Here is a 54940-nt window from a genome sequence, read left to right on the forward strand (position 1 = left end):
AACCCCTGCTCCCAAGGGAGCCCAGGCAACTGGAGGCCTCGCCCGGAATCGAACCGGGGTGCAAGGATTTGCAGTCCTCTGCGTAACCACTCCGCCACGAGGCCTCGTTGCTCCCGGCGTTCCGAGCGGACTCAATATGTTGGCGGCAGAAAGTCGTCAAGCGCTCGCACATCATTCCCGACGCTTTCCGCGTCGAGGCAACAGGCGCCTACTGCTCACGCAACCTCGCTCCTGGTGGCAGCGTTGTGCAGGACTGCAAATCCTTGCACCCCGGTTCGATTCCGGGCGAAGCCTTCAATATATCCGCAGCGGGTCAGGAAAGCTGTGCCTGCCAGGTCAATCCGGCCGGCGCCGGCGCTCCCACCACACGACCAACCGGCGCCGATGGCGGCGCACCAGCGCAAATTCATAGGAAAGCACCAGCAATCCGATCGGAATCATCCAGAAGCCCAGGATAGGCAGGAAGCCGAGGATGCCGCCCAGGATCAGAACGACACCGATGACGATTCTGAGAGCGCGCGAGCGCGGCATGGTGAATTCGCGGCCAAAGACCGTGATTTTCCGCGCCGGTGCGTGTTCGCCTGCTGCAGTCATGTCGAAGCCAGACCCAATTCCAGTCATTAAAGACACCCGCCGGTAAATGCCGCAACCGCCTTTTCGCTCCACGGCAGTGAGCAGAACCGCTCATATGAGGGGCCCCGCCGGCGATTGCCAGAAATCGTCATGCAAAAAAGCCCGAAAAAAATACGAAATGCTTCTTTGCAAAGGCGAAACGGGTTTGCTATAGGCTGCGCCACTCACATGAGAGCGCTGTTCCCCGGTAGCTCAGTGGTAGAGCAACCGGCTGTTAACCGGTTGGTCGCTGGTTCGAATCCGGCCCGGGGAGCCAATCTTTTCAAAGACTTAGTGGAACGCGGAAAGGTCGAGAGGTCGGCCTATGTACGATATATGTACGTCCGATCGATCTGCTACCCTGATCAAAAGGGCGCGCCGTGGATTTCCGCCAAATCATGAAAGGAAAGGAAGCTGGGCTCCAGAAGGCGATTCGTCTCGAGGCCCAAGAAGGCCTTCAGCTTGATCTTAAGGGTGTGGCCAGCGACAACGACAGCGCAATGTTTGCAGCCGACGGCAAGCTCACCAAAGACGGCCGGCGGACGATCGCAAAGGCGCTATCCGCTTAGTAGAAGGAGGAGGTCGTATGCCGCCATCTAGCAGGAGTTACAGGTTCGAATCCTGTCGGGTGCAGCATCGCCGCAGTTCGCTTGCCGACAACTATTCCTGCTGGAATTGACAGGGCCAATTTTCAGGCCTCGTCAAGCCAGGAGGCAATTCGGTCCGGGCGTCTCCGCAAGCCATGTTGAGCTGCCACTGGGACAGACCCGCCGAATTGGAAAGATCGAGGCCCTCGATACGGGTCAGAAAGAAAAAAGCGCGGTCAAAGTCTATCGGCGCGGTGAACCTCGCTCCTCGGAAGTCCGCCCGCGCGAGATTGGCAAACGAAAAGCGGCTGCCGCTGATATCGGCGTCATGGAACTGCGCTCGCCCCAATTCCGCCTTTGTGAAATCAACATTGGTCAGATTGGCGTCCTGGAAATTCGAGCGCTGCACTTCCGCGCTCGTAAACACAGCGCCCTGCGCGTCCATATGGCTGAAGTCGGTCCTGTAGGCCTCGATTTTGTCGAACCGGGCGCCTTTGGCGGTCGAGTCGGCCAGGGAAGCACGCACAAGCGTTGCCTTCTCAAAATTTGCCACAAGGAGGTTGCTGTTCCTGAGGTCGGTCGAAGTGAAATCAACACCGATCAGGTTCGCCCCGCTCAGGTCCTGTCCTTTTAGGATGAGAAGCTTTTTGTCACAGTCCTGCCAATTGACGCCAGGCGTCGCGGCTGCGTCGCAATTTTGAGCGGCAGTGGCGTTCGGCCAAGCAAATACAATGCAAACCGCTAGAACCAAGCCGGACGTACCGTAAGCTCTGGTTCGTCTCAAAGTCATTGTTGCTGGACCTCTGCTACTCGCCGACAATCAACCTTACCACATCTGCTGACACTCGAAAGCGACGGCGGTTTGCCCATTGCGAGCACTACCGCGCGCTTCGTGAGGTCCATGAGCCGCTCCTGAAGTCGATCGAGACGATCACCGGCAAGAGCCGAATTCATCCAGTGGAACGGCACAGGGCCGGCGCAGCCGCGTGAGAAGCCGCGCGGCGGCGCCGGCGTGAGGTTGCGGAAATAGCTGCCGGAGCCTAGAGCAGGACGCGCTCCATTATCCAACCGATGTTATCATCGAAGTCGCCGGCGGGAGGAAGCTCAGTTTCGCCGACGACTTGAAAACCTTGCTTTCGGTAGAAAGCAATCGGGATTTCCCGTGATGACATCGAGACCACACGCCTGCGGTTCAGCCGGAGGGTGGTGGGCTAACAAGAAGGCCCGCCGCCGTGAGGTGCGGGCCAGATACTGCAATTGCGGTATGATCAGCGGCCGAAGCTGAAACCGGGGAACGGTCCGACTATCGTTGGCAAACCTGGCATCCACGACTCGTTTTCGCAAGCCAACAAGGTCGACCCGAATTCTGGGTTCATTCGATTTGCGTTGGGAGACAGCGGTTCTATTTTACCGAAGGTCAGTTTGATCGGCCACTACTTGGTCGCGTCTAATAAAACTGCGCCAGCCACCATAGGCGGAGATATCGGACGCGTCGGAGAGGCCAGCGGTTTCCACCAGGAACCCCTTGGCCACGCTGCCATCCTCGAGTTCGATCGTTCCGACACCGAGCGGTGGCGGGATGGCGGCGACGAACCGTCCGAAGGCGTCCGGATCAAGCCGCCAGACCTCGACGTCTATCTGCATGCCATCGCTGGCAACCCGGACGAGGCCTGGCTTGGGCGTGGACTGGCCGGCAAGAGCGTAGAGCCGGTAGGCAGGCGTCGTTCTCGTTGCTCTCGAGAATTGGGCGCCTAGATTCCGTAGCTGGCCGTTGAGCGGCATGCCCGACAGATGCGCACCGACCACCACCAAATCGATCACGCCATCGCCGGCAGTCTCCGCGGCCGGCTGGAGGCCGGGCTGCGGCCAGCCCGTGGCGCCGAGCGGAAGGCCGCTCGCCGCATGCAGGTCGCGGGCGAGCATCGCCGTCAGCGCGTCTCGGCCGGCGGGCGCCAGCAGGGTGACGCTCATCGGCAGGCCGTCGCCGCGTTTGCCGGTAGGCACTGCGATGCCGCACATGTCGAGTAGGTTGACGAAATTGGTGTAGGTGCCAAGCCGGCTGTTGGTGGTGATCGGGTCGGCCAGTACGACGTCCAGCGCATAGTGCGTCGGCGCGGTCGGCACGCAGAACAGGTCGACCGAGGCAATGACCGGGGCGAGCTTCGCCTTGTAGGCCTGTAAGGCATAGAGGCCGCGAAAGGCGTCCACCGCCGACAGGTTCCTGGCGCCGCCGATGATCTTGCGCGTCACCGGGTGCATGGCCGCTTCGTTGGCATCCATGAAATCGCGGATCGCCGCATAACGCTCGGCCACCCAGGCGCCCTCGTAGAGGAGGTTGGCGGTGGCGTAGAAATCGCCGAACGGGATTTCGACCAGCCGGCAGCCGAGTGGCGACAGCATGGCAAGCGAGGCCTCAAAACCGGCCTGCATCGCCGCATCGCCGAAGAACTTCAGGTCGGCCTTTGCCGGGATGCCGACGCTCAGCACCGGCGGGCGGGCAGCCAGCGGCTGGACGGCGATGTCGCGCGAATAGGCATCGGCGGCGTCGCGCGCTGCGGCGACCGTGAACACCCTATAGGCGTCGTCGACGGCCAGGGCGAACACCGAGACGCAATCGAGCGTGCGGCAGGCCGGCACGACGCCGGCGGCCGACAGTGCTCCGACCGTCGGTTTCAGCCCGACGATGTTGTTGAGGCCGGCCGGGATGCGGCCGGAGCCCGCAGTGTCGGTGCCGAGTGCGAAGGAGACGATGCCGCGCGCCGTCGCCACGGCCGAACCGGAGGAAGAGCCGCCCGGCACCAGCTCCGCATCGATGGCATTGCGCGGGATCGGCCACGGCGTGCGCACGCCGACGAGGCCGGTGGCGAACTGGTCGAGATTGGTCTTGCCGACGACCAGCGCACCGGCCGCCTTCAGCCGCGCCACCACGGTGGCGTCCTTGTCGGGCCGGTAGGTGTATTCGGCGCAGGCCGCCGTCGTCGGCATGCCGGCGACGTCGATGTTATCCTTGACGGCGAAAGGAATGCCCCAGAGCGGCCTAGCCACGGGATCGAACGGGCCGAGTGTTTCGGCTGCGGCAAGCAAATCTTCTTTGGGCGCAAGGTGGATGAAGATGCCCGGGTCGTCGGCCGCTTCGATGCGGGTGTAGATCGTCGCGATCACGTCGCCAACGGCGAGGCCTCCCCGATAGGCTTCGTGCAGGCGTCCGACGTCGAAGTGAATGTCGCTCATTTGGCCTCCCCCAGAATGATCACCGGCAAATCCCACTGGATCAGCACGACGCAGCCGTCCTTCGTCCACACCGAATGCTCGGTGCCTACCGGATTGAGGATAACGCTGCCGGCAGGATAGTCGCCGTTCTCGTCGCTCTGGGTGCCTTCCAACACGACGATGGTTTCCAGCCCGACATGGCGGTGGCGCGGCACGCCGGCGCCGGGCCGGTATTTCAGAATCGCGACCGACGGCTCGACCGGCCCGCCCTTGAGCAGCCAATGCACCGTGATGCCGTCGCGGAAATGTTCGAGCGCCAGCTCGTGCCAGCCGCCGTCGAGCAGGCCGGCAAAGGCAAGATTAGGCATTGGCAATTCCCTCGAGCACCTGGTCGGTCGTTGCCGTCCAGCCAACGATGGCGCCTTGCGCCCTGATCATGGCCAGGGCCGCTGCCTTGAATTCGGGAAAGTAGCTTTCCGTAGCATCTTCGGCGACCAGGCATTCATAGCCACGGTCGTTGGCCTCGCGCATCGTCGTCTGCACGCAAACTTCGGTCGTCACGCCGGCAAAGACGAGTTGGCGGGCGCCAATCCACTTGAGGTCGTTGCTGAGGCTGGTCGCATAGAAGGCGCCCTTGCCGGGCTTCTCGATGACGATCTCGCCGGGCAAGGGCGCAAGCTCATCGAGGATCGCGGTGCCGGGTTCGCCCGCGATCAGTAGACGTCCCATCGGGCCCATATCGCCGATGCGGATCGACGGATTGCCGCGGTCGCGCTTGGCCGGCGGCAGGTCCGAAAGGTCGGGCCTATGGCATTCCATGGTGTGGATCACCGGCAGGCCGGCGGCGCGAAAGCCGTCGATCAGACGCTTCACCGTCGGCACGATCGCCACGACCCGACTGACGTCGTTGCCGAGGCTGGCGCCGAAGCCGCCCGGTTCGGCGAAGTCGCGCTGCATGTCGATGACGATAAGCGCCGTGGTCTCAGGCTTGAAGCCGAAGGCAAAGGGCTGTGCTGCGATTTCTGCCATCAGTGATGCCCTGCCATATGCTCGCCGATCGTCTGCACGCTCGCCTGCGCAATCGGCGTCTCGTAGACCAGCGCGCCGTCGGACATGACGACGATGCGGTCGGAGAGCTCCAGCAACTCGTCGAGATCCTCCGACATCAAGAGCACGGCGGCGCCCGCATTGCGCGCCTTCATGATGCGGGCGCGGATCTCGGCCACGGCCGAGAAGTCGAGACCGAAGCAGGGGTTGGAGACGATCAAAAGGTCGACCTCGCCGGTGAGTTCGCGGGCAAGCACGGCGCGCTGTACATTGCCGCCCGACAGCGAGGCGATCGGCGAGGACAACGAGGCGGTCTTGACCTTGAACTGCTCGACCAGGCGGGCACTGAACGACCTGATCGCGCTGGCGCTGATCCAGCTCACCGGCTTGCCGTTGCCGTCGATGTCGAAGGTGCGGAAGGAGATGTTCTCGGCCACCGTCATCTTCGGCGCGCAGGCGTTCTTCATCGGCTCCTCTGGGATGAGGCGGACATTGAGCGCACGCGCCTCGGCACGCGTCGCCGCATAGGCGGTGCCGCGCACCGTGACTTCGCCGGCATCGCGCGGGCGCTGCCCGGCCAGCACTTCGAGGAATTCCTTTTGGCCGTTGCCGGAAATGCCGGCGATGCCGACGATCTCGCCCGAGCGCACGTCAAGATCCTCGATACGGATCGACTTCAGCCCGGTGCGGTCCGGTGCCTTCAATGCCTTGACCTTGAGCACGATCTCGGCGTCCGGCTTCGGCTCGGCGCGGCTGTCGAGGGCCGCGATCGGCTGGTCGCCGATCATCATCGTCGCCATCTGCCTGTGGTCGAGGTCGGTGACGCAGCCGGTGCCGGTCAGCCTGCCCTTGCGCAGCACGCTGACGTCGTCGGCGAACGCCGTCACCTCATGGAACTTGTGCGAGATCATCAGCACCGTGAGGTCGCCAGCCCTGGTCATGGCGCGCACCAGGCCCAGTACCTCCTGCGCCTCGCCGGGCGTGAGCACCGATGTCGGCTCGTCCAGCACAAGGAAGGAACGGCCGAGATAGAGCTGCTTGACGATCTCCAGCTTCTGCTTCTCGCCGGCGGCAAGCTCGGCCACCTTGACGTCGAGCGGCAGCTTGAACGGCATCCGCTCCATGAACTGGGCGAGCGCGGCGCGCTCCTTGCGCCAGTCGATGACCCCAGGCACTTTTTCGCGCGAGATGACCAGGTTCTCGGCGCCGGTCAGCGACGGCACCAGCGTAAAATGCTGGTAGACCATGCCGAGACCGAGCGCCGAGGCATCCCTGGGGCTGGCGATCGTCACCTCGCGGCCATCGACGAGGATGTCGCCGGAGGTCGGATGGTAAAAACCCATCATGCATTTGACCAACGTCGACTTGCCGGCACCGTTCTCGCCGAGCAGGGCGTGGAAGGAGCCGGTCGACACCTTGACCGAGACATCGTCGAGCGCGGTAAAGGCGCCGAAGCGCATGGTCATGCCGATGGTCTCGACGCCGACCGCCTTTTTGGAGATGGTTGCGCTCATCGCGGTGTCCTCACGGCAGCTGGGTGACGAGCGAGGCCGCGTTCGACACCGCGCCGAAGACGCCGCCCTGCATCTTGATCATCTTGATGGCGGCGAGATGGTTGCCGTAGTCTGTGGCGCCACAGCAATCCTCCAGCATGACGCATTCGAAGCCGCGGTCATTGGCCTCGCGCATGGTGGTGTGGACGCAGACATCGGTGGTGATGCCGGTGAGTACGATGTTGTCGATGCCGCGCTGGTTGAGGATCAGCTCCAGGTCGGTGGCGCAGAACGAGCCCTTGCCCGGCTTGTCGATGATCGGCTCACCCTCGACCGGATAGAGATCGGGGATGATGTCCCAGCCCGGCTCGCCGCGCACCAGGATGCGGCCGCATGGGCCGGGATCGCCGATGCCGGCATTGATGCGGCGCGAGCGCCAGCGCTTGTTGGCCGGCAGGTCGGCAAGGTCGGGCCGGTGGCCCTCGCGGGTGTGGATGATCGTGTAGCCCTTCTCGCGCATCGCCGACAGCACCGACTTGATCGGCTCGATCGGGGCGCGGACCAGCGACAGGTCGTAACCCATGTGGTCGACATAGCCGCCCGGTCCGCAGAAATCGGTCTGCATGTCGATGATGATCAGCGCCGTGTTGTCGGGCCTGAGATCGCCATTATAGGGCCATGGATAGGGATTGGCCTCGATGTAGCGCTGCCCGGTTCTGGCGTTCATGGCAAAACCTCCGATCTCATTTGGTGATCGACAGTTCGCCCGGCGCGCCGGCGAGCGAACGGCTCGGCGACGAGGTGGCGATCATGATGACGAGGGTGAGGATGTAAGGCGCGGCGTAGAACAGGTAGTAGCCTTGCGTGACGCCGACCGACTGTAGTGCGGGGCCGAGCGCGCCGGCGCCGCCGAACAGGAGTGCTGCAGCAAAGCAGCCGAGCGGGTTCCAGCGCGCGAAGATGACCAGCGCCACCGCCATCAGCCCTTGCCCCGACGAGATGCCTTCGGTCCAACTGCCCGGATAGTACAGCGACAGATAGGCGCCGCCGATGCCGGCCAGCGCGCCGCCGACGCCGGTGGCGGCGAGCCGCACCGTGTTCGGATTGAGACCCATGGCGCGCGCGGCGTCGGAACTGTCGCCGACGACGCGCAGGATCAGGCCGGCGCGGGTGTTGCGGAAGGCCCACCACAGGAACGCCGCCAGGGCCGCGCCGATCAGGAACAGCACATTGACGTCGAGTGCTGCCTGCACCTGTGGAATGTCCGACCAGGCACCGAAGGGAATGGCCGGCAGGTCGGGCGCCGAAGGCTGGATGAACGGCTTGCCGAAGAAGAAGGCGAGGCCCGAGCCGAACAGCATCAGGGCAATGCCTATGGCTATGTCGTTGACCTTCGGGAATTTGCAGATCCAGCCGTGGAAGAGGCCGAAGCAGAGTCCGGCGAAGGCGGCGGCGAGCAAGCCGAGCCAAGGCGAGCCGGTCATCACCGCGACCGCATAGGCGCTCATGGCGCCGAACACCAGCGTGCCTTCGAGGCCAAGGTTGATGCGGCCCGAACGCTCGGTGATGGCTTCGCCGAGCGACACGAAGATGAAGGGGGTGGAAACGCGGATCGCGCCGCCGAGGATGGCGAGCGGTACGCCCCAGAGGCCGATCTCGGTGGCGTCCATCATCTGCTCCTTTGCCAGAGATCGGGATTGAAGGCCTTGAAGCGGCCGTAGAGGGTCTCGCTGAACAGGATGACGACGAACAGCATACCCTGCAGCACCAGCACGGTGGCGTCGGGCAGGTCCATACGGCGCTGGATCAGCCCCCCGGACGCATCGATGCCACCAAGCAGGAAGGCGACCGGGATGATGGCCAGCGGATTGTGGCGGGCGAGAAAGGCGACGAGGATGCCGGTATAGCCATAGCCGGCGGCGAGCGAGGCGTTGGCGCTGCCCTGCACCGCCGCGACCTCCAGCATGCCGGCGAGGCCTGCGAAGGCGCCGGCCAGCCCGGTGAAACCGACGATCAGCGAGCCGACGGCGAGCCCCTGCACCTGTGCCGCCCTGACATTGCCGCCGGCGATCCGTGCGGCAAAGCCCCAGCGGGTCTTTTCGATCAGCACCCAGGACAGCACGCAGGCGACGACTCCGACGGCAAGACCCCAATGCACCTCCATGCCCGGCATGTTGCCGATGCGGTAGATGTCGGCCAGCGGCTGGGTCGAGGGCTTGTTGAGCGAGGCCGGGTCACGCAGCGGTCCTTCGACCAGCTGGTTCATCAGGGCGATGGCGATGTTGGCCATCAGCAGGCTGGAGATGGTCTCGTTGACGGCGCGGTAATGGCGGAGCGCGCCGACGGCACCGATCCAGATGCCGCCGGCGGCCATGCCCGCCACGCCCATGACGAGAATGACGATGAAGGAAGGGGCGCCGCTGAACGCCGTGCCGGCTGCCGCGGCGGCGACGCCGCCGAGCACGATCGCACCCTCGCCGCCGATGACGACGAGGCCGAGCCGGGCCGGCAGCGCCACGCAGAGCGCCGCCAGCAGCAAGGGAGCAGCACGCGAAAGCGAGTTCTGGACCGAGAACCACGAGCCGAAGCCGCCGCGCCACATCGTTTCATACAGCTGGATTGGCGATTTGCCGACAGCCAGGATGAACAGGCTGAACAGCACCATGCCGACGATCAGCGCCACGATCGGAATGACGAAGGCTTCCGCCCGCCGGGCGACCCATTCGAGCGCCGCCGGATACCCCTTGGCACCGAACGTCGCCGGCGCGCCTGCCACCGTGTCTGACATATTGCCGCCTCCGTCCGGTTCAGGCGGTCGAGCCGACGACGCCCTCGACGAGATAGTCCATGCTTTCAAGCTCGATGGCGGTCTCGGCGAATGCCTGGCCTTCGGTTGCGACGACGATGCCCTTGTTGCTCTTCAGCGGGCCCTTGATGACGGAGAAGCCGCCCTTCATCATTTCGGCCAGCGTCGCGTCGAACTGCTTGCGCGCCGGCTCGGAGACGGCGGGACCGAGCGGGCTCATCTTGACGAAGCCGTCGGCCAGTCCGCCACGGGTGAAATTGGGCAGCGGCTTGCCGGCGATGAGGTCGTCGACGAACATCTTGTAGACCTTGGCCCAGTTCCATTCGGCGCCGGTCAGGTATTTCTCGGGCGCCAACGGGCTCTGGTTGGCGTGGTAGCCGCAGACGAAGGCGCCGCGGCCGGCGGCGGTCTCGACGACCACCTTGGGACTGTCGACATGGCAGGTGATGACATCGGCGCCCTGGTCGACCAGCGCGTTGGTGGCTTCCGCTTCCTTGACCGCCAGCGACCACTCGCCGGTGAAGATCACCTGGCAGGTGATGGTCGGGTCGACCGAGCGCGCGCCAAGCAGGAAGGAGTTGATGTTGAGCAGCACCTGCGGGATCGGCTTGGCGGCGACGAAGCCGAGCTTTTTGGTTTTCGAGGTGTGGCCGGCGACGACGCCGTTCAAATACTGGCCCATGCCGATATAGCCGAAATAGGATCCGGCATTCATCGGATGCTTGTCCTTGTTCCACATGCCGCCGCAATGGCGAAACTGGACGTCGGGGAATTTCGCGCACATAGCGAGCATGTGCGGATCGAAATAGCCGAAGGAGGTCGGGAATATCAGCGAGGCGCCGTCGAGGTTGATCATCGATTCCATCGTCTTCTGGACGTCGACCGTCTCGGGGACGTTTTCCTCCTCGACGATGGAGATGCCTTCGACGCCCTTCAGCGCGGCGGCACCCTCGGCATGCGCCTGGTTGTAACCATAGTCGTCCTTCGGCCCGACATAGATGAAGCCGACAGTGGCCGCGGCGGCGAACGCCCTGCCGATCGGAAAGGATGCCGAGGCCAGCCCAAGTGCGGCTCCGGCGGCGGAGGTCTTGAGCAACTGGCGGCGGCTAAGCATGAATCTGTCGGTCATCTCTTAAGCTCCCCTGTAGGACCCTTTTCCGGGTCGGTTGATGGCTTCTCAGGAAAGTGCATGCAATCACCGTGCCATTTGGCTTGGTGCAATTTATTGAACAAAATCAGTCACGCTTTCAAAATCGTCTGCTCATGCAGCGGGCAACTGCATGCACTTTCTGCCTTGAAAACAGCCAGTTTGACACACGGATTAAAATTGAGGCATAGAGAGCTATATCGAGTCGAGAAAGCCGACGGGCCGACCGACTCCACAAGAAGACGACGGAGGAAATTTGTCGGGGAAGCGCAGCTTGATCCGGTCGGGCACGACAGTCGATCAGATGGTGAGGGCGATCGGCGACCGGATCGTCACCGGCTTCCTGCGCCCTGGCGAAAAGCTTGACGAAACCTCGCTCGCCGCGCGATTCGACGTCTCACGCACGCCGGTCAGGGAAGCGCTCGGCCAGTTGAGCGCCATGGGCCTGGTCGAAAGGCGGCCGAACCGGGGCGCCATCGTCGCCGTGGTGACGCAGGAGCATCTCGCCTCGATGTTCGAGAGCATGGCCGAACTGGAAGCGATATGCGCTCGCTTCTCGGCTGCGCGCATGACCAGCGGCGAGCGCCGCTCGCTCGAGATCGAGCATCAGTCTTCGGCACGACTGGTGCAGCTAGGTGCCGAAGAGGACTATGAGTATTTCAACACCGAGTTCCACACGCGGCTCTATCGCGGCGCTCACAATGCCCATATCTACGAAATGACAGTGATGACGCGGAGCCGGCTGGCGCCGTTCCGCCGCGCGCAGTTCATGCTGCCGGGGCGTCTCGCCAAATCCTGGCAGGAGCACGACGCCATTGTCACCGCAATCATGCGTGGCGACGGCAATGCCGCTGGCAAGGCTGCCAAGGATCACGTCTCCATCGTCAGCGAAGCAAGCGCTGTCTTTGCCCTCGGCGAGCAGCCGAAGGGCGCAAGGACGACAATGCCGGTCACTGCCAGCTGACGAGCAACGCTTGCGAACGACAGGACTGGCGGCCAGAAGGTCAAAGTCAACTTTGGGTCAGTCGGAGGCCTCAGTTCCCTCGAGTGAAACGAACAAGCAATCCTTGATTCCTGGCGGTTTCCTGCAACTATTGCCCTAAATCCATGTCAAATGGATGCAATGGGGGCATTGGACCATGGTGAGGTATCGGTTTGCAGGGCACGCCCTGGCTCTATTGGCTGCTCACGCCTTCATCTCCGATGGTCGCGCCAATGACGCGGCAATGCCGGTCGCGGCAGACGCGCGGGTGTCTCACCTGCTCGACCGCTCCGACATGGCGCGAGCCTATTCAGGCGAATCGGACCTGGTGACCGCCTACACGACGGGAATGGCGCGCAATCGTCTCAATCTGACCGCGCGTGGCGGCGAAAGCGATCTTGCGGTCCCGCTCGAGCCAAGGCTCCTGCGCGCGGAATTCCGTGCGCGAACGTGGCGGGCGGCGGACGGCAGCCTGTTGCAGGGTTTTGCCGGCACGGGCGGCTTCCGGCTGACGACCGGAAATTGCCTTGCCCGCATCTGCTCCGCCAGCGAATGCAGCGATGACGGTTGGCCGGTCTACAAATGCAGCGACGGCCGCAAGCGCAAGATGTCGGTCGCCGACTTCGTGACGGCAGTCTTCGACGGCGTCCCTTACCGGCGATTGAGCGCCCCTCCCAAGGAGTAACGCCGCACATCAATGCCATGAGCGACAATACCGGGCACGGGTGAAGTGATTGAGGCCTGAGGCGCTGGGCAGGCAAAACGGGGCAATGATTTGAGCGACACCCCGTGGCGCTACGCAAGGGCCGAAGGGCCGGCTTACGCGATCGCGCAATAATCAATCCGGCGGACTTTGCTATGCTTGGCTCAGCGGCGGTCTTGACGCCGCGTGGCCGGCGCTCCCAGGCAACCCCAATCTCCCCGCCCCCTGCAGCGCCGGCCATCCTCGAAAACCGGCGATCGATCGATCGGACCGATTTCAGATTGCGACCCAAGTCCTGTTCGGCTCTGCCTGCGAGAGGCGCTTGCACGCACATGCCCGCCGGGCGATGGTGCAACCGTATCTTTGGGAGGAACCATGCGAAACATCCTGGCATCGGCGCTGCTGCTTTGCGCCGCGCTCTGCGCGGACACCGCCGCGGCGCTGGACAGTACCGGCACGCCGGTCGTCGTGACGCCGCTTGCCGATCGCACCGAGACGGCCTCTGGCCAGCCGATCACGCTGCCGCAAAAGAACGTAGAGGTCATCGTCTCGACTTTTGACATCGCAGTTGGCGCGACCTTGCCGGTGCACAAGCATCCGTTTCCCCGCTACGCCTATGTGCAGGCGGGAACGCTTCAAGTGACGAATGTCGAGACCGGCAAGAGCAACACCTACAAGACGGGCGATTTCATCATCGAGATGATCGGCCAGTGGCACCAGGCCACCAATGTCGGCGACGGCCCTGTCAAGCTTTTGGTCATCGACCAGGTCGAGCAAGGCGCCAAGAACACGGTGCTGCGCCAGTAGCCACGCTTGGAGCGGTTCAGCTTTTGATGGAATCGACGAACCGCTCCAAGGGGTTTGTTTCCACGCAGTTCCGGACGGAAAACCGCTGCGCACTTTTCCTGGAACTGCTTTTAGCCCCAGGCGCCGACCGGCTGTCTGGTGGCGGCGTTGAGGCGGTTGAACGCATTGATGAGCGCGATCTGGACCACAAGCGCGGCCAGCCCTTTCTCGTCATAGTGCCGGGCGGCCTCGTCCCATACATCGTCGGGCACCGCATCGGAGCGGTCGCTCAACCGGGTCGTGGCCTCGGTCAGCGCAAGGGCGGCGCGTTCGGCATCGTTGAAATAAGGCGTTTCGCGCCAGGCGGAGACGGCGAAGATGCGCTCGTCCTTTTCACCGGCCTTCTTCAGTTCGCGCGCATGCATGTCGACGCAGACGCTGCAGCTGTTGATCTGGCTGGCACGCAGGTGCACGAGCTTGCGCGTCACATAAGGCACATCGGCAGCTTCGGTCGACTTGTCCAGCGCCAGCAGCGCCTGCAAGGCGCCGGGAATGAGCATCACCGGGTTTTTCAGTCGTGCTTGCATGATTGGTCTCCTTCAAATCGGTTTCGGCAGGCTGTCGTCGGCCGCGAAATCAATAACCAAATGGCTATGGATTATCCATAACTCGTCGGTTATGGATATGTCAAGCGGGCGTCTGGCCCTGAATTGGCGCCCCCACTGTCGCGTGTTGGACCGATCATTGCTGCTTTGACGACGGCAGGCCCGATGCTAGGGCTGGCCGTCTGCAATCATGAACGGATCGTCTCCTTGGCCAGAAATGCCCGCCTGCCCCTGATCGAACTTTGCGTCGAAGGCATTGATGGCCTGCTCGCAGCGCAAGCTGCCGGCGCCGACCGGGTCGAACTCTGCGCCAGCCTGGTCGAAGGCGGCATCACGCCGAGCCTCGGCACGGTGCGCGCGGCACTGGAGCTTGCTACCGTTCCGTTCCATGTCATCGTGCGGCCGCGCGGTGGTGACTTTCTCTACAGCGAGACCGAATACCGTTCGATGCTGGCCGATGTCAGCGCGCTCCGCGATCTTGGCGCCGCCGGTGTCGTCGTCGGCTGCCTCAACGCGGACGGCAGCATCGACGAGCAGCGCATGAGCGGGCTGGTGCAGGCGGCCGGCTCGCTCAATGTCACCTGCCACCGCGCCTTCGACATGACGCGCAATCCGGTCGAGGCGCTTGAAGCCCTGATCCGCTGCAAGGTCGGCCGCGTGCTGACCAGCGGCCAGCGCGACACGGCGCTGGAAGGGGCGGACCTGCTGGCGGAACTTGTCCGGCAGGCTGGCGACCGCATCATCATCCTCGGCTGCGGCGCGCTCGCCCCCGACAACATCGCCAAAGTGCTCGAGAAAACCGGGCTGAGCGAAATGCATTTCGCCGCGCTCGCCGACGTGCCGAGTGCAATGGCCTACCGCAATCCGCGTGTCGGCATGGGCGGCGCCAACCTCGACCGCGAATACCGCACCACCGTCACCGACGAGGCCCTGGTGGCGGCGACTATCGCGGCGGTCAGGGCATGACCATGAATGAACCTTTGCCGATAGACCGGGTCTTGCCCGAAGACGAACCTGCCATACTGACGCTCAACAACGAGCATGCGGCCGAACTGTCGTGGCTCGAACCCGAGCGGCTGTCCTTCCTGATCGGCGAGGCGTTCTATACGCGCCGCATCGGCGCGCTCGAAGCCTTCATCATGACCTTCGACCAGGATGCCCAATACGACAGCCCGAACTTCCTCTGGTTCCGCGAGCGCTACCGGCGCTTCGTCTATGTCGACCGCGTCGTCGTCGCGGCGCAGGCGCGCGGCCGCGGCCATGCCCGCCGGCTGTATGAGGATCTGTTCGACCAAGTTTCGCGCGCCGGCCACACCATCGTCACTTGCGAGGTCAATGCCGAGCCACCCAATCCGGCTTCGGATGCGTTTCACGCCGCGCTCGGCTTTGCCGAGGTCGGCGGTGCGGTGATCCATGGCGGCAAGAAGGCAGTGCGCTACTACGCCAGGCAGATCACCGGCTAACGCGGCATCAACCGGTACTGGCGCCATGAACAAGCCAAGGCTAAAGTAGCCGCTTCCGCCAGCCAGGCGAAACACCATGCCGAGCAACGTCTTCCGCTTCGATGAGAGCTGGGACATTCCCGAGGCAACGCCGCAAGAGGTGTGGGAGGTGCTTTCCGACGCCGAACTGCTGCCGCTCTGGTGGGGCGACGTCTACAAGGAGGTCGTGCCGCTCGACAGGAAGGGCAAGGGCGTGGTCGGCTCGCGGGCCAAGGCCCGGGCGCGCGGCGCCTTGCCCTACGAGCTGAACTTCATCGTCGAGGCAGCCGAGCTCGAACCGGGACGGCTGGTGGTGGTGAAGACTTTTGGCGATTTCGACGGGCTTTGGCGGGCGGAACTGTCGCCGTCCGGAACAGGCACTCATGTCAAGCTGATCTGGCAGGTGACGGTGCTGAGGCCTATCCTGAAACTGCTGGCGCCGATCCTGCGCCACGCCTTCGCCTGGAACCATCGCTGGACCACGCCGCGCGGCGAAGCCGGCCTGCGCCGCTACCTGGCGCAGAAAAATGGCAGAGCGGCCTGACCAGCAAAAAGGGGCCGCGAGGCCCCTTTCCATTCATCGCATCACGAGCACTCAGGCGTTGGCGGCAGCCACTGCGCGCTTGGCCATCACCGCGATCAGATTGGCGCGATAGTCTGCCGAAGCATGGATATCGCTCATCAGATTCTTCGCCGGCACCTTCACGCCGTCGAGCGCCGATGCGGCAAAATTCTTCGCCAGTGCCGCCTCGATCTCCTTGGAGCGGAAGACGCCGTCGTCGCCGGCACCGGTGACCGCGACGCTGACGCCGTCCTTGCCCTTGGCGACAAACACACCGACGATCGCGTAGCGCGAAGCCGGATTGCGGAACTTCTCATAGGCAGCCTTGGCCGGCGCGGTAAAGCTTACCGCGGTGATGATCTCGCCATCCTTCAGCGCCGTCTCGAATAGACCCGTGAAGAATTTGCCGGCGGCGATCTGACGCTTGTTGGTCACGATCGTTGCCCCCAGCGCCAGCAATGCCGCCGGATAGTCGGCGGCCGGATCATTGTTGGCGATCGAACCGCCGATCGTACCCCTGTAGCGTACCGCCGGGTCGCCGATCAGCGACGCCATTTGGGCAAGCGCCGGACAGGCTTTCTTCAGCTTCTCGTCACTGGCGACATCGTAATGCGTCGTGGCCGCACCGACGGTGACGGTCTTGCCCGACACCTTGACGCCCTGCAGCTCCTTGATCCGCGAAAGATCGACAAGGTCGGAGGGTGCGGCGAGCCGGGTCTTCATCGCCGGGATCAGCGTCATGCCGCCCGACAACAACTTGGCATCGCCGCTCTTGATCAGCTTGGCGGCGTCGGCGACCGAGGTGGCGCGGTGGTAGTTGACCGAATACATGGCTGTTCCTCCTCAGTGCTTCGTCGCCGCCCGGATCGCTGCCCAGACCGTGGACGGCGATGCCGGCATGGCAATGTCGGTGATCCCGATGGCGTCGGTAATGGCGTTGATGACCGCCGGCGGCGATCCGATGGCGCCCGCCTCGCCGCAGCCCTTGATGCCGAGCGGATTGCTCGGGCACGGCGTGTTCGAAGTCGAGACCTTGAACGACGGCAGGTCGCCGGCGCGCGGCATGGTGTAGTCCATGTAGCTCGCCGTCAGCAATTGTCCGCCGGCGTCATAATGCGCGCCTTCCAGCAAGGCCTGGCCGATGCCCTGGGCGATGCCGCCATGCACCTGACCCTCGACGATCATCGGGTTGATGATGTTGCCGAAATCGTCCGCCGCGACGAACTGGACGATCTCGGTTGTGCCGGTTTCCGGATCGATCTCGACCTCACAGATGTAGCAGCCTGCCGGGAAAGTGAAATTCGCCGGATCGTAGAACGCCGTCTCCTTCAGCCCCGGCTCCATGCCGCTTGGCAGATTATGGGCGGTGTAGGCGGCGAGCGCCATCTGGAACCACGGTATGTTCTTGTCGGTGCCGGCGACCTTCAGCGCCCCGTTCTCGATGACGATGTCGCCCTCGTCGGCTTCGAGCAAATGAGCTGCGATCTTCTTGGCCTTGGCCTCGACCTTGTCCAACGCCTTGGCGATAGCCGACATGCCGACGGCGCCCGAACGTGAGCCATAGGTGCCCATGCCCATCTGCACCTTGTCGGTGTCGCCATGGACGATCGAAACGCTGTCGATCGGCACGCCAAAGCGCTCATTGACCAATTGCGCAAAGGTCGTCTCGTGGCCCTGGCCGTGGCTGTGCGAACCGGTCAGCACCTCGATCGTGCCGACGGCGTTGACCCGCACCTCCGCCGATTCCCAAAGGCCGACACCGGCGCCGAGCGAGCCGACCGCCGCCGACGGCGCGATGCCGCAGGCCTCGATGTAGCAGCTCATGCCGATGCCGCGCAGCAGCCCCTTCTTGGCGGCGGCTGCCTTGCGCTTGGCAAAGCCGGCATAGTCGGACGCCTTCGTGGCCGCGTCGAGCGAGGCGCCATAGTCGCCGGCGTCGTAATTCATGATCACCGGTGTCTGGTGCGGGAAGGAGGTGATGAAGTTCGTGCGCCGCAGTTCCGCCGGCGACACACGAAGTTCGCGCGCCGCCGCCTCCATGGTGCGCTCGAGCAGATAAGTGGCTTCCGGCCGCCCTGCCCCGCGATAGGCATCGACGGGCGCGGTGTTCGTATAGACCGTGCGCACATTGGCGTGGATTGCCGGGATGTCGTACTGGCCCGACAGCAGCGTCGCATAGAGATAGGTCGGCACGCAGGACGAGAACAGCGACATGTAGGCGCCGAGATTGGCGATGGTGTCGACTTTCAGACCGGTTATCCGGTTGTTTTTGTCGAAGGCCATCTCCACCGTCGAGACATGGTCGCGGCCATGCGCGTCCGACAGAAAACTTTCGGTGCGGTCGGCGACCCATTTGACGGGCACGCCGGTCTTCTTCGAAGCCCACAGGCAGACGATCTCTTCCGGATAGATGTAGATCTTGGAACCGAAGCCGCCGCCGACATCGGGCGCAATGACGCGCAATTTGTTTTCCGGCGCGATGTTGTAGAAAGCGCTCATCACCAACCGCGCGACATGCGGGTTCTGCGACGTCGTCCAGCAGGTATAGTGGTCCTCGGCCTTGTCGTAATGGCCAAGGGCGGCGCGAGGCTCCATGGCGTTGGGCACCAGCCGGTTGTTGACGATCTTCATGCGGGTGACGTGGGCGGCAGCCTTGATCGCCGCGTCGGTCGCCTTGGCGTCGCCGATCTCCCAGTCGAAGATCAGGTTGTTCTCGGCCTCCGCATGGATCTGCGGCGCGCCCTTCTCCAGCGCCTTGGTCGCGTCGACGACCGCCTTCAGTTCCTTGTAGGTGATCTCGACAGCTTCGGCCGCGTCGCGCGCCTGGCCTTTGGTTTCCGCCACCACGATGACGACCGCGTCGCCGACATAGCGGACCTTGTCGACGGCGAGCGGCGACCAGGCGCCCATCTTCATCGGCGAGCCGTCCTTGGAATGGATCATCCAGCCGCAGATGAGATTGCCGATTCCGTCAGCCTTGAGCTGCTTGCCGGTCAGCACGCCGACGACGCCGGGCATGGCTTGGGCCTTCTTGACGTCGATCTTCTTGATCTGCGCATGCGCGTGCGGGCTGCGTACGAAGGCCGCATGCTTCATGCCGGGAACCACCATGTCGTCGACATAGCGGCCGGCGCCGGTGATGAACCTCTTGTCTTCCTTGCGCGCGACCCGAGCGCCAACACCTTCAATGCCCATCAGAAATTCCTCCCGAATTTAGGTGAGTAGTAGGTAGGGATTAGGCAGTTGGGAAAAGGCTCGGATCCGTATGGCCGTTTGCCCTACCCCCTATCGCCTACTCCCTACTCCCTTGCCTTATGCTGCTTGCTTCGCCTTGCCCTTGGCTCCCTTGGCCATCGTCTTCGATGCGGCGAGGATCGCCTTGACGATGTTGTGGTAGCCGGTGCAGCGGCAGATGTTGCCTTCCAGTTCGGCGCGTACCGTTGCCTCGTCGAGGCCTTCCGGATGGCGCGCGATCATGTCGGTCGCGGTCATGATCATGCCGGGCGTGCAGAAGCCGCATTGCAGGCCGTGATGTTCCTTGAACGCCGCCTGCACCGGATGGAGGTCGGCGCCGTTTGCCAGCCCTTCGATCGTCACGATGTTCGACCCGGAGGCCTGCACCGCGAGCATCGAGCACGACTTCACCGCCTTGCCGTCGACATGCACGACGCAGGCGCCGCATTGCGAGGTATCGCAGCCGACATGCGTCCCGGTGAGGCCGAGATTTTCCCGCAAGAAATGAACCAGCAGCGTCCGGTCTTCGGCCGTGCCGCTGACCCGCTTGCCGTTCACCATCAACGATACGTCCGACATGAAACCTCCCTGGGTAATTTACCTTGGTCGTCCCGGCGCCGGTGTTGCTCGGACGCTGCGGATATCGGCCTATTCCTATTCCGCACAAAGCACGGGAAAAAGTGCCTTGCGCCCTCCACGACGCGAGAATGCAGTTCGTCCGAAACGCCGCATATTGTACTTTCGGTCACGCCTGACGGGGCCCGCCCATTGCCAAAGCGACCCCCGAAGACAACAATGCCCTGCAACGCCTGCGTGCCGGACACGCACAAGAACGCGTTGGAGGACCCTGCAGGAGGAAGGCAGCTGGCCAGTTCGAGCACGCGCTACGCATGCGGCCTCTCGGCGCTCACCACGGATGAGCCCGACGCCAACGCTTTCGCCCAGGCCATCGCGGCGGAAGCGGCAGCCATCGACGCCGGCTTCGCGCTGCTGTTCTTCTCCCAGAGCCTGGTCGACGCGACAGCCCTGTCCCAGGCGCTGAAGGCGCATGCGCCTTCGCTTGCCTATGCCGGCTGTTCGACCGCCGGCGAGATCACGCCGCAAGGTCTGGAGGAAGGCCACATCCTCGCCTTGCTGCTGCCTTCGGCGTCGTTTTCGACCGTCAGCATCATGGTCGACAACCTCTCCTCGTCGGGCATGGACAGGATCACCGGTGAAGTCGCCGCGCTCAGGCGCCTGCTGCGCGGCCGCGTCGGGCACGCACTGGCCAAGGGAACCTTCGCCCTCTGCTTCATCGACGGCCTCTCCTATGCCGAGGAAGCAGTGACCTCCGCGATCCATTGGGGGCTGGACGACATTCCGCTGATCGGCGGCTCGGCCGGCGACGATCTGAAATTCGAGACGACCAGGCTGATCTCGAACGGCAAGGTCGCCTCCGACAGCGCCATCATCGTGCTGATCACCACGGAAATTCCGTTCCACGTCTTCAAGACCGACAACTTCATCCCCACCGACGAGAAGCTGGTGGTGACCGCGTCCGATCCCGATCACCGCATCGTGCGCGAGTTCAACGCCATCAACGCCGCGGAAGAATACGCCGCCTCGGTCGGCATCATCCCACAGACGCTGACGCCGCTCAGCTTCGCCTCGCATCCGGTGGTGGTGAAGGTCGGCGGCGAGTATTATTGCCGCTCGATCCAGAGGATGCATGCCGACGGCTCGCTGTCGTTCTTCTGCGCCATCGACGACGGCGTCGTGCTCTCCATCGCCCAGCCGAAGAACATGGTGGAAGCGACGCGCGCCGCCCTCAAGGATGTCGAGGAAAAGCTCGGCGGCATCGACATGATCCTCGGTTTCGACTGCGTTCTGAGACGGCTCGACGCCCGCAACCGCCAGGTCTTTCGCGACATTTCGGAACTCTACCGGGTCAACAACGTCATCGGCTTCGGCACCTATGGCGAGCAGTATCGGTCGATGCATCTGAACCAGACCTTTACCGGCATCGCCTTCGGCGAGCGCCAGGCGGCGGAATAGGATCTTTTCTCCATGCCGCTGAGAGACATCAACGACCTGGAAAAGCTGAAGAAGATCAACGCGGCGCTGGTCAGCCGCGTCGAGCGCTCGATGGACCAGCAGGGCAATGCCTTCTCGCTGTTCCAGACCGCGATTTCGCTGGAGAACCGGGTCCGCACCCGCACCGAGGAATTGCATTCGACCTTACGCCGGCTCGAACAGTCGAACATCGACCTCAGCGCCGCCAAGGAAACCGCCGAACTGGCGAACCTGTCCAAGACCCGGTTCCTCGCCGCCGCCAGCCATGACGTGCTGCAGCCGCTGAACGCCGCCCACCTCTCCGTCTCGGCGCTGGCCGAACTGCAGACCAGCGACGAAGGCAAGAAACTCGTCCGCCAGGTCGAACGCTCGCTGGAGACGATGGAAGACCTGTTGCGCACGCTGCTCGACATTTCCAAGCTTGACGCCGGCGTCGTGCAGCCCGACATCGGCGACGTCAGCCTGGAGACGCTGTTCTCCTCGCTGCGCTCGGATTTCCTGCCCGTCGCCGAGATGAAGGGCCTGACGTTGAAATTCCGGCCGGTGAACGCCGTCGTGCGTTCCGACCGCACGCTGCTGCGCCGCATCCTGCAGAACATCTTGTCCAATGCGCTGCGCTACACCCGCTCCGGCGGCGTGCTGGTCGGTACCAGGCATCGTGGCGACACCATCCGCATCGACGTCGCCGACACCGGCTGCGGCATCCCCGCCGACCAGCGCGAGGCGGTGTTCGAGGAATTCCACCGCGGCGGAACCGCACTCACCGATACCGGGCTTTCCGGCGGCGGGCTTGGATTGGGTCTCGCGATCGTGCGCCGCATGGCGGCAGCGCTTGGCCATCCCGTGACGTTTTCGTCGAAGGTCGGCCGCGGCACGATCTTTCACATCGACGTGCCGGTCGGCATCGGCGCCACGTCTGACACCGTTGCCGGCACCACCGACATGGAGCGACCGCGCGGCTACGGCCTGTTCGGCACCAAGGTGCTGCTGGTCGAAAACGACGCCGACGTGCTGCAGGCGATGACGTCCCTGCTCGAGCGCTGGCAATGCGTGGTGCGCGCCGCAACCTCGACCGACGATGCGCTCGACATGCTCGGCGACACCGACTGGGTGCCGGACATCGTCATTGCCGACCAGCATCTCGACGGCGGCGACCTCGGAACCGCCACCATCGCCGAGGTCCGCGACTATCTCGGTCGCCCGGTTCCGGCGCTGATCGTCACCGCCGACGCTTCAGAAATTGTCGCCAAGGCCGCCCGCGCCGACGGCATCGAGCTGATGCGCAAGCCGCTGAAGCCCGCGCAACTGCGCGCGCTTCTGGCGCATTTGCTGGCTTAGCTCAATGCCTCCCCTCGATGGGAAGGGTAAAAGACTCAAAACCCCGCCTGATCGCGAAACAGCTCCGCATTGTCCAGCTTCGACACTTCGATCACTGCTTGCGTGCGGCTGTACACATTGAGCTTGCGCAGGATTTCCGAGACATGCGCCTTGACCGTGGTCTCGCCAACCTGCAGCTCATAGGCGATCTGCTTGTTGAGCATGCCCTGGCGCAGCATCTGCAGCACCCTGAGTTGCTGCGGCGTCAACCTGGACAGGCGCTGCAGCATGTCGGCGCGGTCGGCGCTGTCGGCGTCGGGCGGCTGGCCCTCATAGGTTTCGGGCACATAGATCGCGCCGTCCATCACCGAACGGATGGCGGCGGCGAGATCGCTCTTGCGCGCCGATTTCGGGATGAAGCCGGCAGCGCCGTAGGACAACGCCTCGGAGATGATTCGAGGCTCTTCATAGCCAGAGACGATGACAACCGGCAGGCGCGGATGGCGGGTCCTGAGCTGCAGCAGTCCGTCGAAACCATGCACGTCGGGCATGCTGAGGTCGAGCAGCGCAAGGTCGAACAGTTTTGCGCCGGCCAAGAGATCGAGCGCCTCGGCGATCGAGCGCGCCTCGACCGTGTCGACATCCGGATAGGCCATCTGCACGGCGCTGTGCAGCGCTTCGCGAAACAGCGGATGGTCGTCGATGATCAGAAACCGGGCGCGATCGTTGACTGCGGTCATGGTGAGGTCGCTTCACTTCGCTCAGAATAGGATAATCCGCCGACCATGGCCAGATTATTGCAAGATAGTACATCGCCATATTTGGCTGGCGCTTGCCCGGCCGTGCAAATCGGCCGAATGTGCCGGTAAACAAAACAATAGCTTTGGCAGAGACCGTGCATGACAGAGTTCGTCCTCCCCTTGCCCGCAACCCTTTCGCTGGCCGTTACGGGCTCTGAGTGGCGTCGACGGGACAGGCACGATCGAACTGACCATCGGCCAGCCGACAGCGTGATCCGATGAGCGACCTCGTCCTTCACAACTACTACCGTTCCTCCACCTCCTATCGGGTGCGGATCGCGCTGGAGATGAAGGGCCTGACCTATGACTACGTGCCGCATCATCTGCGCCATGGCGAGCATCTGGAGCCGGCCTATCTCGCGGTCAATCCGCAGGGGTTGGTGCCGGCGCTGATCCTGGGCGATGGCACGCTTTTGACGCAGTCGCTAGCGATCATCGAATATCTCGACGAGACCAAGCCCGAGCCGCCGCTGCTGCCGAAGGATGCGCTCGGCCGGGCGCATGTCAGGATGCTGGCGCAGATGATCGCCTGCGACATCCATCCGGTGAACAATCTGCGCGTGCTGACCTCGCTGCGCACCCTGTTCGGCGCCGGCGACCAGGATGTCGTCAACTGGTTCCGGCACTGGGTGAACGAAGGTTTCCAGCCGCTTGAAAAGATTCTGGCTTCGTCGCCGCAGACGGGCATGTTCTGTCACGGCGACACACCGGGGCTGGCCGACATCTGCCTGGTCGCCCAGGTCATCAACAATGCCCGCTTCGGCGTCGACATGACGCCTTACCCCACGATCTCGCGCATTCATTCCGCCTGCATGGCGCTGCCGGCCTTTCAGAAGGCGGCGCCAGAGAATCAGATAGACGCGGAATAGCCGCATAGGATTGGGGCAGAGTATAGGGAGTTGCCGATGAAAGCCGTCGTCTTCGAGAAATTCGGCGAGGCGCCGACGATCCAGACCGTGCCCGATCCGAAGCCGGCGCCGGAAGGCGTCGTCATCAAGGTCGAGGCGACCGGGCTCTGCCGCAGCGACTGGCATGGCTGGATGGGCCATGACGACGGCATCACGCTGCCGCATGTGCCGGGCCACGAACTGGCGGGTGTCGTCGTCGCCGCCGGCAAGCGGGTGACCCGCTGGAAGGCCGGCGAGCGTGTCACCGTGCCCTTTGCCGTCGGCTGCGGCCGCTGCTTCGAATGCAATTCGGGCAATCACCAGGTCTGCGAGCACCAGACGCAACCCGGCTTCACTGCCTGGGGTTCGTTCGCCGAATATGTCGCCATCGACCATGCCGACACCAACCTCGTGCGCCTGCCGGACGAGATGGACTTCGCCACAGCCGCCAGCCTCGGCTGCCGTTTCGTCACCTCGTTCCGCGCCATTGTCGACCAGGGCCGGGTGACGCCAGGTGAATGGGTGGCTGTGCATGGCTGCGGCGGCGTCGGCCTGTCCGCGATCATGATCGCCAGCTCGATGGGCGCCAATGTGATAGCCATCGACCTCACCGACGAGAAGCTGGACTTCGCGAAAAAGATCGGCGCGGTGGCCACGATCAATGCCGCGACAACGACGAATGTGGTCAAGGCGGTCAAGCAGATCACCAATGGCGGTGCGCATATGTCGATGGACGCGCTTGGCCATCCGACGACCTCGTTCAACTCGATCGCCAATCTGCGCCGGCGCGGCCGTCACGTGCAGGTCGGCCTGATGCTCGCCGAGCATGCCAGGCCGCAGGTGCCGATGGACAAGGTGATCGCCTTCGAACTCGAGATCCTCGGCAGCCACGGCATGCAGGCCTACCGCTATCCGGCGATGATGGAGATGATCCGTACCGGCAAGCTGAAGCCCGAACTTCTGGTCGGCAAGAAGATCAGCCTTGAGGAGGCGCCCGCCGCGCTGATGGCGATGGGAGGCTTCGAAGGCATCGGCATCGGCGTGGTGACGAAATTTTAGCTGCGGCCGGCACTATCACCCAACAGTCGCGGGTCGCGGCGCTTCCTGCTTGGCAAACTTCTTCGCTCCGAACACGCACAAGACCACGCCGAGCGTGACGACAATCATCAGCGGGCTGACCTGTTCGTGCAGCAGCGTTGCCGCCAGCGCGAGGCCGAAGAAGGGCTGCAACAACTGCAATTGCCCGACCGCGGCGATGCCGCCTTGCGCCAGGCCGCGATACCAGAACACGAAGCCGATCAGCATGCTGAACAGCGAGACATAGGCAAGACCGATCCAGGCGCTGGAGCCGACGCCGGCAAAGGACGACGGCAACGTCGCAAAGGTCAGTACCAGCATGATCGGCAGCGAGAGCACCAGCGCCCAGCAGATCACTTGCCAGCCGCCGAGCTTGCGCGACAGCGCCGCGCCCTCGGCATAACCCAGCCCGCAGGCGATGATGGCGGCCAGCATCAGACCGTCGCCCACCGCTGAGGCCGTCACGCCCTGCGTCAGGGCAAAGCCTGCGACAAGTGCGCTGCCCAGGCACGAAAACAGCCAGAACGCCGGCCGTGGCCGATCGCCACCCCGCAGCACGCCGAAGATCGCGGTCGCCAGCGGCAGCAGGCCGACGAAGATGATGGAATGGGCCGTGGTGACGTGCTTCAGCGCCAGCGCGGTCAGCAGAGGAAAGCCGACAACCACGCCAAGTGCTACGATCACCAGCGAAAGCAGATCGCCGCGCTCCGGACGTTTCTGCCGGAAGAGGAGCAGCATTGCCAGGCCAAGCAGTCCGGCAATCGCCGCTCTGGCCGACGTCAGGAATGTCGGATCGAAGTCCATCACCGCCACGCGCGTCGCCGGCAGCGAGCCGCTGAAAATCAGCACGCCGATGAAGCCGTTCACCCAGCCGTTCAAACTCTTGTCCATGATCTGCTCCGTTTGCCCTCCCCGTACAGGCTCGGGGGATGGCGCCGCCAGAGACAATGCGGTACAGTTTGGCAAAACTGTTATGGTTCATCGGGGAGTACAGATGGACACGCCTGCTCCAAAAACGGACAGCGGAGGAACGCTTGTCGAAGCGGTCATGGCGGCGATCAGGCAGCGCATCGCCGCGCGCACCCTGACGCCTGGGGCGCGGCTGCCGTCGATCCGGGCCTTTGCCGGCACGATGCAGGTGTCCAAGTCTACGGTGGTCGAGGCCTATGAACGGCTCGCCGCCGAAGGCGCGATCCGTTCCCGGCCTGGTTCGGGCTTTTATGCCGCCGGACCGCTGGCGCCACTGTCACTGGCCGAGATCGGCCCCCGGTTCGACCGCGCCGTCGATCCTCTCTGGGTCTCGCGCCAGTCGCTGGAAGCAGGCGACGACGTGCTGAAGCCCGGCTGCGGCTGGCTGCCGGCTTCATGGATGCCGCAGGCAGGATTGCGCCGGGCGCTGCGCACGGCAGCGCGTGCCGATGATGTTGCGCTCGCCGACTACGGCACGCCACTCGGGCTGCCGCCGCTGCGCCAACTGCTGGCGCGGCGCATGGCCGGCCATGGCATCGAAGCTTCGCCCGACCAGATCATGCTGACGGAATCGGGCACGCAGGCCATCGACCTGCTGTGCCGGTTCCTGATCGAACCCGGCGATACGGTGCTGGTCGACGACCCTTGCTATTTCAACTTCCACGCCTTGCTGCGCGCCCACCGCGCCAAGGTCGTCAGCGTTCCCTATACGCCGTCAGGACCGGACATCGAACTGTTCGCCCAGGCGCTGGCCGAGCACCGGCCGCGCCTCTACATCACCAATTCCGCCATCCACAATCCGACCGGCGCAATCCTGTCGCCTGTCACCGCGCACCGGCTGCTCAAGCTCGCCGACCAGTCGGACCTCACCATCATCGAGGACGACATCTTCGCCGATTTCGAGCACGCGCCTGCCCCGCGCCTTGCGGCGTTCGACGGCCTGAGCCGTGTCGTCCATATCGGCAGCTTCTCCAAGACGCTTTCGGCATCGGTGCGCTGCGGCTTCATCGCAGCACCCCACGACTGGATCGAACAACTCACCGACCTCAAGATCGCCACAACCTTCGGCGGCGGCCGGCTCGCGGCCGAACTGGTGCTGACGCTGCTCAAGGACGGCAGCTATCGCAAGCACATGGACTTGCTGCGAGCGCGGCTTTCGCGCGCCATGGGCGAAACGAGCGCCCGCCTGAAGGCGATCGGCATCACGCCCTGGATCGAGCAGCCGGCCGGCCTGTTCCTGTGGTGCAGCCTGCCGGATGGGGTGGATGCGACAGAAGTGGCCCGCCGTGCTTTGGCCGCCAACATCGTGCTCGCCCCCGGCAATGCGTTCAGCCTGTCGCAGACCGCTAGCCGTTTCTTGCGCTTCAACGTTGCCCAGTCGGGAGACGAGCGGATTTTCACCGCGCTCGAAGCGGCGACGTCGCGTTGATGTCGTGATCACCAGTCAGCGCGAAGACGCGCAAACCTCGCGCACGCAATCGCGCAACCAGCATTGCGTCGGATCAGCGTCGAGGCGCGGATGCCAGAGCATGGAGATGGTGACCTCCACGGTGGTGACCGGCAACGGAAAGCTGAACATGCCGGCACGTGCCCCTTGCGAATGCCGCTCGGGAACGCTGGCGATCAGATCGGAAGCACGCGCCATGGCAAGTGCGGCCGAGAAGCCTGAAACCATGCACACCAAGGTCCGCTGCAATCCGAACTGGCTCAAAGCCTCGTCGATCGGCCCCCTTTCGCGGCCACGCCTGGAAACACTGATGTGGCGGCCGGCCGCGAAGCGCTCCGGTGTGATGGCGCCCTGGCCCAGCGGATGACCGGCCCGCACCACACCGATGAAGCGGTCGCGGAACAGCGCCTGGATCCGCACCTCGGGCCCGGTCTCGCCGGCAACGCCGATCTCCAGGTCAACAGCCGCTTCGCGCAGTGAGGCGACGTCCTTGTCGGACTTTGGTGCGAAGCGCAGCCGAACGCTTGGCGCGTCCGCTTCAATGCGGGCGACAAGCCGCGGACCGTACTCCTCGACGAAGCCCTCATTGGTGCGCAGCGTAAACGTCCTGTCGAGACGTGAAAGGTCGAGCAGGCTCGCCGGACGCAACAACGCTTCCGCGTCCTGAACCACACGTCCTGTCTGTTGTCGCAATTCAAGTGCCCGCGGCGTCGGCACCAGGCCGCGCCCGGCGCGGACCAGCAAGGGGTCGCCCGTCGCCTCGCGCAGGCGCGCCAGCGTCCGGCTCATTGCCGAGGGGCTGAGGCGTAGCTTATCGGCGGCACGCGCCACGCTGCCCTCGGTCAGCAGAATGTCGAGAGCGAAAAGCAAATTGAGATCGGGCAGTGTCATCGGCGGACCATAGCATGACATGGCGTTCCATGCATGGATAAGATGCAAATGCTGCGCCTTCCGCCACATCAGCCAGAAGACTAGATCTCCGACAGCTCCGGTTTGGAGCGAACAGAAAGGAGATCGCCTTGGCAATCGCTGAGCAAAATCGGGACGAGCGCGTAGCGGCGCCGCAACAGACCCAATCCGCAGGCTCGGCGCTGGCAAGCCTTTCGCTTGCCACGCTGCTGTCCTCGCTCGGAACCAGCATCGCCAGTGTCGGCCTGCCCTCGCTGATGCAAAATTTCGGCGCATCGTTCCAGTCGGTGCAATGGGTTGTTCTCGCCTACCTGCTTGCCATCACCACATTGATCGTCAGCGCCGGACGGCTCGCCGACATGTTCGGTCGCCGGCCGTTGCTGCTTGGCGGCATAGCGCTGTTCACGCTCGCCTCGGTGCTGTGCGGCCTGGCGCCGACCCTTTGGCAGCTGATCGCCGCGCGGGCCATACAGGGGCTTGGTGCGGCGCTGATGATGGCGCTGACGCTGGCCTTTGTCGCCGAAACGGTGACCAAGGCCAGGACCGGCAGCGCCATGGGCCTAATCGGCGCCATGTCGGCGATCGGCACGACACTTGGCCCCTCGCTCGGCGGCTTGTTGATCGCCGGTTTCGGCTGGCGGGCGATTTTCCTCGTCAATGTCCCGCTTGGCGTGCTGACCTTCGCTCTCGCCTGGCGTGCCCTGCCGGCAAGCAGCAAGACCGCGCAAGCCGATCGAGGCGAGTTCGACGCGATAGGCACCGTCCTGCTTGCCCTGACGCTGGCCGCCTATGCGCTGGCCATGACGCTTGGCAGAGGCAGCTTCGGCTCCCTCAATATCGGCCTGCTGGCTGTCGCCGGCATCGGCGTCCTTCTGTTCGCCGGCGCGCAGGCGAAGGTGAAAACCCCGTTGATCCAGCTCGCCAGCTTTCGTGACCTCGAGCTGAGCGCCAGCCTCGGCATGAGCCTCATCGTCGCCACCGTGATGATGGCGACCCTGGTCGTTGCCCCCTTCTATCTGTCTCGTGGGCTCGGGCTGGATGCCGCAATGGTCGGTCTTGCGCTGTCGACCGGCCCGCTGATCTCGACCCTGTCGGCGCTGGTGGCCGGACGCCTTGCCGATCGCTTCGGAGCCCACAGGATGATGACTGCCGGCCTGCTCGGCCTCGCCACGGGCACTTTCCTGCTGTCGCTGGCCATGACGAAACTCGGCATTGTCAGCTACGTCGTTCCTATCAGCGTCACCTGCGTCGGCTACGCGCTGTTCCAGACGTCCAACAATGCAGCCGTGATGATGGGTGTCGGTGCCGGCGAGCGTGGCGTCGTTTCCGGCCTGCTCAACCTGTCACGCAATCTTGGTCTGATCACCGGTGCGTCGTTGATGGGCGCCATCTTCGCCGCAGCATCGGCTGGCGGGACGGACGAGACGATATTGGGCTCTGCGGCAGCTGCCCGGGGCATGCAGGTCACCTTCCAGGCGGCTACGGTGCTTGCGCTGGTCGCGCTCAGCCTGGCGGTGCTCTCCTGGCGCACCGTCGCGAAGCGCGAGGCGCAGGCATAGGGCCTCAGGCCCCTGCCCGCTTGCGGCGCTCGTAGAGCATCACCAGCGTCTCGGCGGTCAAGGCCGGCTTCGGCTCGCCTTCGATCTCGACCGTATTGGCGGCCTTCATCAGATACTGGCCGGGACCTTTGTCCTCCATCGACAGGAGTGTCGTGCGCAGCCTGATGCGCGCGCCGACCCGGACCGGCGCCAGGAAGCGCACCTTGTCGAAGCCGTAATTGAAGGCAGCCTGCGTGTTTTCGGGCACGATGCCCATGCCGAGCGCCAGAGCGCCGATGATCGACAGCGTCAGATAGCCATGCGCGATCGTGGTGCGGAACGGGCTTTGCCGTTTCGCTCTTTCAGGGTCGACATGGATCCACTGATGATCGCCCGTGCATTCGGCAAACTGGTCGATGCGGTGCTGATCGACCGTCGTCCACTCCGACACGCCAAGCTCCTGCCCGGCCATCGTCCTCAACTGCTCGAAGGTCGGCGGCGTCCTCGGCCGTGTTTCCGTCATTCCTGCATTCCCGATCGTTCCGCCTGTCTCCGGACCACGAACCGGCAGCCTCTGTCAATTCGCCACGAGCGATTCCACTTCATCATGCTCAGGCCGCGTCAGGGTTCATTTCCGCGCACGAAAAGCCCGCGGCTGAACATTTCCAGGTGCCGCGATGGTCTTCATCCCAAGTTTCGAGGGCAATCGTCGAACCAGGGAAAAACGGCTTTGGTACGGAAACGACTATTTCTTCTCGTAACCGGAGCGGATTTCCGCCATCGCATCCTTGATGCGCTCGCGCAGGATCTCGACGGATTCGGTGCCGGATTTCCTGACCAGTTCGGACACCTCGCCGGCATTCTTCAGCGCGGTTTCGAAGGATTTCCGCGCGAACTCCGCCTGCTTGGCCATCAGTTCCTGCGGATTGCCCGGCGCCCGGTAGTTCTGCGCCATGTCGGCGACTTCGCGCAGCGTGTCCTGCAGCATCTCGCGCTGCCTGGAGAACAGCGAGGTCGCTCCGGCGGCACCGGCTCTCGCCGACTTCTCTAGCGCTTCGAGGTTCTTGCGATGGTGGCTGAGGATCGCTTCTATATCGACATTCGGCACCTTCAGGTCACGGCCGAATCTGCTGAACATGTCCAGGAACGAGTCGGATTCCGGTTGTTTTGCCATAGTCGTTTGCTCCCCAGTCTGCCGCGAATACTAACCCTCATTGAAGAATAGAGCATGACGCGCCCGCGTCAATTGACGAGGAACAATCGCTCTGCCGTATAAAGCGTTATGCCGGCAAGTCCGCCGATGACCATGCCGTTGAAGCGGATGTATTGCAGGTCCCGGCCGATGTTCATTTCGATCAGCCGGGTGAGCTGGCCAAGGTCCCAGCGCCTGACCTGGTCGGCGATGAATTTCGATACGCCGCTCTTCTGGCTTTCGACGAAGGAGGACAGCGCCACGACGAACCCCTGGTTCATATCGGCCCTGATCTGCGCGTCGCTGGCCAAATGGCGGCCGACCTCGACGAACATCGCCGCGAGATGGGCGCGGATCATCGAATTCGGTGCCTTGGCGTCCTGCTCGATGAACAGGCTGAGGCTCTCCCACATGTCGCCGGCCAGTGCCTTCATCTCCGGCCGGGCCAGGAAATCGCGCTTCAGCTGCTCGGCACGCCTGGCATATTGCTTCGACGTCCGCAGCCGCTCGATGAAGGTCCGGGCAAAGCGGTCGAATTCGGCGCGCATCGGATGATCGGGATCGGCCCGCACCTCGTCGAGCAGCGAGCCGGCGGACGCGACGATCTTCTTCAACAGATAGGCGTCGGCGCGAAACAGGTTGAAAAGCGACGGCAGTTCCTCGCGGATCTTCTCGCGCATGGTCGCCAGCGCCTCCTCGTCGTTCAAGAAGCGGCCGATCACCCTTGTGAATTCGTCGAACAGTTTCTGATGGCGGCGGTCGTCGGTCAGTGCCGACAGCAACTCGGCCGCCAGCGGCGCCAGCGGCACCTTGTCGATTTGCTCCAGCATGCGGCTGGTGACGAAACCGCGCAGGCCGGATTGCTCGACCGCTGTGAGCGTTTGCGGCACCAGACGGGCGACGAAGCGCGACAGGCCGGCGGCGCGCTCGGCATCCGCCAGCCAGTCGGCGACCAAAGCCGAAAAGTCGACCTCGGCCAGTTTCTCGCGCACCGGCTCGGGCGCCAGGAAATTGACCTCGATGAAGCGGCCGAGATTGTCGGCGATGCGGTTCTGGTTCTCCGGGATGATGGCGGTATGCGGGATCGGCAGGCCGAGCGGCCGCTTGAACAGCGCCACCACCGCGTACCAGTCGGCCAGCCCGCCGATGGTCGCCGCCTCGGCGAAGGCGGCGACAAAGCCAAGCCATGGATAGGTGCCCTCGAACGACTTGGCCGATGCAAAGACGAGGACGCAGAGCACCAGCGCCGCGGTGGCCGCGAATTTGGTACGCCTCAGCGCCGAGAGCTTCGCTTCGGCATCGATGTCGATGCGAACGGAAGGAGCCGGGGCAAGAACCTGGACTGGTGGTGACATGGGTCGAGCCGCTCCTGATCGGTGTTGCGATCTTATTTAGGATCGGTCCCGGCCAAATGCCCGCGACACGCCATCCGGGTCACAAATGCGCGCGGTCATGCACATAAAGTTGACGAACTTGTTCATCTATTATGCGCCGCCAGTCTGGAATTGTTCCAAGGTATAGGCCATATTGAACCCAAGCTACTGCTTCGTGAGGACAAAATGCGGCTTACGCGCCAGACCAATTACGCCATGCGCATCCTGATGTATTGCGCCGCCAACAGCGATCGGCTGAGCCGCATCCCCGAGATCGCAGCCGCCTATTCGGTGTCGGAGCTTTTCCTGTTCAAGATCCTGCAGCCCCTGGTCGAGCATGGTCTGGTCGAGACGGTGCGCGGCAGGAATGGCGGCGTCAGGCTTGGCCGCGCCGCCGAGCAGATCAGCCTGTTCGACGTCGTGCGGGTGACGGAAGAGAGCTTCGCCATGGCCGAGTGCTTCGAGAACGATGCGGCCGAATGCCCGCTGGTCGACAGCTGCGCGCTGAATTCGGCGCTGCGCGAGGCGCTCAACGCGTTCTTTGCCGTGCTGTCGCGCTATACGATCGCCGACCTGGTGGCGGCGCGCCCGAATGTGCGCCAGTTGCTTGGCATCGACATGCTGGTGCAACGCGCTCCGGCCGCCTGATCCTCTGGCCTGTCGCTAGGCGGCCGACTGCGGCAGCACGAACGGCACGTTGCCCGTCGGCAGCACGCCGACCTTCAGCCGGCAATCGAAGACCTTTTCGATCAGCTCGTCGCTGAGCACATCCTGCGGCGCGCCGGCGGCGGCGAGCCGTCCGCGATGCATGACATGGATGCGGTCGGCATACATGGCCGTCAGGTTGAGGTCGTGCAGGATGGCGATCACGCCACCGCCGCGCCTGGCGAAGTCGCGGGCGATGTTCATGATGATCAGTTGGTGTTTGATGTCGAGGCTGGAAACCGGCTCGTCGAGAAACAGGTAGCGCGGTTTGCCGTCCAGCACCGGTGCCCAGACCTGGCACAACACGCGCGCAAGCTGGACGCGCTGCTGCTCGCCACCCGAAAGCTCCTGGTAGAAACGCCCGGCAAAACCCTCGAGGTCGACGCGCGCCAGCGCCCGTTCGGGCAGCCGCGCATCCTCGCCTGGCAAGACGCCCGAGCGGCCGCCGACAAGGCCAAGCTTGACCACCTCTCGCACCGTGAACGGGAAGGACAGCGTCGTCGCCTGCGGCAGCACCGCTCGCTGCGTCGCGGCCTCGACCGCCTTCATTACCGACATGTCGCGGCCGTTGAGAGCAATGCTGCCCGTATAGGAAAGCTCTCCCGACAGGGCCTTGAGGAAGGTCGTCTTGCCGGACCCGTTGGGTCCGACAATGGCTGCCACTTCGCCTGGCCGCGCCTCGAAATCGACACCGGCAACGATAGGTTTGCCCGCGATCGCCACCGAAACATCCCTTGCCTCGATCATCCAGGCCTCACAGGTCGACAATGCCGCGCTTGCGCAGCAGGATCCAGAGGAAGAATGGCGCGCCGGCGATCGCGGTGACGATGCCGATCGGCAGTTCGGCGGGCGCGACGATGGTGCGGGCTACGGCATCCGCCAGCAAAAGCAGCGAGGCGCCGAGCAAGGCCGAGGCCGGCAGCAGATAGCGATTGTCGGGCCCGATCAAAAGCCGCAGCAGATGCGGCACCACGATGCCGACGAAGCCGATGCCGCCGCTGACCGCGACGGAGGCGCCCACCGCCGCCGAAACACCGACGATCGCCGTGTATTTCAGCCGCTGGACTGGAATGCCGAGATGGCCGGCGGTCGCCTCGCCGAGCGCCAGCGCATTGAGGCCCCGCGCCAGGAACGGCATCGCCGCGAGCGCCAGCCCGATGACCGGCCCGACCGAACCGATCTTCTGCCAGGTCGCGCCGGCCAGTGAGCCGAGCTGCCAGAAAGTCAGGTCGCGCAGCTGCCGGTCATCAGCCATGAAGATCAGGATACCGGTCAGCGCCATGGCAAGCGCCGCCAGCGCGATACCGGCGAGCAGCATGGTGGCAACCGAGGTTTGCCCGCGCCGCGTGGCAACCTGACAAAGCACCAGTGTCGTGGCAAGACCGCCGACGAAGGCCGCCAGCGGCAGCGCAAGCGTACCGAGCAAGGCGGTTACCGGCGCCAGGACTGTCGCGCCAAGCACGATGACAGCAACCGCGCCGAGGCTGGAGCCTGCCGAAACGCCGATGAGGCCGGGGTCGGCGAGCGGATTGCGGAAAAGCCCTTGCATCACCGCGCCCGACACGGCGAGTGCCGCCCCGATCAGCACGCCGAGCAGCACGCGCGGCATACGGATGTCCCAGACGATCAGCTGGTCGCGGGCGTTCAACGCCGCGTCGCCAGGCACCGAACCGAACAGCCAGTCGCCGATGACGCCGACGGCCGAGGCATCGGACGCGCCTGAGGTCAGTGACAGAAAAATCGAGACGCCAAGCGCCAGGCACAAAAGCAGGATGACAAGGCGCGCACGCGCCGAGCGGTCGCCTTCGACTGCCGTCGCCATCCCGCCCGCCACGCCGGCGATCGACTGATCCGCCATCCGCTCAGTCCGTGACCTGGCCGCCATAAAGCGAGACTGCGAGGTCATGGATGGCGTCGGCCGTGCGCGGCCCGAAGCCGAGCAGATAACCGCCATCCATCCGGACCACCTTGCGAGTGATCCCCGCCGGCGTCGAGGCGATGGACGGGTGCGAAAACAACTCGTCGTCGGATACGGCCGGTCCGGCATTCTTCATCATCAGGATGACATCAGGCCTGGCGGTGACGATCGCCTCGTCCGACATTTGCTTGTAGCCGGAAAAGCCCTCGACCGCGTTGACGGCGCCGGCCAGCTTGACTATGCCGTCGGCGGCGGTCTCGCTGCCGGCCGCAAGGATCTTGCCACCCTGTATCGACAGTACGAACAGGATGCGCTTGCGCTCCTTGATCGAAGCGGTCTGCTTCTCCGCCGCCTTCAGCTTGGCGTCGACTTCGGCCGCCAGTGTCTCGGCTTTGTCCTCAGCGCCGAGCGCCTTGCCGACGATGCGTATCTTTTCGAGGATGCCCTCATGGCTGTAGCGCTCCGGCACCTCTATGAAAGGGATGCTGGTTTTCTTCAGCACGTCGACGGCTTCCTTCGGGCCGCTGCCGTGCAGCGCCAGGATTCCCGACGGATTGACCGACAGCACGCCTTCCGGCGACAGCTGACGCATATAGCCGACATCAGGCAGTTGGAGCGCCGCCTCGGGGTAGCGGCTGGTGGAGTCGCGCGCGACCAAATGGCTCTGCTGGCCAAGCGCATAGACGATCTCGGTGATCGAACCGCCGATCGCCGCGATCCTGGATGTGTCGGCAAAGGCGGCAACGGTTTCGCTCGCGCGAGCCGGCGAGACGGCGAGAAGCAGCGAAAGGCCGATCGCCGGGACGAGCGTCGCACGAAACAACCGGGGCAATGAAATCATCGTCATGTTTCCTTAGAGCAATTCCAGGAAAAGCGCCTAGCGGGCTTTCCGCTAGGAATTGCGTAAAAACAAAGAGTTAGAGCGGCTCAACCATTCTATATCAAACGTTGAACCGCTCTAGGCCACGGTCGGGCTTGGGATGCGCGGCAGGTTCTCGGCCAGGAAGCGCCAGTCGTCGCGCTCGCCCTCGCCCTCATGGCGCTTGCCGAAGAACTGGATGATCATCTTGCCGTCGGCACCATAAACCTCGAGCGAAGTCACATGGCCGTCCTTGGTCGGCTTGCGCACCGCCCAGACCTCGTGGATGTGGTCGGTCCGCAGATGCAGATGGAAGGTCTCGTCGAGCACATTGATCCACGGTCCCATCGGCTTGATCGACTTGACCGGGCCGGAATGGATCTGGATGCAGCCGCGATTGCCGACAAAGCACATGATCGGCATTTCACCGGCGGCGGCATGATGGAACATGGCGCTGACAGCGTCGTTGTCGACCAGCCAGGCATAGTCCTGACCGACCATGCGCACTGCCTGGCGGCGGCTGAGCTTGAGCGTCTTCAGCATGCCGAAGAACTGGTGCACATCGGTCAGCCTGCTCCACTGATCGCGCAGATCGTCGACACTGGCAACGGCACCCTGAACCTCGTTCTCCTCCTCGGCGCCGATTGCCGAGACCGCCACGATCGGTTCCTGGTTCGACGATTCCAGCCCCGCCACCAGCTTCTGATAGGCGTAGAGGTTGGATGCGGGTCTGAGATGCACCTTGTGCACGGCTTCGCCGGCCGCGTCGAAGAACTGCAGGCTGCGGCGGATGTCGCCGCCATCGCGCTTTTCGACGGCAAAGCCGTGCGCCCAGACCTTCGGGAAGATGCGCAGGTCGATGTTCTCGCCCAACACCATGGCATTGTGGTTGCCAGTGACGACCTTGTCGTAGATGCCTATCTTCTCGTGCACAGCGCTTTCGTTGCGGGTCAGCGCCATCACCTCGCCAACGGCTTCGAGGCCGGTCAGGAGATCGTTGACGCGCGGCTCGACGCGAACGACGCCTTCGCCGCAATGCGCCGCGACGAGTTCGGCCTCCGAAATGCCGAGCTCGGCGGCGAGATCGCGCTCGCGCGTTTTGGGATTGTCTTCCCGCGCCCGCCGGATTTCATGCGGGGAAGGTTTCACGCGCTGGTCCATGTCGGTACCTTACTTGTTGAGGATAAGCTTGCCCTGGCGGGTGATCTTCAGCCGGTAGAGCGCGCCATGATGCTCGATGCCGATCTCGTGCTCGCCCTGGAACAGCGTGTTGCTGGAGAGCGTCCGCACCGCGAGCGGAACCCGGTCGAAACGGGCTGACGTGTCGTCGGAGCGGCGGACGCGATAGCGGAAGTCACTGGGATTGTGCGTGTTCATCTGGTCGGTCCCTTTCCTGTGCCGGCCACCTGGCCGGGCGCCTGCGTAAAATGCCGATTCATTTCTTGACTTGAATAATCATGTTTACTAGTCAGTGCAATACCGGACTAAATGAGTCAACATTTAAGACGCCGGACGCGATGAAAAATGCCAGCGAGCCCCGGGCCAGCCAGCATCGAACCTGGATTTTTGGAGTTGGGGCATGGGGTTGGCGAATTGGGGACTGGGTCTGGCGGACAGCGCTGGCCCGGCGCATCGGTCGATGGCAAAGGGAATGGCCACATTGCTGGCTGGCGCGGCGGCAATCGCATTGCTCGCACCGCCTGCCAATGCCCAGCAGGCGGCCCAACCAGCGGCTGACCAGACGAATGAGGCAAAGACGGACGAGCCCAAGCCCGCCGAGGCAGCCGCAACACTGCTCGACAAGATCCTTGTCATAAGCCGTACCGGCGAAACGGCGATCGAATCGCTGGCCTCGGCCAGCCACGTCGACCGCGAACAGCTCGACCGCCGCATGGCGACGACGCCGAACGAGATGCTGCTCGGCGTGCCGGGCGTCGCGGTGCAGGCCGACGCGCGGCGCGTCAGCTCCAGCATCAACATCCGCGGCCTGCAGGATTTCGGCCGCGTCGCGGTGATCGTCGACGGCGCCCGACAGAGTTTCCAGCGCTCCGACCACGGCACGCAATCGACCTTCTACGTCGATCCCGAACTCATCAAGTCCGTCGACATCATCCGCGGCCCGGTCGCCAACACCTATGGTTCCGGCGCCATCGGCGGCGTCGTCTTCTTCGACACCAAGGATGCCGAGGACTTCCTCAAGCCTGAGGAAACCTGGGCCGGCTCCGTCACCGGGCGCTACGAAAGCAACGGCAAGGGCTGGACCACCAGCGCCAGCGGCGCTTATCGCTTCAACGAAAACTGGGATGTGCTGGGCAACATCGTCTACCGCAACTATGACGACTACAAGAATGGCGGCGGTGACACCGTTGCCGGCACCGGCTTCGACGTGCTGAGCGGCCTGCTCAAGACCACGATCCGCCCCAGCGAAAACAGCGAATTGAAGCTCGGCTGGGTCGGCTCGAGCGACGGATGGACAGAGACCAGCGGCGGCGTGCCGGCGAACGATGTCGACTTGAAGTCGAACACCTTCACCGCTCGCTACAACATCACCGACGACGCCAAGAGCTGGCTCGACCTGCACATCAACGCCTCCTACAACAAGACCAACCTCGATCTGACGACCCTTGTTGCGCAAAACCGGTTCGATCCGGTCACCGGCCTTCCCGTGGTGCTGCCGGCGGGCTCGATATCGACCTTCGATGTCGGCACCACAGGCATCGACATCTGGAACACGTCACGCTTCGAGACCGCGGGCATCGCGCATGAGTTGACCTATGGCGGCGACTGGGTGGGCGACAATGTCGAGACGGGCGGCACGGCCGGTGGCGACAGTTTCTACACGCCGTCGGGCAAGCGCAACGTCTCCGGCGCCTATATCCAGGACAAGCTGACCTGGGACTGGCTCGAAGTCATCACAGGCCTGCGCTATGACAACTACAGCCTGAAGGACACGAGCAACGAAACATCCGGCGACAGGCTGTCGCCGCGCATCACCGTCGGTGTCTCGCCATTCGAAAGCGCCGGCCTCGCGGGTCTGCAGCTCTACGGCACCTACGCGGAAGGCTACCGGTCGCCGTCGCTGACCGAAACGCTGATCAGCGGCAACCATCCGGCCGGCGTCAGCTTCCCGTTCCTGCCCAATCCCAATCTGCGGCCCGAAACCGGCAAGACCACCGAGTTCGGTGTCAACTACAAGCAGAACGACATTCTCGAAGCCGGCGACGCGCTGCGACTGAAGGCCGCCTACTTCAACAACAATGTCGACGACTACATCGACGGCGTCATCCTGTCGCCCTTCGACCCGACCAGCGGTTGCCCATTCGGCCCGGGCATCCCGATCTGCTTCCAGTACCAGAACTTCGCCAAGGCCAAGATCAACGGCTTCGAACTGGAAAGCGTCTACGACGCCGGCTGGGGTTATGCCGGGCTCTCGGCCTCGATCATAAACGGTCACACCATCTCGTATGAAGGCGAGCGGGCCGACCTTGCCAGCATCCCGTCCTCCCAGGTGACGGCGCAGCTTGGCGTTCGCTTCCTCGAAGACAAGCTGACCGTCGGCGGCGAAGTACAATACAACGGCAAGCCCAAGGGCAATCCAGTGGCCAAGGACTATACGCTGGTCAACGCCTTTGCCAGCTACCAGGCGACCGACAATTTGAAGGTGGACTTCCGCGCAGACAATTTGTTCGATGTCAAATACACCAACCCGCTGAACGGAAGCACCACCGCGGTCCTCTACGAACCCGGCGTCACGCTGAAGCTGGCGGCAACCATGCGCTTTGGAGGCTGACTATATGACGAGCTTGACGGCATCGCTTCGTCTGCTGACCTCGACGCTGGCGATGTCGCTTGCAACGGTGCCGGCGTGGACCCAGTCCGCGCCGGCCCCTGTCCTCACGCTCGAACTCAACGGCGCGCAGCCCTCCGAGAAGGGCTGCCGGCTGACCTTCGTCGTCAACAATGCACTCGGCGCCGACCTTACCAAGGCGGCGTTCGAGATTGCGCTGTTCAACGACGCCGGCGTCGTCGACCGGCTGACCGTGCTCGATTTCAAGGACCTGCCCAACGGCAAGACCAAGGTGACGCGCTTCGACCTGGCAGGAACGGACTGTGCCAAGGTCAGGCGCGTGCTGATCAACAGCGCGACCGAATGCGCCAGCAGCGGCGTCGAGCCAAGCGCATGCATGCGCAAGCTGAAGACCGAGACAAAGACCGGCATTGCTTTCGGGGTCTGAGGGCGACAGTGGGGGACTGCATCCCGCCTTCATGCAAGACGCAGTGACTTGGCCCATCTCCGGTCCGCTGCCATGGCAGGCAATCGATCTTGATTTGACAATACCACGTCGCTCGCGGCAGTTCTCGGCGCGAGACATGCAAGAAATCAGCCCCCTCCCCAACGCCGGCAGCGAGCTGGCGATCCCGCCGGCCAAGCCGATTGCACCCGCGCGGCCATCAGCCTGGAACCGCAAATGGGCGGTGGCGATGATCGCCTCCTGCCTGCTCCATGCCGCTGCTGCGGCAGCGTTTCTGTTCGCACCCGCCGGGGCATTCGATACCGGGGACGCAATACAGTCCGAAGGCGCCGATCAATCGGGCGCCGACGTGGTGGGCAGCGCCCTGGATGGCCAGGCGCCCGGCGTGATGGACGTGACCTTGGTGCCCGATCCGCGGCCAGCCAAACCCGAGGCCGTTCAACCCAAGCCGCCAACCGACACGCCTCAACCAGCCAGGGAGGCCACGACCAACCCTCCGCTGGAAGCTGCCGAACAACCAATCGACGCTGCCGACATACTGACGGCCGCCACCCCGCGCCAGGACGACCAGAATGTCGCTGCAAGCAGCGAAGCGCCGGCATCGCCCGCAACTCAGACACAAAGCACCGAGGCGCCTCCTGTCGATGAGTCTCCTGCCGCTTTGCCTGTTGCCAAGCCACCGGTCCCAACCGCGAGGCCAAGCGCAACAGCCGGGCTTGGAGGAACAAGCCAGACAAACGATGCGCGTGGCGCGGCAGATGGCGAGGAACGCGACCAAGCGGTGGTTTCCAGCAAGGGCAAAAAGCAGGCCGCGGCAGGCAATGCGATGGAATCCCGCTACAGCGGTGAAATTCAGAAGAAGCTTGCCCGCGCCAATCGTCGCGTTTCGAAATCCGTGCAAGCGAAGGCTCGCAACAATGCCAGGGTGGTATTCGTTGTTATGGCCGACGGCAGCATCAGCGATCTGCAGCTTGCCGAAAGCTCGGGATCTGCCGAGCTCGATCAATTCGCATTGACCCTTGTGCGCCAGCAAGCCCCGTTCCCTCCCATTCCACCCGAGACCGGCAGGTCAAGTTGGGTGTTCAAAGCGCGGGTCGGTCCGTTTTAAGAGCCTCTGCCTCGTCGTTTCAGACCTCCATCAAACAGCACAATTCGCAATCCCGAAAGGAACCCCATGTACATCGCCATGAACCGCTTCAAGGTCCAGAACGGCTCGGAAACCGCCTTCGAGGACGTCTGGAAGAACCGTGATTCGAGCCTTTCGGAGATGAAAGGTTTTCGGGAATTCCATCTGCTGCGTGGCCCCGTCAACGAAGCTGAAGGCTACACGCTGTTTGCCTCGCACACGGTGTGGGCGAGCCACGATGATTTCGTCGCCTGGACCAAGTCGGAGAATTTCCGCGCCGCGCACCGCAACACCGGCACGACGAAAGTCCATTATCTCGGCCATCCGCAATTCGAGGGCTTTTCCGTCGTCGAAGGCGCCTGACATGGCAACAACTGCCGAAGATCCCGCCCGCAGCATTCCGGTCCTGCCCTCGCCCGACATCGCGGCGACGCGCGATTTCTATTGCGATGAGCTCGGTTTCGGCATCGTCGGGCCGGAGATGGACGACTATCTGATCGTGCGCCGCGGCGAAATCGAGAGCCATTTCTGGAAGAGCGACGACCGCAAACTGCCCGAAGTCTCGTCCTGCTACATCAGGGGTGGCGAGGTGCCGGCGCTGCACGCCGAATTCTCTGCGCGCCGCGTCGAGAAGCTCAGCCCCTTCACCGTGCGGCCATGGAACATGAAGGAATTCTACGTCCGGGACCCGCACGGCAATCTGCTGAAATTCGGCTGCGCGCCCGAGGATATCTGAAGCTTCGCCGGGCAACCCGTGTCAGCGTGGCGCCCAACCGAACAGGCGCCGCACTCTCCGCGTGAAGCGCTTGCGCAACTGTCGCCGGCGGTTCTTGCTACTGAGAAACGGCGTCAGCCGGGGATCGGCGGCCAGAGCGCCGAACCGCCGGACATGCTGCGCAAGGAACCCGGGCACGAAATCCCTGCCGTTGATGGCGCGTAGCCGCTCCGCATGGGCCAGCACATAATCGAGGACATCAGCGCCCATGGTCGCCTCGTGGGCAAGATAGGCCGGCGATTGCTGCACATGGCCGCCGGCATAGGCGGCGCCGGCCGATGCGTTGGCGCCATGCAGACGATAAAGGCCGAGACTCTCGGACAGGATCAGGCTGCCAGCGGCCAGATGCGCGCATGTCGCGGCAAAGTAGTCGGTCCCTGTCTTCACCCGAAACGGGAACGCCAGAACTGGTTCCAGCGCACCGCGCCGGAAAACCATCGACGAGGTCGGCGCCCACATCCAGCCATAGGCGCTAGGTCCGAAATAGGTCACCGGATGGTCCGATTGATAGGCAAGCTCGCCAGCCATCGCGCCAAGCTGCCTGAAGGCCGGAATGCCGATCCCGGCCGCCTCCGGTTCCGGTCGCGGCTTGCGCAGCATGACATAGGTGCTCGCGAGCAAGGTCCGCTGGCTATCGACGAAGAAAACATCCGAGCTGGATAGCGACGCCGTTCGCGTCGGGTTCAGATGCGCCGACAGATGCGCAAGCAAGAAATTCGGCAGCCAGATATCGTCGGCATCGAGGAATGCAACGAAAGGCGCGTCGGTCGCGGCAAAGCCATCGCGAAATCCCGCGATCTGCCCGCCATTCTCCGAGCGCGCCCGCAGCCGCAGGCGCGGGTCGCCAATCGCCTGGAGGAGTTCGCGGACATGTTCGGCCGAGCCGTCGCTCGAGGCATCGTCGACGATGACGCAGTCCCAGTTCCGGTAGGTCTGCGCCAACACCGAGCGGATCGCCTGTTCGACGTATGGGCGGTAATTGTAGCAGGTGATGACCACCGCCACGCGCGGCAGCTCAAACGGTGGGGACGTGTCTTCCATCTGATCGGCCTCGCCCGCTCGAATTGCCACCCATGTTCATCCGGCAGCTTTTCCTTTGCAACTCGACGCAGCCGAGCGAAGTGCGAAAACCTAGGCGGCCGCCAGCAGGCTGGCATTGCCGCCCGCCGCCGTGGTGTCGACGCAGACAGCCCTCTCATGTGCGTAGGCCGCCGGGTTGAGCACCTCGCTGACCAAGGGTACGATCGGGCCGCTGCGGTCGGCGATGACCTTGCGCACGATGCGCGCGGCCTCAGGCGTGCCGGAGAAGGCGACGACGTCGACGCGTAGCGAACGGGCCTCGACCGGATCAGGGCGTCCGTCGATAGCCGCCAGCGGCAGGCCCTTGCCGGTCAGCGCCGACAGCGCCGCCGGCGCTCCTGGCGCTACTGCAAGCACGGCGTTGCCGGCGGCGAGCGCCTGGATCGTCTGGGCAAGCAGTGTATCGGCGTCCGGCCCTAGGCACAGCACCCGGCCGCGAGGCGACAGCGACAGCGTGTTGGCTTCGCCCGTCGGCCCGGGCAGGTCGACCTGGCCGAAATCGATGCCGGCGGCAGCGCCGATGGCCGCCGCACCCTTGCCGCGCAGATGCTTGCGCAGGATGGCCACACGATCGGGCCGCGTCGACCAGCCGCCAAGCGTCGGATCGGGCAGATTGTCGGCAAGCTCGGTCGCCGTCACCTTGTGGCCGTCATCGAGGTGCGTGCCAGCCTCCGGCCCTTTGCGGAAGCGCCTCAGATAATGTGGCCCGCCGGCCTTCGGTCCGGTGCCGGACAGCCCCTCGCCGCCGAAGGGCTGGGAGCCGACAACGGCGCCGATCTGGTTGCGGTTGACATAGATGTTGCCGGCGTGGATGCCGTCGACGAAATGCTGGACGCGACCCTCGATGCGAGTGTGCAGGCCGAAGGTCAGGCCATAGCCCTTGCGGTTGATAGCGGCGATGACGGCGTCGATCTCGTCGGCGTCGAACGTGGCGACATGCAGCACCGGGCCGAACACCTCGCGCTCCATCTCCTCGATGCCCTTGACGCGGAATACGTGCGGGGCGACGAAGCGGCCATCCTTCGGCGCTTCGAGCTTGGCGATCAGCCGGCCCTGCAGGCCCATTTTCGTGCAATAGTCGCTGATCGACGCCTGCGCCTCGTCGTCGATGACCGGACCGACATCGGTCGAAATCTGCCAGGGGTTGCCGAGGGTGAGCGCCTCCATGGCGCCTTTCAGCATTTCCAGCATCTTCTTCTCGACGTCTTTCTGCACATAGAGCACGCGCAGTGCCGAGCAGCGTTGGCCGGCGCTCTGGAAGGCCGAGGCAAGGATGTCGCGCACCGCCTGTTCGGGAAGCGCCGTGGAATCGACGATCATCGCATTCAGCCCGCCGGTCTCGGCGATCAGCATGGCGTCGGGCGCGGCGGTCTCGGCCAGCTGTTTCTCGATCAGCTTGGCGACCTCGGTCGAGCCGGTGAAGCAGACGCCGGCAATTCGCGGATCGGCGGTCAGTGGTCCGCCGACCGACGGACCGTCACCCGGCAGCAACTGGATGACGTCTTCGGGCACGCCGGCCTCGCGCAGCATTTCGACGGCGCGGAAGGCGATCAGCGGCGTCTGCTCGGCCGGCTTGGCGATCACCGTATTGCCGGTGACCAGCGCCGCGGCGATCTGGCCGGTGAAGATGGCGAGCGGAAAATTCCAGGGCGAGATGCAGACGATGGCGCCGCGTGCCTGCGTGCCGCTTTCGGCATTGACCGCCTCGGCAGCGTAGTAGCGCAGGAAGTCAACCGCCTCGCGCACCTCGGCAACGCCGTCGGCGAGTGACTTGCCGGCTTCGCGGGTGGCCAGCGCGAAGAACTCGACCGCATTGGCTTCATAGAGGTCGGCGGCACGGTTGAGGATCGCGGCACGCTCGGCGGCGGGGCGTTTTGCCCAGGCCGACTGGGCCTCCACTGCGATGCGCACGGCGGTCGCGACCTGCTTGGCGTCCGCCTCGTGGACCGAACCCACCACTTCGTCGGGCTTCGCTGGATTGGTGACCGGGCGCTGCTTGCCATAGCCCGCGGCACGGGTGATCGGCTTGGCGTGCCAGCGGTCCGACCCGGCGAATTCCGCCTTCGCCTTTTCGATCGCGGCCAGCGTCACCGTATCGGTGATATCGAATCCCCTGGAGTTCCGGCGTCCACCGCCGAAGATGGCAAAGGGCCGGGCGATTGCCGGATTGGCGGCCGGACCTTGCTTCTCGACCGTTTCCAATGGATCGCGGGCGATGTCCTCGGGTTCGACCTCCTCGTCGGTGAGCTGGTGGACGAAGGAGGAGTTGGCGCCGTTCTCCAGCAGCCGGCGGACCAGATAGGCCAGCAGGTCGGAATGGGCGCCGACCGGCGCATAGATGCGGCAGCGCGTGCCTTCGGCCTGGCGCACCGTCTCGTGCAGTGCCTCGCCCATGCCGTGCAGGCGCTGGAACTCGAAGGCATCGCGGTTCGTCGCCATCGACAGGATGGCGGCCACGGTATGGGCGTTGTGAGTGGCGAATTGCGGATAGATGCGGTCGGTCATCGACAGCAGCTTCTTGGCGCAGGCCATGTAGGAGACATCGGTGTTGGCCTTGCGGGTGAAGACCGGATAGCCGTCGAGCCCGAGCGTCTGCGCCCGCTTGATCTCGGTGTCCCAGTAGGCGCCCTTGACCAGCCGCACCATGATGGTGCGGTCGTTCTTCTTGGCCAGTGCGTAGAGCCAGTCGATGACGAAAGCCGCGCGCGGGCCATAGGCCTGGACGACGACGCCAAAGCCGTTCCAGCCGGCGAGTTCCGGCTCGGCCAGCACACGCTCGATGACGTCGAGCGACAGATCGAGGCGATCGGCCTCCTCGGCATCGATGTTGAGGCCCATGCGCGAATGCCCCGCGGCCAGCGCCAGCGACAATAGTCGCTCGGCCATGACCGGAAGCATCGTTTCCTTCTGCGCCACTTCATAGCGCGGATGCAGCGCCGACAGCTTGACCGAGATGCCGTGGTTCTGGCGGATGTCCGGCCCGTTGGAACCGGAGTCGAGCGAGGAAATGGCGTCGGCATAGGCCTTGTGATAGCGCAGCGCGTCGGCCTCGGTGCGGGCCGCCTCGCCCAGCATGTCGAAGGAATAGAGATAGCCCTTCTGCGTCATCGGCCGGCCGCGCTTGACCGCCTCGGCAATGCTGCGGCCAAGCACGAACTGTTCGCCCATTTCGCGCATCGCGGCGGCGACCGCCTTGCGGATGACCGGTTCGCCCAGCCTGCGCACCATCGAACGCAGCGTGCCTTCGATACCGCCCTCGCCTTCGTCGAGCACACGCCCGGTCAGCATCAGCGCCCAGGTCGAGGCGTTGACGAAGATCGAACTCGAGCCGCCCGAATGCGCTGACCAGTCATGCGGCGCGATTTTGTCGGCGATCAGATCGTCCATCGTCTCGGTATCGGGTACGCGCAGCAGCGCCTCGGCCAGGCACATCAGCGCCACGCCTTCCTTCGTCGACAGGCCGTAGGCGGAGAGAAAGACTTCCATCAGCCTTGGATCGGACGAGCCGCGCACCGCCCGCACAAGATCGGCCGCACGGGTCGAGATCGCGTTGCGGTCCTTCGTCGACAGTTCTGTCGCCTCGGCCAGCCGCTTCACGGCCGCGTCTTCATTGGGCAGATAGTTGGAGCGGATCTGCTGGCGGATGGCATCGAGCGCTGGCATGACGGTCCTGTGAACGAGCAAGAGGGAGCGGGCCGGCGGTCACCGGACCGAATGGCGCAAGCTAGCACAATTGCGGATTTCGGTCGGTCCAAAGAAATCGACAAGGGAGGCCAATTGATCTATCATTTGCGCCAAATGCCCACCAATTTGACCACAAAACCGATGATCGAAGACCAATTGGACCGCATCGACCGGAATATCCTGTCGGCGCTGGCACGCGACGGTCGGCTTTCCATGTCGGAACTGGCCGGCAAGGTCGGCCTGTCGAAGACTCCGGTGCAGGCCAGGGTCAAACGCTTGGAGAAGGACGGCTTCATCCGCGGCTATCAGGCAATCATCGACCGCGAGCGCATGGGCGAAGGCCATGTCGCATTCGTCCAGGTGAAATTGTCGGATACGCGCTCGGCCGCCCTCGACGCCTTCAACCGCGCCGTCCAGGCGGTGCCGGAGATCGAGCAATGCCACATGATGGCGTCGAGCTTCGACTATCTGCTGAAAGTCCGCACCACCGATATCGCCGCCTATCGCCGCGTGCTCGGCGAGCGCATATCGGCGCTGCCGCACGTCGCCCAAACCTCGACCTTCGTGGCGATGGAGACCGTCAAGGACCGCTAACTCACTCGGCCAGCGTCTTCAAAAACGCCACCAGCGCCGCACGCTCGCGCTCCGATAACTGTAGCGGATGGACTTCCGACGTGCCTTCGACACTCGCCGGCGCCTTCGAATAATGCGCCACCACCTCATCCAGCGAGGAAAACTGGCCGGCGTGCATATAGGGCGGACGGGTGGCCGCGCCGCGCAAGGACGGCGTCTTGTAGGCACGCACCAATTCCGGCCCGCTCTTGACCATGAAGCGCAGCTCACGACAGGCGCTGTCGTCGCCGTCGCGGAAGGCGCCGAAGCAGTTGAACGGATCGGCCTCGACCTGAGTGATCGCGTCGACGCGGCCGCGATCCGGCGGCAGGTCGGCAACCGGCGGCACACCGGTGTTGTGAAAGCTGTTGTCGGTGAAGCGCGGACCGTTGTGGCAGGTCACGCAATTGGCCTTGCCGATGAACAGCTTCAGCCCGAGGATCTCCTCCGGCGAGAAGGCATCGTCGGCCTGCGGCTTGGCGCCCGACGCCAGGTCGATCGCCAAACGGTCGAAGCGCGTCTGCGGCGGCTCGATGGATCGCTCGAAGGCGGCGATCGCCTTGCCGATATTGGCGAAGACGCGATTGACGTCCTCGGCCTGGCTGTCGGGCATGGCATTCCAGGCTGCCTTCTCGGCATCGGTGCCGAGCGGACTGGCATTGGCCGGCACGCTCGAAAGGTCGGGCAGCGGTCCGAAAATGCGCTCGTAGCGCTCGCCGAAACGCTTCTTGATGTAATGCGCGAAGGCGGCGCGGTTGCCGGCCTGCTCGAGCGGATTTTCGAGCGGCGTCAGCGCCTGTGCCCACAGGCTGTCGCGGCGCCCGTCCCAGAAGAACCACGGATCGCGCGCGACACCCGCCAGCGGCATGGTGCGCCGGTTGGTGCGGCCGATGCCAACTGCCTGTGGCAGGTCGTCCTGGAACTGGCGATCGATCTTGTGGCAGGTCGAGCAAGAGACCGTCCCGTCGCGGCTCATGCCCTGATCGAAGAACAGCGTCGAGCCCAGTGCCGCGGCGGCAGGTACGTCGGCAAAACGGTTGGTGGTGTCGGGCTTCAGCGCCGGCAGCGTGTTCAGCGCCAGCGAGGCGATGGTCGTCTTCTCGCCATCGCTGAACTGCGGCTCGCTGCAGCCGATGAGCACGGCGAACGCACCAAGAGCAAAAACGCATGAAATTCTGGCAAGGCGCCTCATCGGCTGCTCACAGCACCACATTGAAGACGACCGAATCGGAGCCGGCCGCGGCGGAAATGGCAAAGCGCAGCTGCCACCAGCCGCTCATGGTGAATTTCAGCCCGTCGATGCGGTAGCGGCCCTCGCCCAGATAGTCGGTCGCCTGCGGACTGGTCGGCAGGCCGTGATTGTGCAGCGGCATGCCGCCGGAAACCGTGATCGCCGCCCCTTCCACAGGAGCCCCCTTGACCGTCTTCAGCGTCAGCAGCCACGACTGCAATTCGCCCTGCCTGATGACGCCGCGCTCCGGCTGGAAACTGGCGACGAACAGCCCGTTCGCCGTCGTCTTCGAGCGCGACGTGTCGGCACCAGGCGCCGTCTGCGGGGCGGTCAGATAGACGATCGCCAGGATGCCGACCAGCAAGGCGGCCAAACCGAGACCCGCGAGAAGATAACGCCATAGGGATGCCAAACCGGTTCCTTTTCCAAGACAACGTTACAGCGGGCGGATCGCGTCCCACGGGAAAAACGCTTCTGGCGCAAAAATCGGCCTGCGCCAAGCATGGCCTTGCCGGTCGCAAAAAGCTACAGCAGCAAAATTGTCTGGAGGGAGATACATGACGGGAATCGCCTCGATCGGTGAGTGCATGCTCGAACTGTCGGGCCAGGCCGGGCCGAACTGGCGCATGGGCTTTGCCGGCGACACGTTCAACACGCTGTGGGCGCTGCATGCGCTGAGCGACGACCGGCCGGCGACCTACGTTTCGGCCTTCGGCGACGACCCGTTCTCGCAGGCACAGATTGCCTTCTTCGCGGAAAACGGCATCGGCATCGGCCAGAGCCCGATCATCACGGGCGCCCGGCCCGGCCTCTATGCCATCACGCTGACCGGCGCCGAACGCGCCTTCACCTACTGGCGCGCCGACGCGGCCGCCAGGCAACTCGCCTCGGATCCAGCCGCCCTGGCAAAAAGCCTGGAAGATCAGGCGCTTGTCTATTTTTCCGGAATCACCTTGGCAATTCTGGACGACGCCGCGCGCAAGACATTGCTGGCGGCGGTGGCCAAGGCCCGCGCGGCCGGCTCGCTTGTCGCCTTCGATCCCAACTACCGGCCACGCCTGTGGCGCAATCGCGAGGTCGCGCAGGCCGCGATCCTCGAAGCGCTTGCCGTCACCGACATCGCCCTACCGACCTTTCCGGACGAGCAGATGCTGTTTGGGGACTTGACGCCGGAGGCGACCGCGGAGCGGCTGGGAAAGCTGGTCAGCGAAGTCGTCGTCAAGAACGGCGAGGAAGCGGCCCTGATCGCGACGGAAGGAGCCTTTCAGCCGGTTCCGGCGGTCCATGTCGCGACCCCCGTCGACACCACCGGCGCCGGCGATTCCTTCAATGGCGGCTACCTCGCCGCCCGGCTTGCAGGTCACGCTCCCGGAGCGGCCGCACAACGCGCGCATCGTGTCGCCGCTGCTGTCGTGCAGGTGCGCGGCGCACTGGCGCCGTTCGAGACCCTAAGGGCTGCTTTCGAAGGTTAAGGTAACCTGAAACGGTATTCCGTGACCTGATGATAGATCTGCCCGGGCCACAGCGTGGCTTGCGGGAAATAGGGCCGGTTCGGTGCATCCGGCCAGACTTGCGCCTCCAGGCAGAAGCCCGAAAACGCCTTATATTGGCGCCCCTCCAGTCCCGCTGAGGACGGCGTCAAATACTGGCCGGTATAGAGCTGCAGACCGGGCTCCGTGGTCCAGACCTCCATCTCGACGCCGGAAGTCGCGCCTTGCGCCCACGATGCCTGCTTCAGTGGTCCGCGTGTCGGGGCGAGGCAGAAATTCAGGTCGTAGGGAAGCTGCTCGCCCTCGCTCTCCATGCGCAGCGGCCGCGCCTGGCGGAAGTCAAAGGGCGTGCCGTCGACCGGCTTGACCGCGCCGGTCGGGATCATCTCGCCGTCGATCGGCGTGTAGGCGCCGGCATTGAGCATCAGCCGGTGGTCGAGGATATCGCCGGCGCCACCATCGTCGAGGTTGAAATAGGAATGCTGCGCGAGATTGCACAGCGTCGGCTCCTCTGAGGTCGCGGTCAGTTCGACGCTGAGCGTGCCCGGGATCTTCAGCCGGTAGGTGCAGGTCACGTCGAGCGCGCCGGGAAAGCCCATCGTGCCGTCGGGGTCATGCAGGGACAGCGTGACGAAGTCCCGGCCGTGTAGCGAGACGGTCCATGGCCGGTGGAAATAGCCTTCAGAGCCGCCATGCAATGTGTGCTTGTCGAGGAAGTTGCGTTCCGTCTGGTAGCGGTTGCCGGCGATGGTGAAGCGGCCGTCGCGGATGCGGTTGGCATAGCGCCCGACGACCGCGCCGAAGAACGCCTTGTCGGTCTCGTAGGGCTCGAAACGGTCGTAGCCCAGCACCAGCGGCGCATCGTGTCCGGAGAGGCGCAAGTCCTGGATGATCGCGCCCAGCCCGATGATGTTGGCGGTGAGGCCTCCGCCACGGATGGTGAAGCGGCGGACGGCGTCGCCCGCCTGCGTCGTACCGAAGACCTCGCCGTCCTTCATCGTCATGCCCGAAAGTCAGTTCGTTGATCTATCGACTTCGGCCGGTTGCGTCTTTCGGCCGGGTTTGACGTATCGAAAGGGCAGGCTTGCGCCTGCCCTTCTCTTCCGATGGCTATCAGAGGCCGAGGCCGCCGATGCAGACATATTTGGTGTCGAGATAATCCTCGATGCCCTGATGTCCGCCTTCCTTGCCGAGGCCCGATTCCTTGACGCCGCCGAACGGCGCTTCCGGTGTGGTGATGAGGCCTTCATTGACGCCGACCATACCGTATTTCAGCCCTTCCATGACCCGGAAGGCGCGGCCGAGATCGCCGGTGTAGAAATAGCAGGCAAGGCCGAATTCGGTGTCGTTGGCCAGCGCGACGGCCTCTTCCTCGGTCTCGAATTTGAAGACTGGCGCGACCGGTCCAAAGATCTCTTCCTTCATGAAGCGCATCTTCGGCGTCGCGTTGGCGATCACCGTCGGCTGGAAGAACGAGCCGCCGAGCGCATGGCGCTTGCCGCCGGCGACGACCTTGCCGCCCTTGGAGGTCGCGTCGGCGATCAGTTCCTCGACCTTCTCGACCGCCTTCTCGTCGATCAGCGGCCCCTGCTGCACGCCCTCTTCGAGGCCGGAACCGACCTTGAGATTGTCGCTGGCGGCGGCGAGCTTTTCGACGAACTTGTCATAGACGCCGGCTTGAACCAGGAAGCGATTGGTGCAAACGCAGGTCTGGCCGGAATTGCGGTACTTGGCGGTGATCGCGCCCGTGACGGCGCGCTCGATATCAGCGTCGTCGAAGACGATGAACGGCGCATTGCCGCCGAGCTCCATCGACACTTTCTTGACGGTCACCGACGACTTCTGGATGAGCATCTTGCCGATCTCGGTCGAGCCGGTGAAGGTGATCTTCGACACCAGCGGATTGGCGCAGATCTCGTCGCCGATTTCGGCGGCGGCACCGGTCAGGATGTTGACGACACCCTTCGGGAAGCCGACTTCCTCGGCGAGCGCGCCCCAGGCCAGGCCGGAATAAGGCGTCTGCGTCGCCGGCTTGACCACGGCGGTGCAGCCGGCGGCCAGCGCCGGGCCGAGCTTGCGGGCGAGCATCGAGGACGGGAAATTCCACGGCGTGATGGCGGCGATGACGCCGACCGGCTCCTTGGTCACCAGGATGCGGCGGTCCGCCCACGGCGACGGCACGACGTCGCCATAGGTGCGGCGGCCCTCTTCGGCGAACCACAGGATGTAGGACGCGGCCGAGCCGATCTCGCCCTTGGATTCGAACAGCGACTTGCCCTGCTCGATGGTCAGGAGTTCGGCGAGCACGTCCTGATTGTCCATCATGGCGTCGTGCAGCTTGCGCAGCAGCTTCGAGCGCTCGAGCGCGGTGGTCTTGCGCCAGGTCTTGAAGGCTTCATGGGCGGCTTCGATGGCACGGCGGGTCTCCGCCTTGCCCGACTTCGGCACGGTGCCGATCTTGAGGCCGGTCGCCGGATTGTTGACGTCGATCGTCTGGCCGCTATCGGCCTGCACCCATTCGCCGTTGATGAGATTGGCCTGCCGCATGAAATGGCTGGTTTTCTGAAGCATGGTCTAACCTCCGTTCGGCGCAGTGGCGGGCCGGTCGCTGGATTTCTTCGGTGGAGCGTGCGCAATGGCCTCGGAGCCGGCACGCTGGGGCACTGCTCTTTACCTAGGCCAAGCCCCGCAAGCAATCGCAATATGGCATATAGGGGTTAGGCCAGAGAAGGCGAGAGCAGCGCTCGCCAGGCTCCCGTCCGGGAACACGATTCTACCCAAAAATGTAGACGACCACCGTGAGCCAGAACGCCGTGGTGAAGACCGCGCTCGCCGTGGCGATGGTCATCTGGTTCGACGCCAGCGCCTGGCCGGTGTTGAACTGCACGGCGATGAGATAGGAATTGATGCCGGACGGCATCGCAGCCACCACGACCGCCACCTTCGCCGTCAGCGGCGGCAGGCCGAGCAGCCAGACCAGGCCAAGCACCAGCCCCGGCATCAGGAACAGCTTCAGCGCCGACAGCGCCAGCGCCGGCCGGACATTGCCGGAGATGCCGAAGCGGCGCAGGCTGAGCCCCATGGCGAACAGCGCTACCGGCGCTGCGGTGGCAGCCAGCGCATCGACCAGCCGCATGACCAGATCGGGCAGCGGCGCGCCGGTGATGCGCCAGGCGAGCCCCACCAGGATGCCGATGATCAGTGGATTGATGAACAGGCGCCTGAGAAAACTCTGGATGACGCGCAGGGGATGCATGGGCTCGCTGCCGCGGCCGAACATCTCGAACAGGATGATCGAGGCCGCCATCATGACCGGCAGGTGCACAGAAACCAGCAGCGACAGCACCTCGAACCCATCCTGTCCAAAAACGCCGAGGATGAAGGGAGCTCCCAGCAGGACCACGTTGGAAAAGGCCGACGAAACGCCGCCGACCACACCGGCGCGGGCGTCGCGGCCGAAGACCCGCGTGGTGACCAGATGGCCGGCGGCCCAGGTGATGGCGGCCGCGGTAAAATAGGCGCCCCACAGGGACCACGGCGCGACGCCATGGAAATCCGACTTCACCATCGTCTGGAGCAAGAGCAGCGGCATCGCCACGTTGATGGCGAATTCGGAGATGCCCTCGCCACTCGCCGGCTTGAGATAGCCGGTGAGCCCAGCCAGATAGCCGAGCGCGACAAGACTGAAGACGAAGAGGACAGTTTCGGTCAGCGGAGACATTTTTTCCGTGATAGGCGAGCCCTGAGTGCGGCGCAATCGCCCTGCGCTTCTCAACCGCATGGCGAGGAAACGGGCCTTTGACCCGTACTTGTCTTTCAGCCGGCTTTGCCGTCCCTATATGCCGGTCACCGGACCACCTGCCGGCGATCGGGAGAAAAATAACTGATGGTTCGATTTCTGTTGGCGCTGCTCCTGCTCGTCGCTCCCGCCACAGCCCACGCGACGGATGCCGGCTGGGCGTTGCTGCGTGACGGTGGACATGTCGTGCTGCTGCGCCACGCCATGGTCACCGGCACCACCGATCCGGCCAATTTCGACATCGCCAAATGCCCGACCCAGCTCAACTTGTCGGCGCGCGGCCAACAGCAGGCAAGCCGGATCGGTGCGCTGTTCGCCGCCCGCGCCGCCCCGATCGAACGCGTTCTGTCCAGCCGCTATTGCCGTTGCCTCGACACTGCTCGCATCGCCTTCGAGGCCGAGCCGGAGCCCTTCGCGCCGCTTGACCTGCTGAAGACCGATCCGGCGGAGAAGGCCGCGCAGCTCACAGCGGTGATGACCGAGATCCGCGGCTATTCCGGCTCGGACAATCTGGTCCTGGTCACCCACCTGGAGAACATTGTGGCGTTGACCGGCGTGTCGCCGCGCGAAGGCGAAGCGGTGGTGGTCGAGC

54 protein-coding genes and 2 tRNA genes (1 of these 56 running past the window's edge) are annotated in these 54940 nt (G+C 64.2%); 23 read left to right on the plus strand and 33 right to left on the minus strand.

Annotation, left to right across the window (positions count from 1 at the left end; genetic code table 11):
- Nucleotides 1-30 precede the first annotated feature (30 nt).
- Together A6B35_RS21295 and A6B35_RS21300 are read right to left on the minus strand one after the other, a co-directional pair.
- A tRNA-Cys gene (locus A6B35_RS21295) sits at nt 31-104 on the minus strand.
- 232 nt (nt 105-336) lie between these two features.
- On the minus strand, nt 337-594 hold the full coding sequence (locus A6B35_RS21300; protein WP_006203446.1) for a PGPGW domain-containing protein: 258 nt from the start codon (nt 592-594) through the stop codon (nt 337-339).
- A 220-nt stretch (nt 595-814) separates the two neighbouring features.
- Between A6B35_RS21300 and A6B35_RS21305 the strand changes: the two genes are divergently transcribed.
- Together A6B35_RS21305 and A6B35_RS35685 are read left to right on the plus strand one after the other, a co-directional pair.
- Nucleotides 815-889 (plus strand) — tRNA-Asn (locus tag A6B35_RS21305).
- Between the two features lie 121 nt (nt 890-1010).
- On the plus strand, nt 1011-1181 hold the full coding sequence (locus tag A6B35_RS35685) for a hypothetical protein (RefSeq protein ID WP_156788624.1): 171 nt from the start codon (nt 1011-1013) through the stop codon (nt 1179-1181).
- 91 nt (nt 1182-1272) lie between these two features.
- Here the strand turns inward: A6B35_RS35685 and A6B35_RS21310 are convergent, their stop codons facing one another.
- The 9 genes from A6B35_RS21310 to A6B35_RS21350 all read right to left on the minus strand — a co-directional run bounded on the left by A6B35_RS21310 (nt 1273) and on the right by A6B35_RS21350 (nt 10884).
- Nucleotides 1273-1989: a pentapeptide repeat-containing protein gene (locus A6B35_RS21310; protein WP_006203444.1), complete on the minus strand. Its 717-nt coding sequence runs from the start codon at nt 1987-1989 to the stop codon at nt 1273-1275.
- 617 nt (nt 1990-2606) lie between these two features.
- Nucleotides 2607-4430, minus strand: a complete 1824-nt coding sequence (gene atzF, locus A6B35_RS21315) for an allophanate hydrolase (protein ID WP_006203443.1) — start codon at nt 4428-4430, stop codon at nt 2607-2609.
- Nucleotides 4427-4777: a cupin domain-containing protein gene (locus A6B35_RS21320; RefSeq protein WP_006203442.1), complete on the minus strand. Its 351-nt coding sequence runs from the start codon at nt 4775-4777 to the stop codon at nt 4427-4429. The genes atzF and A6B35_RS21320 overlap by 4 nt, the downstream gene beginning before the upstream one ends.
- On the minus strand, nt 4770-5438 hold the full coding sequence (locus tag A6B35_RS21325) for a cysteine hydrolase family protein (RefSeq protein WP_006203441.1): 669 nt from the start codon (nt 5436-5438) through the stop codon (nt 4770-4772). The genes A6B35_RS21320 and A6B35_RS21325 overlap by 8 nt, the downstream gene beginning before the upstream one ends.
- Nucleotides 5438-6970, minus strand: coding sequence for an ABC transporter ATP-binding protein (locus tag A6B35_RS21330; RefSeq protein WP_006203440.1), 1533 nt, complete (start codon nt 6968-6970; stop codon nt 5438-5440). The genes A6B35_RS21325 and A6B35_RS21330 overlap by 1 nt, the downstream gene beginning before the upstream one ends.
- Before the next feature lie 10 nt (nt 6971-6980).
- The gene (gene biuH / locus A6B35_RS21335; RefSeq protein ID WP_006203439.1) at nt 6981-7676 is read right to left on the minus strand and encodes a biuret amidohydrolase; all 696 of its coding nucleotides are present in this window, start codon (nt 7674-7676) and stop codon (nt 6981-6983) included.
- Between the two features lie 16 nt (nt 7677-7692).
- Nucleotides 7693-8619, minus strand: coding sequence for an ABC transporter permease (locus A6B35_RS21340; RefSeq protein WP_006203438.1), 927 nt, complete (start codon nt 8617-8619; stop codon nt 7693-7695).
- Entirely contained in the window at nt 8619-9737 is a 1119-nt protein-coding gene (locus A6B35_RS21345) for an ABC transporter permease (RefSeq protein ID WP_006203437.1), read from the minus strand. Before A6B35_RS21345 ends, A6B35_RS21340 begins: the two co-directional genes overlap by 1 nt.
- A gap of 19 nt (nt 9738-9756) precedes the next feature.
- Complete coding sequence (locus tag A6B35_RS21350; RefSeq protein WP_006203436.1) at nt 9757-10884, minus strand: BMP family ABC transporter substrate-binding protein; 1128 nt, start codon at nt 10882-10884, stop codon at nt 9757-9759.
- A gap of 292 nt (nt 10885-11176) precedes the next feature.
- Between A6B35_RS21350 and A6B35_RS21355 the strand changes: the two genes are divergently transcribed.
- The 3 genes from A6B35_RS21355 (at nt 11177) to A6B35_RS21365 (ending at nt 13394) form a co-directional block, all read left to right on the plus strand.
- Entirely contained in the window at nt 11177-11866 is a 690-nt protein-coding gene (locus tag A6B35_RS21355; RefSeq protein WP_006203435.1) for a GntR family transcriptional regulator, read from the plus strand.
- A gap of 262 nt (nt 11867-12128) precedes the next feature.
- Entirely contained in the window at nt 12129-12569 is a 441-nt protein-coding gene (locus A6B35_RS21360; protein ID WP_006203434.1) for a hypothetical protein, read from the plus strand.
- Nucleotides 12570-12962: 393 nt separating this feature from the next.
- Nucleotides 12963-13394, plus strand: coding sequence for a cupin domain-containing protein (locus tag A6B35_RS21365; protein ID WP_006203433.1), 432 nt, complete (start codon nt 12963-12965; stop codon nt 13392-13394).
- A 110-nt stretch (nt 13395-13504) separates the two neighbouring features.
- Here A6B35_RS21365 and A6B35_RS21370 read toward each other — a convergent pair whose 3' ends face one another.
- The gene (locus tag A6B35_RS21370) at nt 13505-13960 is read right to left on the minus strand and encodes a carboxymuconolactone decarboxylase family protein (protein WP_006203432.1); all 456 of its coding nucleotides are present in this window, start codon (nt 13958-13960) and stop codon (nt 13505-13507) included.
- Nucleotides 13961-14143: 183 nt separating this feature from the next.
- Here A6B35_RS21370 and A6B35_RS21375 point away from each other — a divergent pair, with 183 nt between their 5' ends.
- From A6B35_RS21375 to A6B35_RS21385, 3 genes are all read left to right on the plus strand, one after another.
- On the plus strand, nt 14144-14944 hold the full coding sequence (locus tag A6B35_RS21375) for a copper homeostasis protein CutC (RefSeq protein ID WP_006203431.1): 801 nt from the start codon (nt 14144-14146) through the stop codon (nt 14942-14944).
- Nucleotides 14941-15441 (plus strand): GNAT family N-acetyltransferase, encoded by a 501-nt coding sequence (locus A6B35_RS21380; protein WP_006203430.1) that lies wholly within the window; start codon nt 14941-14943, stop codon nt 15439-15441. The genes A6B35_RS21375 and A6B35_RS21380 overlap by 4 nt, the downstream gene beginning before the upstream one ends.
- Before the next feature lie 76 nt (nt 15442-15517).
- The gene (locus A6B35_RS21385) at nt 15518-16003 is read left to right on the plus strand and encodes an SRPBCC family protein (RefSeq protein ID WP_006203429.1); all 486 of its coding nucleotides are present in this window, start codon (nt 15518-15520) and stop codon (nt 16001-16003) included.
- A 51-nt stretch (nt 16004-16054) separates the two neighbouring features.
- Here A6B35_RS21385 and A6B35_RS21390 read toward each other — a convergent pair whose 3' ends face one another.
- The 3 genes from A6B35_RS21390 to A6B35_RS21400 form a co-directional block, all read right to left on the minus strand.
- Nucleotides 16055-16852 carry an FAD binding domain-containing protein gene (locus tag A6B35_RS21390; RefSeq protein ID WP_006203428.1) on the minus strand — a complete coding sequence of 266 codons (798 nt, stop codon included), beginning with the start codon at nt 16850-16852 and terminating at the stop codon, nt 16055-16057.
- A gap of 12 nt (nt 16853-16864) precedes the next feature.
- Nucleotides 16865-19216, minus strand: a complete 2352-nt coding sequence (locus tag A6B35_RS21395) for a xanthine dehydrogenase family protein molybdopterin-binding subunit (protein WP_006203427.1) — start codon at nt 19214-19216, stop codon at nt 16865-16867.
- Nucleotides 19217-19333: 117 nt separating this feature from the next.
- The gene (locus A6B35_RS21400) at nt 19334-19834 is read right to left on the minus strand and encodes a (2Fe-2S)-binding protein (RefSeq protein ID WP_040583100.1); all 501 of its coding nucleotides are present in this window, start codon (nt 19832-19834) and stop codon (nt 19334-19336) included.
- A gap of 216 nt (nt 19835-20050) precedes the next feature.
- On the opposite strand from A6B35_RS21400, the gene A6B35_RS21405 reads away from it, so the two are divergent.
- Nucleotides 20051-21289 (plus strand): FIST signal transduction protein, encoded by a 1239-nt coding sequence (locus A6B35_RS21405; RefSeq protein ID WP_006203425.1) that lies wholly within the window; start codon nt 20051-20053, stop codon nt 21287-21289.
- A 12-nt stretch (nt 21290-21301) separates the two neighbouring features.
- Nucleotides 21302-22645, plus strand: coding sequence for an ATP-binding response regulator (locus tag A6B35_RS21410; RefSeq protein WP_006203424.1), 1344 nt, complete (start codon nt 21302-21304; stop codon nt 22643-22645).
- Between the two features lie 35 nt (nt 22646-22680).
- Here A6B35_RS21410 and A6B35_RS21415 read toward each other — a convergent pair whose 3' ends face one another.
- Nucleotides 22681-23364, minus strand: a complete 684-nt coding sequence (locus A6B35_RS21415) for a response regulator (protein WP_006203423.1) — start codon at nt 23362-23364, stop codon at nt 22681-22683.
- Nucleotides 23365-23642: 278 nt separating this feature from the next.
- On the opposite strand from A6B35_RS21415, the gene maiA reads away from it, so the two are divergent.
- Both maiA and A6B35_RS21425 read left to right on the plus strand, forming a co-directional pair.
- Nucleotides 23643-24293, plus strand: coding sequence for a maleylacetoacetate isomerase (maiA, locus tag A6B35_RS21420; protein WP_006203422.1), 651 nt, complete (start codon nt 23643-23645; stop codon nt 24291-24293).
- A gap of 36 nt (nt 24294-24329) precedes the next feature.
- Nucleotides 24330-25370, plus strand: coding sequence for a zinc-dependent alcohol dehydrogenase family protein (locus A6B35_RS21425; RefSeq protein ID WP_006203421.1), 1041 nt, complete (start codon nt 24330-24332; stop codon nt 25368-25370).
- Nucleotides 25371-25385: 15 nt separating this feature from the next.
- Here the strand turns inward: A6B35_RS21425 and A6B35_RS21430 are convergent, their stop codons facing one another.
- The gene (locus A6B35_RS21430) at nt 25386-26279 is read right to left on the minus strand and encodes a DMT family transporter (protein ID WP_006203420.1); all 894 of its coding nucleotides are present in this window, start codon (nt 26277-26279) and stop codon (nt 25386-25388) included.
- A gap of 103 nt (nt 26280-26382) precedes the next feature.
- Here A6B35_RS21430 and A6B35_RS21435 point away from each other — a divergent pair, with 103 nt between their 5' ends.
- A complete protein-coding gene (locus A6B35_RS21435; RefSeq protein WP_040583099.1) occupies nt 26383-27786 on the plus strand; it encodes an aminotransferase-like domain-containing protein in 1404 nt (467 codons plus the stop codon).
- 15 nt (nt 27787-27801) lie between these two features.
- Here A6B35_RS21435 and A6B35_RS21440 read toward each other — a convergent pair whose 3' ends face one another.
- Nucleotides 27802-28695: a LysR family transcriptional regulator gene (locus A6B35_RS21440; RefSeq protein ID WP_040583122.1), complete on the minus strand. Its 894-nt coding sequence runs from the start codon at nt 28693-28695 to the stop codon at nt 27802-27804.
- A 128-nt stretch (nt 28696-28823) separates the two neighbouring features.
- Between A6B35_RS21440 and A6B35_RS21445 the strand changes: the two genes are divergently transcribed.
- A complete protein-coding gene (locus tag A6B35_RS21445) occupies nt 28824-30272 on the plus strand; it encodes an MFS transporter (RefSeq protein ID WP_006203417.1) in 1449 nt (482 codons plus the stop codon).
- Nucleotides 30273-30276: 4 nt separating this feature from the next.
- Here A6B35_RS21445 and A6B35_RS21450 read toward each other — a convergent pair whose 3' ends face one another.
- The 3 genes from A6B35_RS21450 to A6B35_RS21460 form a co-directional block, all read right to left on the minus strand.
- Nucleotides 30277-30774, minus strand: coding sequence for a MaoC family dehydratase (locus A6B35_RS21450; protein WP_006203416.1), 498 nt, complete (start codon nt 30772-30774; stop codon nt 30277-30279).
- 222 nt (nt 30775-30996) lie between these two features.
- Nucleotides 30997-31425 carry a phasin family protein gene (locus tag A6B35_RS21455; protein WP_006203415.1) on the minus strand — a complete coding sequence of 143 codons (429 nt, stop codon included), beginning with the start codon at nt 31423-31425 and terminating at the stop codon, nt 30997-30999.
- Between the two features lie 68 nt (nt 31426-31493).
- Entirely contained in the window at nt 31494-32798 is a 1305-nt protein-coding gene (locus A6B35_RS21460) for a DUF445 domain-containing protein (RefSeq protein WP_006203414.1), read from the minus strand.
- Between the two features lie 204 nt (nt 32799-33002).
- Between A6B35_RS21460 and rirA the strand changes: the two genes are divergently transcribed.
- On the plus strand, nt 33003-33464 hold the full coding sequence (gene rirA / locus A6B35_RS21465; protein ID WP_006203413.1) for an iron-responsive transcriptional regulator RirA: 462 nt from the start codon (nt 33003-33005) through the stop codon (nt 33462-33464).
- A gap of 15 nt (nt 33465-33479) precedes the next feature.
- Here rirA and A6B35_RS21470 read toward each other — a convergent pair whose 3' ends face one another.
- From A6B35_RS21470 to hemP, 5 genes are all read right to left on the minus strand, one after another.
- A complete protein-coding gene (locus A6B35_RS21470) occupies nt 33480-34268 on the minus strand; it encodes a heme ABC transporter ATP-binding protein (RefSeq protein ID WP_006203412.1) in 789 nt (262 codons plus the stop codon).
- 7 nt (nt 34269-34275) lie between these two features.
- Nucleotides 34276-35379 carry a FecCD family ABC transporter permease gene (locus tag A6B35_RS21475; protein ID WP_006203411.1) on the minus strand — a complete coding sequence of 368 codons (1104 nt, stop codon included), beginning with the start codon at nt 35377-35379 and terminating at the stop codon, nt 34276-34278.
- Nucleotides 35380-35383: 4 nt separating this feature from the next.
- Entirely contained in the window at nt 35384-36280 is an 897-nt protein-coding gene (locus tag A6B35_RS21480) for a heme/hemin ABC transporter substrate-binding protein (RefSeq protein WP_006203410.1), read from the minus strand.
- Between the two features lie 117 nt (nt 36281-36397).
- Complete coding sequence (locus A6B35_RS21485) at nt 36398-37459, minus strand: hemin-degrading factor (protein WP_006203409.1); 1062 nt, start codon at nt 37457-37459, stop codon at nt 36398-36400.
- Nucleotides 37460-37468: 9 nt separating this feature from the next.
- Complete coding sequence (gene hemP, locus A6B35_RS21490; protein ID WP_006203408.1) at nt 37469-37675, minus strand: hemin uptake protein HemP; 207 nt, start codon at nt 37673-37675, stop codon at nt 37469-37471.
- 274 nt (nt 37676-37949) lie between these two features.
- Here hemP and A6B35_RS21495 point away from each other — a divergent pair, with 274 nt between their 5' ends.
- The 5 genes from A6B35_RS21495 to A6B35_RS21515 all read left to right on the plus strand — a co-directional run bounded on the left by A6B35_RS21495 (nt 37950) and on the right by A6B35_RS21515 (nt 42413).
- Nucleotides 37950-40088, plus strand: a complete 2139-nt coding sequence (locus A6B35_RS21495) for a TonB-dependent hemoglobin/transferrin/lactoferrin family receptor (RefSeq protein WP_006203407.1) — start codon at nt 37950-37952, stop codon at nt 40086-40088.
- A gap of 4 nt (nt 40089-40092) precedes the next feature.
- Nucleotides 40093-40533: a hypothetical protein gene (locus A6B35_RS21500; protein WP_006203406.1), complete on the plus strand. Its 441-nt coding sequence runs from the start codon at nt 40093-40095 to the stop codon at nt 40531-40533.
- 136 nt (nt 40534-40669) lie between these two features.
- Complete coding sequence (locus A6B35_RS21505; protein ID WP_006203405.1) at nt 40670-41659, plus strand: energy transducer TonB; 990 nt, start codon at nt 40670-40672, stop codon at nt 41657-41659.
- A 66-nt stretch (nt 41660-41725) separates the two neighbouring features.
- Nucleotides 41726-42040: a heme-degrading protein HmuQ gene (gene hmuQ / locus A6B35_RS21510; protein ID WP_006203404.1), complete on the plus strand. Its 315-nt coding sequence runs from the start codon at nt 41726-41728 to the stop codon at nt 42038-42040.
- Between the two features lies 1 nt (nt 42041).
- Complete coding sequence (locus A6B35_RS21515; RefSeq protein WP_006203403.1) at nt 42042-42413, plus strand: bleomycin resistance protein; 372 nt, start codon at nt 42042-42044, stop codon at nt 42411-42413.
- Nucleotides 42414-42434: 21 nt separating this feature from the next.
- Here A6B35_RS21515 and A6B35_RS21520 read toward each other — a convergent pair whose 3' ends face one another.
- Nucleotides 42435-43523 (minus strand): glycosyltransferase family 2 protein, encoded by a 1089-nt coding sequence (locus A6B35_RS21520; protein ID WP_244425959.1) that lies wholly within the window; start codon nt 43521-43523, stop codon nt 42435-42437.
- A gap of 60 nt (nt 43524-43583) precedes the next feature.
- Nucleotides 43584-47195 (minus strand): bifunctional proline dehydrogenase/L-glutamate gamma-semialdehyde dehydrogenase PutA, encoded by a 3612-nt coding sequence (gene putA, locus A6B35_RS21525; RefSeq protein ID WP_006203401.1) that lies wholly within the window; start codon nt 47193-47195, stop codon nt 43584-43586.
- 162 nt (nt 47196-47357) lie between these two features.
- Between putA and A6B35_RS21530 the strand changes: the two genes are divergently transcribed.
- Nucleotides 47358-47810, plus strand: coding sequence for an Lrp/AsnC family transcriptional regulator (locus tag A6B35_RS21530; protein WP_040583120.1), 453 nt, complete (start codon nt 47358-47360; stop codon nt 47808-47810).
- A gap of 1 nt (nt 47811) precedes the next feature.
- Here A6B35_RS21530 and A6B35_RS21535 read toward each other — a convergent pair whose 3' ends face one another.
- Both A6B35_RS21535 and A6B35_RS21540 read right to left on the minus strand, forming a co-directional pair.
- Complete coding sequence (locus tag A6B35_RS21535; protein ID WP_006203399.1) at nt 47812-49020, minus strand: cytochrome-c peroxidase; 1209 nt, start codon at nt 49018-49020, stop codon at nt 47812-47814.
- A 7-nt stretch (nt 49021-49027) separates the two neighbouring features.
- Complete coding sequence (locus A6B35_RS21540; protein WP_006203398.1) at nt 49028-49471, minus strand: FixH family protein; 444 nt, start codon at nt 49469-49471, stop codon at nt 49028-49030.
- A gap of 145 nt (nt 49472-49616) precedes the next feature.
- Here A6B35_RS21540 and A6B35_RS21545 point away from each other — a divergent pair, with 145 nt between their 5' ends.
- Nucleotides 49617-50531, plus strand: a complete 915-nt coding sequence (locus A6B35_RS21545; protein WP_006203396.1) for a sugar kinase — start codon at nt 49617-49619, stop codon at nt 50529-50531.
- Here A6B35_RS21545 and A6B35_RS21550 read toward each other — a convergent pair.
- From A6B35_RS21550 to A6B35_RS21560, 3 genes are all read right to left on the minus strand, one after another.
- The gene (locus tag A6B35_RS21550) at nt 50528-51553 is read right to left on the minus strand and encodes an aldose epimerase family protein (RefSeq protein WP_006203394.1); all 1026 of its coding nucleotides are present in this window, start codon (nt 51551-51553) and stop codon (nt 50528-50530) included. The two genes, A6B35_RS21545 and A6B35_RS21550, sit on opposite strands and share 4 nt — an antisense overlap.
- A 109-nt stretch (nt 51554-51662) precedes the next feature.
- Nucleotides 51663-53120: an NAD-dependent succinate-semialdehyde dehydrogenase gene (locus tag A6B35_RS21555; RefSeq protein ID WP_006203393.1), complete on the minus strand. Its 1458-nt coding sequence runs from the start codon at nt 53118-53120 to the stop codon at nt 51663-51665.
- Nucleotides 53121-53322: 202 nt separating this feature from the next.
- Complete coding sequence (locus tag A6B35_RS21560; RefSeq protein ID WP_006203392.1) at nt 53323-54270, minus strand: AEC family transporter; 948 nt, start codon at nt 54268-54270, stop codon at nt 53323-53325.
- 165 nt (nt 54271-54435) lie between these two features.
- Between A6B35_RS21560 and A6B35_RS21565 the strand changes: the two genes are divergently transcribed.
- Nucleotides 54436-54940: the 5' portion of a histidine phosphatase family protein gene (locus A6B35_RS21565; protein WP_006203391.1), read on the plus strand. The gene runs 44 nt beyond the window's last position; 505 of the gene's 549 nt are visible here — the first part of the coding sequence; the start codon lies at nt 54436-54438; its stop codon lies off the right edge, out of view.

Source organism: Mesorhizobium amorphae CCNWGS0123 (assembly GCF_001686985.1).
GTDB lineage: Bacteria > Pseudomonadota > Alphaproteobacteria > Rhizobiales > Rhizobiaceae > Mesorhizobium > Mesorhizobium amorphae.

Excerpts from the sequence above, each read along its gene's own strand:
- A6B35_RS21350 (WP_006203436.1), bottom strand. The coding sequence starts at position 10,884 with ATGACCGACAGATTCATGCTTAGCCGCCGCCAGTTGCTCAAGACCTCC.
- putA (WP_006203401.1), bottom strand. The coding sequence starts at position 47,195 with ATGCCAGCGCTCGATGCCATCCGCCAGCAGATCCGCTCCAACTATCTG.
- A6B35_RS21545 (WP_006203396.1), top strand. The coding sequence starts at position 49,617 with ATGACGGGAATCGCCTCGATCGGTGAGTGCATGCTCGAACTGTCGGGC.
- A6B35_RS21400 (WP_040583100.1), bottom strand. The coding sequence starts at position 19,834 with ATGTCGGACGTATCGTTGATGGTGAACGGCAAGCGGGTCAGCGGCACG.
- A6B35_RS21515 (WP_006203403.1), top strand. The coding sequence starts at position 42,042 with ATGGCAACAACTGCCGAAGATCCCGCCCGCAGCATTCCGGTCCTGCCC.
- A6B35_RS21300 (WP_006203446.1), bottom strand. The coding sequence starts at position 594 with ATGACTGCAGCAGGCGAACACGCACCGGCGCGGAAAATCACGGTCTTT.
- A6B35_RS21550 (WP_006203394.1), bottom strand. The coding sequence starts at position 51,553 with ATGACGATGAAGGACGGCGAGGTCTTCGGTACGACGCAGGCGGGCGAC.
- A6B35_RS21385 (WP_006203429.1), top strand. The coding sequence starts at position 15,518 with ATGCCGAGCAACGTCTTCCGCTTCGATGAGAGCTGGGACATTCCCGAG.
- A6B35_RS21365 (WP_006203433.1), top strand. The coding sequence starts at position 12,963 with ATGCGAAACATCCTGGCATCGGCGCTGCTGCTTTGCGCCGCGCTCTGC.
- A6B35_RS21480 (WP_006203410.1), bottom strand. The coding sequence starts at position 36,280 with ATGATTTCATTGCCCCGGTTGTTTCGTGCGACGCTCGTCCCGGCGATC.
- A6B35_RS21395 (WP_006203427.1), bottom strand. The coding sequence starts at position 19,216 with ATGGGCATTGAAGGTGTTGGCGCTCGGGTCGCGCGCAAGGAAGACAAG.
- A6B35_RS21330 (WP_006203440.1), bottom strand. The coding sequence starts at position 6,970 with ATGAGCGCAACCATCTCCAAAAAGGCGGTCGGCGTCGAGACCATCGGC.
- A6B35_RS21370 (WP_006203432.1), bottom strand. The coding sequence starts at position 13,960 with ATGCAAGCACGACTGAAAAACCCGGTGATGCTCATTCCCGGCGCCTTG.
- hemP (WP_006203408.1), bottom strand. The coding sequence starts at position 37,675 with ATGAACACGCACAATCCCAGTGACTTCCGCTATCGCGTCCGCCGCTCC.
- A6B35_RS21475 (WP_006203411.1), bottom strand. The coding sequence starts at position 35,379 with ATGGCGGATCAGTCGATCGCCGGCGTGGCGGGCGGGATGGCGACGGCA.
- A6B35_RS35685 (WP_156788624.1), top strand. The coding sequence starts at position 1,011 with ATGAAAGGAAAGGAAGCTGGGCTCCAGAAGGCGATTCGTCTCGAGGCC.
- A6B35_RS21555 (WP_006203393.1), bottom strand. The coding sequence starts at position 53,120 with ATGCTTCAGAAAACCAGCCATTTCATGCGGCAGGCCAATCTCATCAAC.
- A6B35_RS21360 (WP_006203434.1), top strand. The coding sequence starts at position 12,129 with ATGCCGGTCGCGGCAGACGCGCGGGTGTCTCACCTGCTCGACCGCTCC.
- A6B35_RS21530 (WP_040583120.1), top strand. The coding sequence starts at position 47,358 with ATGATCGAAGACCAATTGGACCGCATCGACCGGAATATCCTGTCGGCG.
- A6B35_RS21535 (WP_006203399.1), bottom strand. The coding sequence starts at position 49,020 with ATGAGGCGCCTTGCCAGAATTTCATGCGTTTTTGCTCTTGGTGCGTTC.
- A6B35_RS21390 (WP_006203428.1), bottom strand. The coding sequence starts at position 16,852 with ATGTATTCGGTCAACTACCACCGCGCCACCTCGGTCGCCGACGCCGCC.
- A6B35_RS21470 (WP_006203412.1), bottom strand. The coding sequence starts at position 34,268 with ATGATCGAGGCAAGGGATGTTTCGGTGGCGATCGCGGGCAAACCTATC.
- A6B35_RS21505 (WP_006203405.1), top strand. The coding sequence starts at position 40,670 with ATGCAAGAAATCAGCCCCCTCCCCAACGCCGGCAGCGAGCTGGCGATC.
- A6B35_RS21485 (WP_006203409.1), bottom strand. The coding sequence starts at position 37,459 with ATGGACCAGCGCGTGAAACCTTCCCCGCATGAAATCCGGCGGGCGCGG.
- biuH (WP_006203439.1), bottom strand. The coding sequence starts at position 7,676 with ATGAACGCCAGAACCGGGCAGCGCTACATCGAGGCCAATCCCTATCCA.
- A6B35_RS21375 (WP_006203431.1), top strand. The coding sequence starts at position 14,144 with ATGCTAGGGCTGGCCGTCTGCAATCATGAACGGATCGTCTCCTTGGCC.
- A6B35_RS21495 (WP_006203407.1), top strand. The coding sequence starts at position 37,950 with ATGGCCACATTGCTGGCTGGCGCGGCGGCAATCGCATTGCTCGCACCG.
- A6B35_RS21325 (WP_006203441.1), bottom strand. The coding sequence starts at position 5,438 with ATGGCAGAAATCGCAGCACAGCCCTTTGCCTTCGGCTTCAAGCCTGAG.
- atzF (WP_006203443.1), bottom strand. The coding sequence starts at position 4,430 with ATGAGCGACATTCACTTCGACGTCGGACGCCTGCACGAAGCCTATCGG.
- A6B35_RS21440 (WP_040583122.1), bottom strand. The coding sequence starts at position 28,695 with ATGACACTGCCCGATCTCAATTTGCTTTTCGCTCTCGACATTCTGCTG.
- A6B35_RS21430 (WP_006203420.1), bottom strand. The coding sequence starts at position 26,279 with ATGGACAAGAGTTTGAACGGCTGGGTGAACGGCTTCATCGGCGTGCTG.
- maiA (WP_006203422.1), top strand. The coding sequence starts at position 23,643 with ATGAGCGACCTCGTCCTTCACAACTACTACCGTTCCTCCACCTCCTAT.
- A6B35_RS21320 (WP_006203442.1), bottom strand. The coding sequence starts at position 4,777 with ATGCCTAATCTTGCCTTTGCCGGCCTGCTCGACGGCGGCTGGCACGAG.
- A6B35_RS21500 (WP_006203406.1), top strand. The coding sequence starts at position 40,093 with ATGACGAGCTTGACGGCATCGCTTCGTCTGCTGACCTCGACGCTGGCG.
- A6B35_RS21345 (WP_006203437.1), bottom strand. The coding sequence starts at position 9,737 with ATGTCAGACACGGTGGCAGGCGCGCCGGCGACGTTCGGTGCCAAGGGG.
- A6B35_RS21460 (WP_006203414.1), bottom strand. The coding sequence starts at position 32,798 with ATGTCACCACCAGTCCAGGTTCTTGCCCCGGCTCCTTCCGTTCGCATC.
- A6B35_RS21450 (WP_006203416.1), bottom strand. The coding sequence starts at position 30,774 with ATGACGGAAACACGGCCGAGGACGCCGCCGACCTTCGAGCAGTTGAGG.
- A6B35_RS21340 (WP_006203438.1), bottom strand. The coding sequence starts at position 8,619 with ATGGACGCCACCGAGATCGGCCTCTGGGGCGTACCGCTCGCCATCCTC.
- A6B35_RS21410 (WP_006203424.1), top strand. The coding sequence starts at position 21,302 with ATGCCGCTGAGAGACATCAACGACCTGGAAAAGCTGAAGAAGATCAAC.
- A6B35_RS21425 (WP_006203421.1), top strand. The coding sequence starts at position 24,330 with ATGAAAGCCGTCGTCTTCGAGAAATTCGGCGAGGCGCCGACGATCCAG.
- A6B35_RS21310 (WP_006203444.1), bottom strand. The coding sequence starts at position 1,989 with ATGACTTTGAGACGAACCAGAGCTTACGGTACGTCCGGCTTGGTTCTA.
- A6B35_RS21405 (WP_006203425.1), top strand. The coding sequence starts at position 20,051 with ATGCCCTGCAACGCCTGCGTGCCGGACACGCACAAGAACGCGTTGGAG.
- A6B35_RS21380 (WP_006203430.1), top strand. The coding sequence starts at position 14,941 with ATGACCATGAATGAACCTTTGCCGATAGACCGGGTCTTGCCCGAAGAC.
- hmuQ (WP_006203404.1), top strand. The coding sequence starts at position 41,726 with ATGTACATCGCCATGAACCGCTTCAAGGTCCAGAACGGCTCGGAAACC.
- A6B35_RS21415 (WP_006203423.1), bottom strand. The coding sequence starts at position 23,364 with ATGACCGCAGTCAACGATCGCGCCCGGTTTCTGATCATCGACGACCAT.
- A6B35_RS21560 (WP_006203392.1), bottom strand. The coding sequence starts at position 54,270 with ATGTCTCCGCTGACCGAAACTGTCCTCTTCGTCTTCAGTCTTGTCGCG.
- A6B35_RS21435 (WP_040583099.1), top strand. The coding sequence starts at position 26,383 with ATGGACACGCCTGCTCCAAAAACGGACAGCGGAGGAACGCTTGTCGAA.
- rirA (WP_006203413.1), top strand. The coding sequence starts at position 33,003 with ATGCGGCTTACGCGCCAGACCAATTACGCCATGCGCATCCTGATGTAT.
- A6B35_RS21455 (WP_006203415.1), bottom strand. The coding sequence starts at position 31,425 with ATGGCAAAACAACCGGAATCCGACTCGTTCCTGGACATGTTCAGCAGA.